This is a genomic window from Pseudomonas sp. Z2-11 (assembly GCF_054161305.1).
Window position 1 is genome coordinate 2,958,095 of sequence record NZ_CP096395.1, and the last position, 56,015, is coordinate 3,014,109.

Below are 56,015 nucleotides of genomic sequence, written 5' to 3' on the forward strand. Positions count from 1 at the left end.
CGGATCGTGCCGGTGGGCAGTTTTGTGATCGCCACCGAGGTGTTGCCGCAGGCCTTGATCGACAGTTTGCTGCCGGCACACCGCTCCTATGTCACCAGCCGGATGATCGGCAACTACTTTCGGATCACCCCGGACAACCGCTTGCTGTTTGGCGGGCGGGCGCGGTTCGCCATGTCCGACAGTGTGTCCGATGCCAAGAGCGGCAAAGTCCTGCACGCGGCGATGGTGCAGATGTTTCCGCAGCTGGCCCACGTCAAGGTCGAGTATTGCTGGGGCGGATTGGTCGACATGACCTCCGATCGGCTGCCCCGGGCCGGCCAGCACGCCGGCATTTATCACTCCATGGGCTACAGCGGCCATGGCGTGCAGATGTCGGTGCACATGGGCCAGGTCATGGCCGACGTCATGGCCGGGAAAGTCGAGGCCAACCCTTGGCGCGAACTCGACTGGCCGGCCATCCCCGGACATTTTGGCAAGCCCTGGTTCCTGCCGCTGGTAGGTGCGTATTACCGCCTTCAAGACTATTTGCACTGAGTGGCGAGGGACGCTTCAGGTTTCATCACATTGCGTATAGCGCGAGCAATCGAGCCTTATCATTTGCGAAAGGTAGAACCGACATGACTGACAAAAAAAACAGTATCGATACCCAGCTGATAACAGGTACGGAAAGTCTGCGCGTTTTCGAAGGGCTCAATCGCGGCATGTCACGCCGCAATGCATTGCAGATGCTCGGGTTGGCCGGGGTGGCCGTGGCGGGCGCCGGCAGCCTGTTCGGCGCCGCCGGCAAGCTGTTTGCCGATGAGGAGGCCGCCAGCCCAGGCAAAGGCAAGCCTGGCGGGCGCATCCGCGTCGCCGGCTCGACCAGTTCCACCGCCGACACCCTGGACCCGGCCAAAGGTTCGTCGTCAACCGACTACGTACGCCACTACATGTTCTACAACGGGCTGACGCGTTTTGACAGCCACATGGTGCCGCAACTGGAACTGGCCGAGCGTATCGAGACCACGGACGCCACGCTCTGGGTGATCAGCCTGCGCAAGGAAGTGACCTTCCATAACGGCAAGGCATTGACCGCCGCCGACGTGGTGTTCTCGCTGTTGCGTCACAAGGACCCGATCACCGGCTCCAAGGTCCTGCCGCTGGCGTCGCAGTTCGCCGAAGTCAAAGCCATCGGCACCCATGAAGTGCAGATTCAGTTGAGCGGCCCCAACGCTGAACTGCCCTCGGTCCTTGCCGTCTCGCATATGTTGATCGTTCCGGAAGGCACCAGCGATTTCAGCCAGGGCATCGGTACCGGTCCGTTCAAGGTCAAGGAGTTCAAGCCCGGGGTGCGCTCCGTCGGCGTGCGCAACAGCAATTACTGGAAACCCGGCCTGCCGTACCTGGACGAGATCGAATTCATCGGTATTGCCGACGAATCGTCACGGATCAACGCCCTGCTGTCAGGGGACGTGCACATCGTCAACGAGGTCAATCCACGCTCGACCACCCGCATCAAGGACAGCGCCCGGCATCGGGTCATCGACTCGCCGTCGGGCAACTACACTGACCTGATCATCCGTCAGGACCAGATGCCCGGCAAAAGCCCGGAGTTCACCCAGGCGATGAAGCTGTTGCTGGACCGGGAACAGATCAAGTCGGCGATTTTCCGTGGCTATGCGCGGGTCGGCAACGACCATCCGATCGCGCCCGGAGCACGCTTCTTCAACGCCGATTTGCCGCAACGGGCTTACGATCCTGAACAGGCCAGGTCGTTGTTGAAGAAGGCCGGCATGGAAAGCATCAGCATGCCGCTGATGTGCTCGCCCGCGGCGACCGGTTCGGTGGACATCGCGGTGCTGCTGCAGCAGTCCGCCAAGGAAGCCGGGCTCAAGCTCAACGTCAACCGCCTGCCGAGCGATGGCTACTGGTCCAACCATTGGGCCAAGCACCCGCTGAGCTTTGGCAACATCAATCCGCGACCGAATGCCGACATGCTGTTCTCGCAGTTCTTCCAGTCGAGCGCGCCCTGGAACGAATCAGGCTGGAAAAACGAGCAGTTCGACCAATTGTTGATACAGGCCCGCGGTGAAACCGACGAGGCCAAGCGCGGCAAGATGTACGCCGACATGCAAGTGCTGGTGCATGAGCACGGAGGCATCGGCGTACCGGTGTTCATCAGCAACATCGACGGTGCCGACCAGCGTGTAAAAGGCTACGGCGCCAATCCCCTGGGCGGTTTCATGGGCTACATGTTTGCCGAGCAGATCTGGCTGGATGCCTGATGAAGGTCGGTTTGGGCCACATTGCACGAGGGTCGGATGATGAATAGCAACACACTGTGGTTGATCGGCCGCCGTCTGGGGGCGGCGGTCGTGACCTTGTTGATTGTCTCGATGGTGGTGTTCGCCATCACGGCGGTGCTGCCGGGGGACGCGGCGCAGCAGGCGCTGGGACAGTTCGCCACGCCGGAACAGGTGGCGGCCCTGCGGGCGAAAATGGGCCTGGACCAGCCCGGTGTGTTGCGTTACCTGCATTGGCTGACGAGCCTGCTCAGCGGTGACCTGGGGATGTCGATGTCCAACGCCACGCCGGTAATCGAGCTGATGGCCGGCCGGGTTCCCAACACCTTGATGCTCGCCGCTGCCACGGCCCTGGTGTCGGTGCCCGTGGCGTTGACCCTGGGTATCGGCTCGGCCATGGGCCGAGGCGGGCGCCTCGACAGCTTCCTGAGTTTTTTCACCTTGACCATGGTGGCCGTGCCGGAGTTTCTGGTCGCCACCTTGGCGGTGCTGATATTCGCCGTGAACCTGGGTTGGTTATCGGCGCTGTCCTACGCCAGTGACATCACGTCCCCCTGGCAATTCATGCGCACCTACGCATTGCCGGTGATGACGCTGTGCTGCGTGATTGTCGCGCAAATGTCACGCATGACCCGCGCAGCCGTGATCGATCAGCTCGACAGCCCTTACGTGGAAATGGCCCGGCTCAAGGGCGTGAGCAATATCCGTATCGTGCTCCGGCATGCCTTGCCCAATGCCATCGGCCCCATTGCCAATGCCATCGCCCTGAGCTTGTCCTACCTGTTGGGCGGGGTGGTGATCGTCGAAACGATCTTCAACTATCCCGGCATTGCCAGCCTGATGGTCGATGCCGTCACCAACCGCGACATGGCCCTGGTTCAAGCCTGCACCATGTTGTTCTGTACGGCGTACCTGGCGTTGGTGTTGATCGCCGACCTGTGCGCGATTCTTTCCAATCCGAGGCTGAGAAACCAATGAACAACCTCATTGTGAAATCGCCGACGGCGGCCGCTGCGCTGGGGTTGGGCAAAGACGCCCACGCAAAGTCCTGGCTTGGCCTGGCCGGCGCCGCGATGTGTGTGATCTGGTTGCTGGTGGCGATTTTCGGCCCGTGGCTGGCGCCGCATCCGGTGGGCGAAGTGGTCTCCGACAACGTCTTCGACAGCCTCAGCGCGACGTACCCGTTCGGCACCGATTACCTGGGCCGCGACATGCTCAGCCGGGTTCTTGTCGGCGCGCGTTTCACCGTCGGCCTGGCGTTGGTGGCCGCGGTGCTGTCGAGCACCCTGGGAACCAGCCTGGCGCTGTTGTCGGTGGTGTCGCCAAAGTGGCTGGATGAGCTGATCAGTCGCCTGATGGACGCGTTCATTTCGATCCCGAGCAAGATGCTGGCGCTGATCATGGTCTCGGCCTTCGGCTCCTCGGTCACCTTGCTGATCTGCACGGCGGTGTTGAGCTACACCCCCGGTGCCTTCCGCATCGCCCGCAGCATGGCGGTGAATATCGAAGCGCTGGAGTACGTGCAAGTGGCCCGTACCCGAGGCGAGCGCCGGCTGTACATCGCCTGCGTGGAAATCCTGCCGAACATCCTCAATCCGGTGCTGGCGGACCTGGGCCTGCGTTTTGGTTTCATCGTGCTGCTGCTCAGTGGCATGAGTTTCCTCGGGCTGGGCGTGCAACCGCCGGATGCCGACCTTGGCTCGCTGGTGCGCGAGAACATCGGCGGCCTCAATCAGGGGGCGCCGGCGATCGTGATTCCTGCCCTGGCCATCGGCACCCTGACCATCGGCGTGAATCTGTTCATCGACCGGTTGTCGTCGCGACGTAGCCGACGTACGGGAGGTCATTGAAATGAGCGAATTGATTCGGGTACAGGACCTGCGCGTGGTCGCCTGCGGCGAGCGCGAGGAGGTGGACATCGTCAAGGGGGTCAGCTTCTCCCTGCAAAAAGGCGAAGTATTGGCGTTGATCGGTGAGTCCGGTTCCGGCAAGACCACCATCGCCCTGGCATTGCTCGGTTATGCCCGACGCGGTTGCCGGCTGGCGGGCGGCGTGGTGAAAATCGGCGACGATGACATGCTGGCGTTGAGCGAGAGCCAGTTGCAGAAGTTGCGCGGGAACCGCGTGTCCTATATCGCCCAGAGCGCCGCAGCGGCGTTCAACCCGGCGAAAAAACTCATCGACCAGGTAGTGGAAGGCGCGCTGATTCATGGCCTGGGTAGCCGGGCGGCGCTTGAGGCGAAGGCCATCGAGCTGTTCCGTGACCTGGCCCTGCCAGACCCGGAGCGCATCGGCCAACGCTATCCTCATCAGGTGTCCGGCGGGCAGCTGCAACGGGTGATGGCGGCCATGGCGCTGATCAGCGATCCATTGCTGGTGGTGCTCGACGAGCCGACCACGGCCCTTGATGTGACGACCCAGATCGATGTACTGCGGGCCTTCAAACGGGTAGTCCGCGAGCGTGGGGCCACGGCCGTCTATGTGTCCCACGACCTGGCGGTCGTGGCGCAGATGGCTGATCAGATCGTGGTACTCAATGGCGGCGAGATCTTCGAACATAGCGCCACGGCACCTTTGCTCAAGGGCCCGGCCCACGAATACACCCGCAGCCTGTTGGCGGCGGCGCGGCCGGACACGACGATCCGTCCGCCCGGCGACATCGCGCAAGACACCCCTTTGCTGACCATCCAGGGGCTGACCGCCGGCTACGGCAACAAGAATGCCCAGGGCATGCCAGCGATTCGCGTGCTGGAAGACATCGACCTGACGGTTCGCCGAGGCCAGGCCATTGGCGTCATCGGTGAGTCGGGCTCGGGCAAATCGACCCTTGCACGGGTGGTGGCCGGGTTGTTGCAGCCAGCCCTTGGCGGGTTGTCCTTTGATGGTCAACCCCTGGGCGGCAGCCTGTCGTCGCGTACCCAGGAGCAGTTCCGACGCATACAGATGGTCTTCCAGAATGCCGACACCGCACTCAATCCGATGCACAGCGTCAGCACGATCCTGAGCCGCCCGCTGAAGATGTATTTCGGCCTCAAGGGCGCGGCGTTGCGCGAGCGTATCGGCGAGCTGCTGGACCTGGTGCGTTTGCCCCGGACGATGGCGGACCGGCGTCCGAATGAACTGTCCGGCGGACAGAAGCAACGGATCAACCTGGCCCGGGCCTTGGCGGCCAAGCCAGACCTGATCCTCTGTGACGAGGTGACCTCGGCGCTGGATACCGTGGTCGGTGCGGCAATTCTCGAATTGCTGCGCGATTTGCGCCAGGAGCTGGGAGTGTCCTACCTGTTCATCAGCCACGACATCTCCACCGTGCGCGCCTTGTGTGACGACATCGTGGTGATGTACAGCGGGCACAAGGTCCAGGCCGGTACGCGTCAATCCTATGCCGAGGCTCCGTTCCATCCGTATACCGATCTGTTGATCCACTCCGTACCGGAACTGCGCCAGGGCTGGCTGGAAAGCTGCGGGGCAACGACCTGCCAGACGCTGCCGCCGATTGGCCCGAAAGCCGCTGTGCCAGGGCTGTGCACCTTCCTGAGTCGCTGCCCGGTGCGGGTCGACGGGCTGTGCAACCGCGTCGCGCCGGACCGACGGATGTTAGTCGGTGGCAGCGAAATCCTTTGCCACCACGACAGCGCCGAACTGATGAAAACCCAGCAACCGAACACTCCGACCGTGGCGGCGTACGCATGAAATCCCGTGTATTGGAGATTCTCAAACGGCTGATGGCCTTCGACACCGTCTCTTCGGAATCGAATATGGCCTTGATCGAATACGTGCGCGATCTGCTCATGACCAAGGGCATCGAGTCCTTGATCGTGCGGGACGACAGCGGCAACAAAGCCAACCTGTTTGCCAGTACCGGTCCAAGGGATGTGCCGGGGATCCTGCTGTCGGGTCATACCGACGTGGTGCCGGCGGCGGGGCAGGCCTGGACCTTCCCGGCATTTGCGGCGACGGTGCGGGACGGACGGATTTATGGCCGCGGCAGTTGCGATATGAAGGGCTTTATCGCCCTGGCAATCGACGCCATGCTCGATGCCGCCGAGCAGCCATTGAGCAGGCCGCTGCAGCTGGCGTTGTCCCATGACGAGGAGATCGGCTGCGTGGGGGTACGGCGTTTGCTGGATGTGTTGCACCTGGCACCGGTCCGGCCGTTTCTGTGCGTCATCGGCGAGCCGACCCATATGCAGTTCGTTCTCGGGCACAAGGGCAAGGGTTCCTACCGTACGTACTGTCGTGGCCTGGAGGCGCACTCATCATTGGCGCCACGCTCGGTCAATGCGATTCATGTGGCCTGCGATTTCATCGCCGCGCTGCGCCTGAGCCAACAGCAGTTGCAAGAGCAGGGTGCCCGGGATACCGATTACGATGTGCCCTACAGCACCGTGCATGTCGGGCAGATTGTCGGCGGCAAGGCGCTGAACATCGTGCCCAACCTGTGCACCCTCGATTTCGAAGTGCGTAACTTGCCGGCGGACGACCTGGACGGCTTCCTCGAGCAGATGCGCGAACGGGCCGAACTGATCGTGCGCGAAGCGCAGAAGCTCTCCAGCGTGGCTGCGATTGAAATCGAGACCCTGAACGTCTACCCGGGCCTCGACACCCATCCGAGCGTCGAAGCAGTACGGTTCCTGAAAAACTTTGCCGCCCCGGACACTGGCACCGCGAAAGTCTCGTTCGGCACCGAGGGCGGGTTGTTCAAGCAACGCCTGGATGTGCCGGTGGTGGTCTGCGGCCCGGGTTCGATCGAACAGGCGCACAAGCCTGACGAGTTCATCGAGATCAGCCAGATGGAGGCGGGCGAGTGCTTTCTGCAAGGGTTGCTGGGCTCGATGCGCATTTGATCGTGCAACGGTAAAGCCTGCCGTCGAAGGTAATGCTGTTCACTTAACAAAATGACGTACCCGTGGCGAGGGAGCTTGCTCCCGCTCGGCTGCGAAGCAGTCGTAAACCGGCGGATGCGGTGTGTCTGATACTAAGTGTTTGGCAGGTTTTGGGGCCGCTTCGCGGCCCAGCGGGAGCAAGCTCCCTCGCCACGGGTTCCCCGATTGCCTTAATGAACAGCATTATGCCGTCGAAGGCTGATTTTCAGCATTCGTGGCTGTAGGGCCGGCGTTTTCAGCATCCTCGTCCAGAGCGACTCAATAGACTGAAGGCTGTCTCAGAACAGGACCCGACGTCATGCTCAAGAATCGCCTGAAAGACCCCAGCCTGCTGGTAGAACTCGCTTACATCGACGGCCAGTGGGTCGGCGCCGACAACGCCGCCACCCTGGACGTGATCAACCCGGCCACCGGCGAGGTGCTTGCCCGGGTACCGGCGATACACGGCAGTGAAACCCGGCGCGCCATCGAAGCTGCCGACCGTGCCTGGCCGGCCTGGCGTGCACGTCCGGCGGCGGAACGGGCGGCGCTGCTCGATCGCTGGTACCAGGCGATGATCGACAACCTCGACGACCTGGCGTTGATCCTCACCCTTGAGCAGGGCAAGCCGCTGGCGGAAGCCAAGGGCGAGATCCGCTACGGTGCCAGCTTCGTCAAATGGTTTGCCGAAGAAGCTCGACGGATCTACGGCGAAACCATCCCGGCCCCCAGCGGTGATCGGCGCTTGATGACCCTCAAACAGCCGGTGGGCGTTTGCGCCGCGATCACCCCGTGGAATTTCCCCAATGCGATGATCACCCGCAAGTGCGCGCCGGCCCTGGCCGCGGGCTGCACGATCGTGGTCAAGCCGTCGGACCTGACCCCGCTGTCGGCCCTGGCCCTGGCGGTGCTGGCCGAGCGGGTCGGGATTCCGGCCGGGGTGTTCAACGTCGTGACCGGCGTGCCCGCCGGCATTGGTGAAGAGCTGACCGGCAACCCGACGGTGCGCAAGCTTTCCTTCACCGGCTCTACCGCTGTCGGACGCCTGCTGATGCGTCAGAGCTCGGAACACATCAAGCGCTTGAGCCTGGAGCTGGGCGGTAACGCTCCGTTCATCGTGTTTGACGACGCGGACCTGGAGCAAGCCGTGACCGGCATCATGCTCAGCAAATTCCGCAACGCCGGGCAGACCTGCGTCTGCGCCAACCGCATTCTGGTGCAGGATGGGATCTACGAGCGCTTCGCCCAGCGCCTGGTGGAGGAGGTGGGCAAGCTCAAGGTTGGCGACGGCCTCGAGGCCGAGGTGAACATCGGTCCGCTGATCAACGCGGCGGCGGTCAGCAAGGTCGCTCGACACATCGACGAGGCGTTGAGCCAGGGCGCTCGCCTGCTTTGTGGCGAAATCCCCACGGGCGACAGCCGGTTCGTCCAGCCGACGGTGCTCGGGGAGACGCATGCCGGGATGCTGCTGGCCAACGAAGAAACCTTCGGTCCGGTTGCTCCGCTGATGCGCTTCAGCACGGAAGAAGAGGCGCTCGCCTTGGCCAACGCTACGCCCTATGGCTTGGCGGCATATTTTTTCACCCAGGATCTGCGCCGCTCATGGCGGTTCGGCGAGGCCCTGGAGTTCGGCATGGTTGGCCTCAATACCGGGCTCATTTCCATGGACGTCGCGCCCTTCGGCGGCATCAAGCAATCGGGCCTGGGGCGTGAAGGCAGCAAGTATGGCCTGGATGAATTCCTTGAAGTCAAAGCCTTCCACGTCGGCGGGTTGTGATGTGGTCAGCGATTTGAATAGGAGGCACGGTTGATGAGCAAACCATTCAGAATCGCCGCGATTGCTGGCGACGGTATTGGTAAGGAAGTCTTGCCGGAAGGGCTGCGGGTATTGGAGCAGGCGGCGAAGAAATGGAAATTGGATCTGAGCATCGAGGTGCTCGACTGGGCCCATTGCGATTATTACCTGGAACACGGGCAGATGATGCCCGCCGACTGGTTTGAACAGCTCAAGGGCTTCGATGCGATCTATTTTGGCGCCGTGGGCTGGCCGGACAAGGTGCCGGATCACATTTCCCTGTGGGGTTCGCTGCTGAAGTTTCGCCGGGACTTCGATCAGTACGTGAACATCCGTCCGGTGCGGCTGTTTCCCGGCGTGCCGTGTCCGTTGGCCGGACGTGAAGCCGGGAACATCGACTTCGTGGTGATCCGCGAAAACACCGAGGGCGAGTACTCCTCGGTCGGCGGCAAGATGTTCGAAGGCACCGAGCACGAGTTCGTGCTGCAGGAGTCGGTATTCACCCGACGCGGTGTGGACCGGATTCTCAAGTTCGCCTTCGACCTGGCCCAGACCCGGCCGCGCAAACGCCTGACGGCGGCGACCAAGTCCAACGGCATTTCCATCAGCATGCCGTACTGGGACGAACGCACGGCGCTCATGGCGCAGCAGTACCCGGACGTCACCTGGGACAAGCAACACATCGATATCTTATGTGCACGCTTCGTGCTTCAGCCGGACCGTTTTGATGTGGTCGTGGCGTCGAATCTGTTCGGTGACATCCTGTCCGACCTCGGACCTGCCTGCGCCGGCACCATCGGCATCGCCCCTTCGGCCAACCTCGATCCACAGCGACGATTTCCCTCGTTGTTCGAACCGGTCCATGGCTCGGCGCCAGATATCTATGGACGGAACATCGCCAACCCGATTGCGATGATCTGGTCCGGTGCCTTGATGCTCGACTTCCTGGGTAATGGTGACGAGCGCTATCGCGCGGCCCATGACGGGATTCTCAGGGCCATCGAGCGGGTTATTGCAGAGGGCCCGATTACGCCTGATCTTGGGGGACAGGCGTCGACTCAGGAGGTTGGCCTGGCTATTGCGGGGGCGCTTTGAACTGGGAGTTGTGCTCCGGCCCTGCTCCGACACAACTGTGGGGAGCTTGCTCGCGATGGCGGTGTGTCAGCCAATGAAGATATTGGATGTGCTGGCCCTTTCGCGAGCAGGCTCGCTCCCACAGGGTTCTATGTGTGCCATGAAATCTGCGTCTGCCGGAGGATCCAATGTGGGAGCGAGCTTGCTCGCGAAGGCGGTGTATCAGCCAATTAAGATATTGGATGTGCTGGCCCTTTCGCGAGCAGGCTCGCTCCCACAGGGTTCCTCGGTGTGCCGTGAGACCTGCGTTTGCCGCTCTGATCCAATGTGGGAGCGAGCTTGCTCGCGATGGCGGTGTATCAGCCAAATTGAATGTGCTGGCCCTTTCGCGAGCAAGCCCGCTCCCACAGGGGGGCTCGGTATGCCATGAAATCTGCGTCTGCCGCTGATTCAATGTGGGAGCGAGCCTGCTCGCGAAGGCGGTGTGTCAGTCAATTTACTTACAGACGTAAAACTTGCGCACATAGACGCTGCTCTTCCAGGCGCAAGGAGCCCCCTTGGGCACAAACACCGTATCGCCAGTATTCACCGCCAGCGCCGTCCCATCGCCGAGCTGGAGAATGATGCTGCCCTCGATCAGGTGCATCAGTTCGTGCATCGTGTGCGGCCTTGCCCTGCGGATATAGGGCGTCGAATCCCAGACGCCGATGCGCAGGGTTGTCGTGTCCTCGACGAACAAATTGTTCGAGCGACATTGTGGTGTCGGGCTCAGCAGGAATTCTTCACTCGGTGGCGTCGAGGGCGCTAGGAGGGTGTGCCGGGGAAGAGCGGTCACTCCAATGTTGCCCGCTTTAACAGGCTGGGTATCGGCGCAGAATGCCCAAAGCGAGCCAGGTTGCGCCTCGATCCGAATCGATGTACCGCGGGCAATTACCGCGCTCTCACCCGGATCAAGTTGCAGCGAGTGTTCCTCGCTTTGCAGAATGACTTGTCCGGCGTGGACCACGATCGTTTCACTGTAGGGATATGCATCGACGCTGAACTGTCCGCTCGCCTGGACGATACCGGCAGCAATGTCATGGGTCCCGAGATAGGCAATCTGCCTGTCGAACGGATCGTTGGCTCCCAATGAGCCGCCGGTGAATGCGGTTGACGCGGGAGTGCCGTTGGCGTGGGCCAACAGCACGGCAGTGGGCTCTAGCATGAGTTCTCCGGGATAGTAGAGGATGTAGCGGTGATGCAGGGGTGTCAGCCGATGGCCTGGGTCACCAGCGCAAACTGCTTTACGCCGCCCCTGGCCTGGGGCGGGGAACCACGGACCATCTGGGCGACGGTGTCGACCTGCTTCAAGCCGGTTTCTTCCAGCCACGGACCCAGGCCGCTGTCGGACGGTACATCCATGCGCACGAAAGCATCCGGCACCTGCGCCAACAGCACTGCGATCAAGTGCTCGGCCTGCTGCGGGTTTTCTGCAACGACCGGGCCGATGTAACGACCACGACCGAATGGACGCAGGATGGCGAACGCGCGCAGTTGACCATCGCGCTCGATGCCCACGACGTCTTCGACACTGTCGAACAGATCATTGAGCACGGCATGCCTGTCCAGGCCGCTGCCGGCGCTGGCGAGTTCGATCACGTTGTTTCGATCCGCTTCGGTCAGGCGGCGCAGGCGCTCACCGGATGGCAGGTCCTTGGGGGCCGGGGGCGATACGTTCCCCTGATGTTGTTGGATATGACCAAAGTCAACGAATCCCTGGCTGGCATAAAGAGGCGCGCCGGCCAGCGTCGCGTTGAGCATGGCGGTCTGCGTTCCACACGCTTGGAGTGCCAGTTCCATCAGTTTGCGACCGATGCCCTGGCCCTGGTATTCGTCACTGACGATCACCAGGCCGATCGTGGCGTAATCACCCTGCGGACAGGTGAACGCGGTGCCGATCAGGCGGCCGTGGTCCTCGGCGACAAAACCCTGCGAGACGCGCTGCAGCATGGCCCAGTCCTCCAGGCGATGGGGCCACTTCAGCTGCACGGACAAGGCATGGGCCGCTGCCACATCGGCAGCGGTCATGGGGCGATAGGCATACGTCGGGCGTTGCGAACTGGACATGAACATCTCCGTATTCAAGGGAGCGTGACCGGGCGGATTTCTCCGCCGAAAGGACTGATATCTCACCTGCCGCGAGACCTGACAAGAGGCGCAGATCGATTCGGTAGATTGCATCAGTTGCGGCTTCTCGCACCGCAGTTATTGCTCAAATCGACAGCAGGCCCAGCAGCAAATATCAGCGGATTTTTCGCCGGTGCTTTTCGTAGCTCTGTGAGCAAGCACCGCTCAATAACATCGCTGGCGGTCAACCTGGCCGAGCATCGACTCACCGCGCTGATGCCGACGGATGTTGTCCAGCAACACGCCGAAGGCACTTTCGGGTTGAGTCATCGCCGCGATATGCGGCGTCAGCAGTATCTGCGGATGCTGCCAGAACGGGTGATCCGGCGCTGCCGGCTCCTGTTGCAGGACGTCGAGCACCGCCGCACTGATTTGACCGCTGGCCAGGGCCTCGAGCAGATCCTCTTCTATCAGATGCCCGCCACGACCCATGTTGACCAGGGCAGCACCCTTGGGCAGATGCCTGAACAATTGGCGATTGAGAATCCCTTGGGTCTGCTCGGTCAATGGCAGCACGCAAATGACGATGTCGCATTGGCCGAGGAAAGCCGGGAGCTGTTCATCACCGGCAAAGCAATCCACTCCGGCGATGCGATGCTCGCTGCGTGCCCAACCTGACAAGGCGAAACCAAAGGTCTGCAAGGTGGCCAGGATCTGCCGGGCCTGCATACCAAGCCCCATGACCCCGACCCGACGCTGGGCCGCCGGTTGCAGCAAGTGCGCCTGCCAGCATCGGGCAATCTGTTGCTGGCGATAACGGAGCATATCCCGGTGCAGGCTGAGCACGGCGAAGCTGGCGTACTCGCACATGCCCCGGGTGATGCCTGGATCGAGGAGACGGACCACCGGCAGGGAGGTGGGCAAGCGATCAAGATCAAGCTGATCGACCCCGGCCGACAAAGCGAACAGCACTTGCAGGTTCGGCAAGAGTGTTTCGAGGTCATCCGGCGCCTGCCAGGCGGCGAGGAAGCGAATGTCCTTCGGGTCGCCGATGTCCGGCCAGGCGCGCCATTCGATGTCCGGAGCGTGCTCGGCGAATAGACGTTTCCATTGTTCACCGCGTACCGGGTCGGCTTTATACAACAGGGCCATGGGTCACTTCTCGTACAAGATAGGGAACATCCAGCATGCCCGAGTGGCAAAGCAGGATGTATCGAAACAGCCTGCGTAATCACCGGACACTGCTTTGTACAGGGCTTCTGCCGGCAGATTCCATGGGGCTGGAGTCGGCTGAAGGATTCTGCTGTTTGCCGGGGTGAAAACAGTCGATCCGAATTTCCCAGAGGCCAAGTTCGGCTTAGACAATTGTGTCGAACGCTTAACCTGTGGAACACATCGCAGCCGTTTCCCGGTTGCCTGGTTCACTGTGGGAGATGCCATGAACAGTAAAGTCGAAGAAACCCCGAGCCTGCTCCTTCAACGCGATCAATTCGTGCCACGAGGGTTGGTCACCGCGCATCCGCTGGTCATCGACCGGGCCCAGGGGGCAGAGGTGTGGGACGTGGATGGGGCGCGCTATCTGGACTTCGTCGGCGGCATCGGCGTGTTGAACATCGGTCATAATCACCCGAAGGTGATCGCGGCGGTGCAGGCTCAATTGCAGAAGGTCAGCCACGCGTGTTTCCAAGTGGTGGCCTACAAACCGTATATCGATCTGGTCAAGCGCCTGTGTGCCTTGGTGGGTAGGGAGCAAGCCTGCAAGGCGGCGCTGTTCACTTCCGGCGCGGAAGCGGTGGAGAACGCGGTGAAGATCGCCCGCGCGCATACCAATCGTCCCGCCGTCATTGCCTTCCGGGGCGGTTTCCACGGGCGTACGTTACTGGGTACGACGCTGACGGGCATGAGCCAGCCCTACAAGCAGAACTTCGGGCCTCTGGCGCCGGAGGTCTTCCACACGCCATACCCGAATGCCTATCGCGGTTTCAGCAGTGAGATGGCGTTGCAGGCACTCAACGAATTGCTGGCGACCCAAGTCGCTCCGGATCGGGTCGCGGCGATTATCATCGAGCCGGTGCAGGGCGATGGAGGCTTCCTCACCGCTCCACCAGAATTTCTCCAGGCGCTGCGAGCCTTGACCGAACAGCACGGCATCGTGCTCATCCTCGACGAAATCCAGACCGGCTTCGGTCGTACCGGCAAATGGTTCGGTTTCCAGCACTCCGGCATCCAGCCGGACCTGGTCACCGTCGCCAAGAGCCTGGCTGGTGGTCTGCCCATCTCGGCTGTGGTGGGGCGCGCGCACATCATGGACGCGCCACTGCCCGGCGGCCTTGGCGGCACCTACGGCGGTAACGCCTTGGCGTGTGCCGCGGCATTGGCGGTGATCGAGGCTTATGAGCAGGAGCAGTTGCTCGAGCGTGGCCAGGTCCTGGGTGAGCGACTGCGTCAGGGCCTGCTGCGCTTGCAGGCACGTCACCCGCGTATCGGTGATGTGCGCGGCACCGGCTTCATGCTGGCAATCGAATTGATCAAGGATGATCAAGCCCGCAGCCCGGATGCCGAGCTCACCCAGCGCCTGATCGATCAGGCAAGGATTGGCGGGCTGCTGGTGATCAAATGCGGGGTGTACCGAAATGTCCTGCGCTTCCTCGCTCCCCTGGTCACCGAAGAAAGTCAGATCGACGAAGCACTGGCCATTCTTGAAGCCGCATTGCAGCGGGTAATGGATTAGTCTCAGGTCTCGGTCGGCAAGTTGACGATTTTGTCGACCGAGGCAGCCAGGCATAAGGATTGATAAACGCACCATGGGAGGCGACACATGCACCTGACTGATTATCGTGCGCTGCTGATCGATTGCGACGAAGTCTTGGTCGATCGGGATTCCGGTGTCTGGACGGCCCTGCAACCCTTGCTCGAAAACCGTCCGGGAATGCCGGGCAAGGAGCAAATATTGGCGGAATTCGACGAGGCGGTGCGCGGGCTCTATCCGCGTTTTTCCGAGCTCGGCTTCAGCGGTTTATTGTGTTTTGCCCATCGCCAGTTGGCGGAGCGCCTGGGGCTCAAGGTCAGCTGGGAAGAGGGCATGAGCTTTGCCCGTTCGGCCTGCAACTGGTCGCTGTTCGAGGACGCACCGGGTGCCATGTTGTATCTGCGCAAATTCTACCGGTTATTGGTTTACTGCGATCGTGATGCCGAGGATCGCGACCAGCTCTGTGAGCGCTTGGGAATTCCACCCGAGGACCTGCATTCGCGAGCCAACAATCCACTGGAGGATGAGGCATGGTTGCTGCAGAACCAACTCGAGCCTGGAACGATCATGCAAGTGTCCAGACCACCCGCACAACCGCCAAAATCGGCTGGCCTGTGCCTGATCCGCCGTGGCCATGAGCCTGAAAATCAAGAGTATTCCGCCGACTTCTACATCACCAGCATGGCCGACCTCGTCGCTCAGCATCAGCTATCTTTGCGCCGTTGAATTTGCTAAAACCACTGTCAGCCTGAAGACGACCAAGGGGTACCCGGTGGAAGGTTTAATAAAACTAGACCGAATTGATATCAGTATCCTTGTTGAACTTCAAAAGGACGGTCGGATGACCAATGTCAGCCTCGCCGATGCCGTGGGACTGTCCTCCAGCCCTTGTCTGCAGCGGGTCAAGCGCCTCGAATCAGCTGGTTATATCTCCGGGTACAGGGCGCATCTGAACCTCGCAAAGATCACCGACTCGGTCACGGTATTTACCGAAATCACCCTCAGCGACCATAAACGGGAAGACTTCGCCAAGTTTGAATCGAATATTCGTCTGGTCGACGAAGTACTTGAGTGCCACTTGATCAGCGGCGGTTACGATTATCTGGTGCGCTTCATGACGTGCAGCATCCAGCATTATCAGGAAGTGGTCGAAGGGTTGCTGGACAAGAACATCGGTATCTCCAAATACTTCAGTTACATCGTCATCAAATCGCCGGTGCTCAAGGATGGAGTGCCGTTGCGCCGACTACTGCGCCATTAAGCCCACTGCTGACTCCCGTGGGAGCGAGCCTGCTCGCGAAGAGGCCAGTGCATTCAACCTCTCCATCGGCTGCGATAACGCTATCGCGAGCAGGCTCGCTCCCACACTGGGTTTTCTACAAAGTCAGATTGTCTGCCCGCCGGAAACTTCGATGCGCTGCCCGGTAACCCAGCGGTTGTCCTCCGCCAGCAGGCTCGCAACCATTGGCCCGATGTCGTCCGGGACGCCCACCCGGCCAAGGGCAGTCATGCCAGCAAATTGCGCATTCAGATCCGGCATGTCGCGCACTGCGCCGCCCAGGAAGTCCGTGGCAATCGCACCAGGGGCCACCGTATTTACCGTGATCCCACGGCCGCCCAGCTCTCTGGCCATATAGACCGTGAGGGTTTCGATCGCGCCTTTAGCGGCGGCATACGCCGAGAAACCGGGGAAGGAAACGCGCGTCAGCCCGGATGAATAGTTGACGATGCGACCGCCATCGATGATCAGTGGCAAGAGCGCCTGCGTCAGGAAAAAAACACCTTTGACGTGCACATTGAACAGCTCATCGAACTGCTCTTCGGTGGTCTCGGCAAACGCCGCCATCGCGCCGTGACCCGCGTTGTTGAGGAGGAAGTCGAAATCGGCTCGACCCCAGCCTCGCTGGAGGGCGCCGGAAAGCGTAGCGACGAATGTGCCGAAGCTGGAAACGTCACTCACATCGAGTTTCAACGCAACGGCTTTGCGCCCGAGCCGTTCGATTTCCCCGACCACATCACGGGCCTGGGCCTCGCCGTTACGATAAGTGAGGATGACGTCGTTGCCCTTTTCAGCGATGGCAATAGCGGCATTGCGGCCCAGGCCACGGTTGGCGCCGGTAATGAGTGCGATCTTGTTCATTGGAAAGGCCTCTAGTGTGAGTTGGAATAACCAGCGATTTTTGCGGGCGGCTTTTTTGTCCATAGCCGACGAGCATGGCAAGGCGCAGCGATGAGCTTGCCCGGCGTTACCAGATTCTGTTATCTGTCGGGCAGACTGTAGGCAAAGCCCAAATACTTTAAAAAGACTTTGTCTGCTCATACCCATGCCTTAGAGGTATCGCTCGATGGAGCTGCGTCACCTTCGTTACTTCGTTGCCGTTGCCGAAGAGGGCAACCTGACCTCTGCCGCGACCCGACGACTTCATACCGCGCAACCATCCCTTAGCCGCCAGCTGCGCGATCTGGAGTTGGAGGTTGGCGCGCAGCTGTTTGTCCGCAAGGCCAGGGGCGTCGAACTGACGCCAGCGGGAGCCGCGTTCCTGGACCAGGCCAGGCTTGCGCTCAGTCATGCTGAAGAAGCCGTGGCGGCGGCTCGGCGAGCGGCAAGGCCGGCGAAGAAGGTGTTCTCGGTGGGCTTTCTGACAGGGCAGGAGGTGGACTGGCTGCCCAGCGTGACGCGTTTGCTTCGGCATGAGCTGCCCAACATCGAATTCAAGGTCATCAGCTTGCAGTCGCCTTCGCTGGCCGATGCCATTCAACGCGGCGACGTCGACCTTGGCTTTCTGCGCGTGGAGCCGCGGCCGGATGTCAGTTATGCGGTTGTCGCGAAAGAGCCGCTACTGGTCATCATGCCGAACGACCATCGCCTGGCCTCGGTGGGTGATGTCGATCCTGCCGAGTTGGCCTGCGAGACGTTCATCGGCTGTTCGGAGATTCCCCATGTACTACGCGATGTCATCGCGCAGTATTTCGCCAGTTGCAACGTGCAGGTCAACGCCTCCTACTGGCTGGACGACTACGGCACCGGGATCTCTCTGATCAGCTCCACGCGGGGCGTTGCCATCCTGCCAGCCTACGTGGAGCCGCTGCTGCCTTGGACGATCGTCAGCAGGCCGCTCAAGGGAAAACAGCCTGGCATCGACCTGGCGGTGGGGTACCGGACCGATAATCCATCACCCATCCTGAAAACGTTCCTAGAGAGCATCGATCAGATCAGGGCCGCGGGGCCGGCGGGCAATCGGCGCAGGGCGGACGCCGGTTACTGATCCACCGAACGGCTGTTCAGCCGCAATCCGCAAGCCAGTGCCTGGAAACTCTCGATGGCTTTTTCGCAGGCCGCCAGCGGATCCTCGGCATGCGCAATCCACAAGGACGCGCCGAGCAGGGCGCCCATGATCAGGCGCGCGGTCGCTTCAGGATCGACGCTGCGGATCGTGCCCTCATCGATCAGCTTTTCCAGGCTGCCCTGGGTGCTGCGGATGCAAGCGTTCTGGCTCGGCCACTGCGATGGATCGCCCAGCACCGCCGGCCCGTCGAGAAACACGATGCGCTGGATTTCCGGCTCCAGGGACATCTTGATGTAGGCGATCGATTCATCGATAAAACCGTCCCATGTCGTGTTCGCTTCGTCGATGATTACCGACAGACGCTCCATCATCTCGTCGTCAATCTGGGCAATAACAGCCTGCAGCAAGCCCTTCTTGTCGCCAAAGTGGTGGTACAGCGCACCACGAGTGAGACCCGCCTGAGCGGTCAAATCGTCCATCGAACTGTCCGCGTACCCCTTCGCGGCAAAAGCTTCTCGCGCTGCCTTGATCAGCTTGCCGCGGGTCTGCGCAATCATGTCCGCACGCTTCTGCGCCATTAATCCTGTTCCTTCTGAAAATTTGACATTCGCTGCGTATGTGAATTGACATACGCTGCGTATGTCGTATTGTGTTTGACATACGAGGCGTATGCAACTGCCTGGATATTGCGTTCCCCGGCTCCGGAGGTCGCTGATGAGCACAGGATACCGATCAATGCGCGAGCAGCGTGATTGCGATGTTTCATTTCATGACCCAGCCCTTGGGAAAACGCTTGGGTTTATCGTCAACCCTGTCGCCGGCATGGGCGGCCCCGTGGGTTTGAAGGGCACCGACGGAGCCGAGGTCTTGCTTGAAGCAAGACGCCGCGGGGCGCGCCCGGTTTCAAGCGAGAGGGCTTTGCTTGCGCTCCGGCGGCTGGCCGCTTCGACGGCGCCATTTCGGCTGCTGACCGGCTCTGGCGAGCTGGGTGAAGATGTTGCGCGGGCCGCCGGCCTCGACCCGATCGTCGTGTATTCGTCTGTGCCCGGATCGAGTAGCCCTGATGACACACGGAACGCGGCGTTGGTCATGGCATACGCAGCGGTTGACCTGTTGCTGTTCGCCGGCGGTGATGGCACGGCGCGGGATGTGCTGGGCATGGTCGGTGATCGTGTGCCCATCCTGGGAATCCCGACGGGTGTAAAGATGTATTCCGCAGTGTTTGGTACCAATCCGCAGAACGCCGGGAATCTTGCGGCACGCTTCGTTGCGGCAGAACCCTCGGTGCGTTTTCGCGAGGCCGAGGTGATGGACATCGATGAGGCTGCGATGCGCAGCGACCGGGTGTCGGCACGGCTCTACGGCTACGCACGCAGCCCGCACGAGCGCCACCTGACGCAAAACGCCAAGGCCGGTTCCGCCGCCAACGAAAATATCTCCCTCGACGCGGTGTCCCGGCAGGTTGTCAGGGAGATGCAACCCGGCTGCCTGTACCTGCTGGGTCCCGGCACGACGACACGGCGGGTCATGGCCGAGCTCGGCTTGCCTTCGACGCTGCTCGGGGTGGACGCGGTGATGGACGGCGCGCTGGTGGGTGCCGACCTCAATGAACACCAGTTGATCCGCCTGATGGAGGGCCATGAGACCCGCGTCATCGTCGGCGTTCTCGGCGGTCATGGCAGTTTGTTCGGTCGTGGCAATCAGCAGATCAGCGCCGAAGTCATCCGCCGGGCAGGGCGCGACCACATCATCGTCGTCGCCTCGATGGACAAGCTGCTTGCCCTTGATGCCGGCTGCCTGCGCGTCGACACGGGAGACGCCGAAGTCGACGCCATGCTCAGCGGATATCTGCGCGTGCACACGGGACCTGACCGGTCCGTCTTCTTCAGGGTTCGATCCTGATCATTTGCCACCTGAAAAACGAGGATACCCCCATGAGTCATCATGTCGCTCACCCCTATATGGCGAACTCCGTTCCCGCGCTAAAACGGGAGATGCTCGATTCGATTGGTGTCGACAGCATCGAGGCGTTGTTCCAACAGATACCCGAGGAACATCGACTGCAACGTCCGATTGATTTGCCGCCGGCTCTCAATGAGAGCGAGCTGCGTCGGCACTTGGTCAGCATATTATCGAAGAACCGGACCTGCGAGCAGAACCTGAATTTCCTCGGTGCCGGCTGTTGGCAACATCACGTTCCGGCGGCGTGCGACGAGGTAGTGCGCCGCAACGAGTGGCTGACCTCGGTTTTTGGCGAGCCGAGTTCCGACCACGGCCGTAACCAGGCCTGGTTCGAGTTCTGCAGCCAGCTCGGCGAACTGCTGAACATGGACCTGGTCGGCCTGCCGGTGCGCAGTTGGGGTTGCGCCGCGGGCCATGCCATTCGCATGGCAACCCGCATTACCGGGCGCAGCGAAGTGGCGGTGGTACGGGCGATTGACCCGGAGCGGTTGTCGATCATCCGCAACTATTGCGAACCCGTGGAGATGCCCGGGCACATCGCCGTGCGATTGATCGACTACGACCCGAAAACCGGTTTGCTCGATCTCGAACACCTGCGCGCGTCGATCGGGGCGCAAACGGCCGCTGTCTATTTCGAGACGCCGTCGTACTTCGGCGTGATCGAGCGGCAAGGTGCCGAGATCGCGGCGATGGCCCATGCTGTCGGCGCGGAGGTCATTGTCGGCGTCGATCCGATTTCCCTGGGTGTGCTCGCCGCACCGATTGATTTTGGTGCCGACATCGTCGTGGGCACCACCCAGCCGCTTGGCGTGCACATGAACTGTGGCGGTGGTGTCAGCGGTTTCATTGCCTCGCGTGACGAAGAACTGTACGCCCATCAATACCCGACGTTGTTTATCAGCATCGCCGAAACTATCCAGCCTGGCGAATACGGTTTTGGCCTGAGCCTGTTCGAACAATCGTCCTACGGCCTGCGTGACAAGGGTAACGACTGGACCGGCCACTCGGTGTACATGTGGGCCATCGCCAACGCCGTCTACATGGCGATGATGGGGCCGAAGGGTTTTGAGGATGTCGGCAAGCTCATCCTGCAACGCGCTCACTACGCAGCCAGGCTGCTGGCTGAAATTCCAGGCGTGCAAGTGACCTTTCCCTGCGGCTTTTTCAAGGAGTTCGTGGTGAATTTCGACGCCACCGGACTGAGCGTGAAGGACATCAACAAGCGGCTGCTTGCACTCGGGATCTTCGGGGGCAAAGACCTGACGCAAGACTTCCCGGCACTCGGCGCCAGTGCGCTGTACTGCGTCACCGAGATTCACACCCAGGCCGACATCCAGCGTCTGAGCGCTGCACTCAAGAAGGTAATCGCGCAATGAACACGCCACTCAAGCAATACCATGCTCCGGTCTGGAGCGAGCCGGTGATCCTCGAAATGGGCTACCCCGGCCGTCGCGGGGTGATTTTTTCCGACGCCGAGGCTGACGTCCAGGCGGCTGTCGGCCACGCCGATGATCTGGTTCCGGCGAACATGCGACGCACGCGCAAACCGGCGCTGCCGGAGATGTCCGAACCCGAGGTGCTGTATCACTACCTGCGCCTGTCGCAGCAGACCCTGGGTATGATGAATATCAGCCTGTTCGGCACCTGCACCATGAAGTACAACGCCCAGATCAACGAGGCGATGGCCTGGCGCCCGGAAATCACCCATGTGCATCCCCATCAGGACGAAGATACCCTGCAAGGCGCGTTGCAAGTGGTGCATGGCATGGACCTGATACTGCGCGAGTTGTCCGGGATGGATCAGTTCGTTTTCCAGGCCGGCGGCGGTGCCGACGCCGCGTACACCAGCTGCGCCGTGACCCGTGCCTATCACGCGTCCCGTGGCGAACTGGAGCAGCGCAATGAAATCATCACCACGATCCAGACTCACCCGAGCAGTGCCGCGACTGCCGCAGCCGCAGGGTTCAAGGTCATCACTTTGATGATCGAGGAGAACGGCTACCCATCGCTTGAATCCCTCAAGGCCGCCGTGTCCCATCGCACGGCGGCGCTGATGGTGAACAATCCCGACGACATGGGCGTATATAACCCGCACATCCGCGAGTGGGTGCAGGTGGTGCATGACGCGGGTGGCTTGTGTTTTTACGACCACGCCAATTTCAACGGCGCCATGACCAGGATTCGTGCGCGAGAGCTGGGTTTCGATGCGTGCATGTTCATGTTGCACAAGACCTTTGGCGCACCGAAAAGTGGAGTAGGTGGGCCTGCGGTGGGGGCCTATGGTTGTTCGGCAGAACTTGCGCCGTTCCTGCCGGCGCCGCTGGTGGCTTTCGACGGCGAGCGCTACAGCCTTGATTTCGATCGTCCGCAAAGTTGCGGCAAGATCCGCGAGTTCTGGGGCAACGTCCCGGTGATTCTCAAAGCTTACGCCTGGTCCCGTGCCATGGGCGCGAAGGGGATGGCAGAGGCAGCGGATATCTCGGTGCTGGCCAACAACTACATGGAAAAAGGCCTCTTGGCGATACGCGGCGTGACCCGCTCGCATCCTGAGGCCACGAGCCCGCGCATGGAGATGACACGCTACAGCCTGGAGCGACTCAAGGAGGACACCGGAGTCGATGTCCACGACGTGCAGAACCGCATGAGCGATTTCGGCATTGACCCGATGTGGAGCAGCCATCACCCCTGGCTGGTGCCGGAACCTTTCACGCCCGAGCCGGGCGAGATGTACGGCAAGGAGGCCCTGGACACCTGGATCGCAGTGCTCGCCCACATATCCGAAGAGGCCTATTCGAACCCGGAGATCGTCAAGACTTCGCCGCATAACCAGGCGATCCACCGGTTGCAGAGCGCACCGCTGGAGGACTCGGCACACTGGGCGATGACCTGGCGCGCATACTTGCGCAAGCACCCGCGGCAGACTGCTTGAGCTAGCGTTTGGCGAAGTACCGGCCCCATGATCAAGCGGGCCGTTTTTTTAAACCTGAACAGAGCTAACAATCAGCCATCGGAGCTTTCCAGCACAGCAAGACAGGCTGGCAGGCTCCCTACAGGATAACCTCATGTCGATTTTCGAAACGGGCCTGGCGCCCTCGGCCGTCAATCATATCGCCCTGTCGCCGTTGAGCTTCATTGAGCGTACGGCCTCGGTGTACGGCGAACATCCCGCCGTGATCCACGGCTCCATCCGGCGCAACTGGCAGCAGACTTATGCGCGTTGCCGACGTCTGGCCGGTGCGTTGAGCGCACGAGGTATTGGCAAAGGCGATACGGTGGCGGTCATGCTGCCCAATATCCCGGCCATGCTCGAAGCGCACTTTGGCGTGCCGATGATTGGCGCGGTCCTCAATACCCTGAATGTCCGTCTGGACGCGCGGGCCATTGCCTTCATGCTCGAACACGGCGAAGCCAAGGTGCTGATTGCCGATCGGGAATTCAACGCCGTTATTGATGAAGCCTTGGGCTTGCTGTCGCGGCCGCTGCTGGTGATCGATGTGAACGACCCGGAGTACGGCGAAGGCTGCGCGGTCAGCCCTCTGGACTATGAAGCCTTCCTCGCTGAAGGCGATCCACAGTTCGTCTGGCACTGGCCAGACGACGAATGGCAAGCCATCTCGCTCAACTACACATCCGGCACCACGGGTAACCCAAAAGGGGTCATCTACCACCACCGCGGTGCCTATCTCAATTCATTGGGTAACCAGATGACCTGGGCCATGGGGCATCATCCGGTGTATCTGTGGACATTGCCGATGTTTCATTGCAACGGCTGGTGCTATCCGTGGACCGTCACCGCGCTGGCCGGGACGCACGTGTTCCTGCGTCGGGTCGATCCGCAGAAGATTCTGGCGCTGATAAACCAGTATCAGGTCACTCACTTGTGCGCCGCACCGATTGTCCTCAATGGTCTGGCCAACCTGCCTGACGCGACCAGGCTCACCCTTGACCACCCGGTTGACGCCATGTTGGCCGGCGCGGCACCACCGGCCAAGGTCATCGGTGCGGTCGAGGCGATGGGTATCAAGGTCACTCATGTCTATGGCTTGACCGAGGTGTACGGTCCGGTGACTGTTTGTGCCTGGCATGCGCAATGGGACGAGCGGCCGCTGGACGAGCGGGCGCGGATCAAGGCGCGCCAGGGCGTTCGCTATCCGACCCTGGAAGGGCTGATGGTTGCCGATCCGGCAACCCTCGAACCGGTCGCCTCGGACGGTCAGACCATTGGCGAAATCTTCATGCGTGGAAACACGGTCATGAAGGGCTATCTGAAGAACTCCGAAGCGACGCGCGAAGCTTTCGAAGGTGGCTGGTTCCATACCGGCGACCTGGCGGTCCGTCACGCTGACGGCTATATCGAAATCAAGGAACGTCTCAAGGACATCATCATTTCGGGCGGGGAGAACATCTCCACCATCGAGCTCGAAGACGTGCTCTACCGTCACCCGGCGATACTCGAGGCGGCAGTGGTCGCCCGACCGGACGAGAAATGGGGTGAAACCCCTTGTGCCTTCGTCCATCTAAAGGACGAACATCAAGGCATTCGGGAAGCCGACATCATCCTGTTCTGCCGAGAGCATCTGGCCGGCTTCAAGGTGCCCAGGACCGTGGTATTCAGCGAGTTGCCGAAGACCTCGACAGGCAAGATCCAGAAGTATCTGTTGCGCGAATGGGTCAAGGCGCTCTGAAAAAAAGGGGTAGAGGAGAAGAATCATGGGCGACATCTACAACCTGTCCCGTTTCGTCGAGGCCCAGGGGCCGGTGTTCGATCGAGTCATGGACGAGTTGCGCGCAGGCCGCAAGACGAGCCACTGGATGTGGTTCATCTTTCCCCAGTTGCAGGGCCTCGGGCGTTCCGAAATGGCCTCGCGTTTCTCCATCTCCGGCATTGCCGAGGCCCGTGCGTATCTCCAGCACGACGTGCTTGGCCCGCGACTGGAGGGTTGTGTGGAAACAGTTCTGCTGCATCACGGGAAGAGTGCCGGGCAGATCTTTGGCTTGCCCGACGACCTCAAGTTTCGTTCCTGTCTGACGTTGTTCAGGAGCGTCCAACCGGGATCTTCCCTGTACCAACAGGCGCTAGACCGGTTTTATTCGGGCGAGCCGGATCGCAAGACACTGCTGCTGCTTGAGCAACCGAGGTGACGTGGCGAGCCGACCTGCAGCGGGTTGGCCAGCCATTTTCACTTGCCGATTTCCTGCTCCGCCAGAATCGATGCGGTGTGGGGGCTTCGCGTCTTTGCAAACCACCACCACGCCGCGGCTCCCAGGAGCGTCGCCAGCACGGCCAAAATCAGGATCACCGGTTGCGTGCCCAAGGGCGCCGCCAGCACCGCTACCAACAAGCCGGCCAACGGCTGCGAAAGGTTGTTGAGCAAAGTGATCACGCCCACCGTCTTGCCGAAATCCTTGGGCGGAATCACCTGTTGCCGGATCGTGCGCATGTAGACGTTGAACATCTTGTCGAAGCCGACGATCAACAGGAAGCCCACGACGTAGCCGACCAGGTTCGGGCTCAGGGCACTGATGAAGCCTCCCGCGGCGATCATCGAATAGCCGACGCCTCCCGAGACGCGCAGAGGCAGGGCGACCCGGGCAAGAAAGAACAGGATCACGATCGTTGCCACCGCGCCAGCCGCCTGCAGGCCCGCATAGTCGTCCTTGCCGGCGCTGTACTCGCCAAGCACCATCGCCGCCGAGGTGGCCAAGGTGACACCCACGACCAGGTTGACGCCTACCGCCAGGGTGATGATTTTCTTCAGCTCCGCCAGGTCACGGATATGCCCGAAGGCAATCCGCAGCGGCTGCAACCAGATGTCCTGATGCTGCTCGAAAACCTCAAGCGTGATACGGCTGAGGCGTTGCCAGACCAGCATGCTCAGATCGGCCAGCAGGAACAACCCGGCGATCCACAGCACCACCCAATGCCAGGCCCACACTTCCAGCATCAGGGCCGCCACCAATGGCCCGAGCACCAGCCCGGTCTGGTCGGCGATCTGCGAGTAAGACAAGGTCTTGGTGTAGCTGTAGTGCTGGAAGATGTGCGGCATCAGCACTTCGCGCGCCATGATGCCTTGCGTCGTCAGTACCCCGCACACCGCTGACAGCACGACGACCCAGGCGATACCACCAAAGACCCCATGCAGCGCCATCGCCAGGACACACAGCAGGGCCCGGTAGACCTGGCTGATGTGCAGGATCCTGATGGGCGAATACTTGTCGCACAGGGCGCCACACAACGGAAACGCCAGGAATCGCGGCAGCGACTCGACGAAAAACGCCAGCCCGGCCCAGGATGCGCTGTTGGTCGTCTGGAACACTACCAGCGGTACGATGAACAGCAGGATCTGATCCGCCAGCCGCGACAGAAACAACGAAATGAAAAAAGCGAGGTAATCCTTACGCATGGAAACCTCCTGCGGATAAGCGACGGGGCGTGGCGGCGCAGAAAATCATCAGTAGGCCGACCCCGAACTGTCGTTGAGATTGTGTCGTTCGTCACCGCGCAGTGGAGGATTGAAGACGCTGACCAGGATCAGGTCCTGGTCCTTGCCTCCACGCAGGAAATGCCGGTCATGCTGATCGAGCACGTAGACATCGCCAGGCCGGATCGCAAAGACATTGCCGTGCATGTCTTCGACTTCACCTTCTCCGGCAATGCAATAACAGGCCTCCAGGTGATTGCGGTATTGCAACAGCGACTCTGTACCTGCACGCACGACGGTATGGCATAGCGTAAAGCCCATGGCGTCACGTTCAGTGAGCAAGCGATGACTCGTGCCGGCACCCCACTCGACGAAGTAAGGGGTTTTCTCGACCTCGGATATGTTGCGAATGAACATCGGGGACCTCTTTGAAATAGTCGATGGAAAACAAATCAGTTCTTTGCAGTGCCGGCGGCGACGGGCCGCAGCAGCGCATCGCCGCTGGCCAGCATCGCCTCGTTCCAGGCAACGTCTCGATGCGCGGCCATGGCCTGGATATCACGCCAGTGGCGCTGGAGCGGGTTGCCGGCGACCAGGGACGACGCACCGAGCCTTTCCACCAGACGGCGCACGGCCTGCACGCACTGGCCCGCCAGATAGGCGCGGTCGCGCTTGAGCTGAAGCAGTTGTCGCGTATCTGGCGGCCGGTCATTCATACCGGCGTCATGCAGTCGGGTGATCAGGGAGTCATACAACAACCCGGCGCTGTACAGCTGTGCTGCCGAGTGCGCGGCCTGCTCGGCGATCCGCGGATCGCTCACCGCCAACGAACCGTTGAGCCCAGTGACAAACGCGCCAAGAGCACCCTCGGCGCACCCCAGCAGCGGACCGATGATCGACGTGGTGAGGTAAGGCACCAGGGGCATGCGATCGATGTAGTCGGCCGCCGGTGCATGCGTGGCCTGCGCAAACACTTCATGCAGCGCGAATACACGAGCATGCGGCACCAGCAATTGGCGGGTCAGTACGTCATGGGAGCCGGTCGCCGCCATACCACAGCTGTCCCAACTGTCGAGTCTTTCGACTTCATCGGCGGCGACCAGCACCAGGAAACGTGGGGTGTGAGCCGCGTCCGGGTGGTTGGGGCAGGGGGCGTTGAGCATCAGCCAGGTCGCGTTCTCGATCCCTGAACCGAAGCGCCAGCGCCCATCGATCCGTACCCCGGCGGATTCAAAGGTCAGCCGGCTATCGGCACTGACGGAGGCTGAGGCGAAGAGCTGTCGTGGGCCATCGGTGTAGAGCTGGTCCGTGCAGGCAGGCGGCAGTCGTCGGGCGATGGCGCCGTGGCCGCCCACCAGCGCGAGCATCCAGCCCGTGGAGGCGCACGCCCGCGCGGCGATCCGCGCGCTTTCCACCAGTGTGGGCCAGTGTCCGCTGCTCGTCACCGGCGCGCGCGGCGTCAACAGATCCAGCCAGCCGCCGGCAAACAATTCGTCGAAGGTGCTGTTGCTCAGCCGTCGATTCGCTTCAGCCGTGGCGGCCCGTTCGCGCCAGCCGGGCAAGTGTTCGACGGCCCGCTGACACAGCGAGGGCTGTGCGGCCGGATGGAACGCCTGCTCGGCAAGCTCAAGCATTGTCTTGCCCCCCGGCACTGCGCGGCGTCGCCACGGCGCCCAGGCGCGAGCCTTCGAAACAGAAATTCGCAGGTTGCGCCACCGGGCCCAACAGCCGAACCAATCGCTCGATTTGCTGTGGATCGTCGGAGGCGACGAACTCACAGAAATTACTGCTGTTCCACAACAGATGGACGCACTTGAACCGGGCGCACAGGGCGCTTGTCAATTCTTCGAAGGTAACCTGGCCGTTCTGCATTTGCTCAAGCATCTGCTGGCGTTTCCAGTGGATTTCTTCCTCGCTGAAATAGCGGGTCTTGAATTGCTCATCCTTGACCCGTTCCCTGCGCAGGTATTCCTCCGGGTCCGGGTGGTTAAGCTTTTCAAGGAAAAACACCAGGCCGCCAGGCTTGAGAAATTGCTGGATATGGGCGATCTGGCGGTCACGGTCGCGGCTGTAGAACTGGAACGCGGCCATCTCGTAAATGAAGTCGAAGCCCTGGCTGAAAAACTTGTACTCGGGTTGCCGCAGCAGGTCCGGTGACACCTTGAACACCGACTGCGGATAGAACCGCGACAGCGCCGGGTCGGCATGCCGGTCGAAGGCAATCTGGTTGGCCCGGTTCGGCGATGAGGTGAAACTGCGGATCAGCCCGTTCGAATGGCCAGCAAGGGTGCGGCCGTTACTGCCATCAAAGGCGTCCACTTCGAACAGACTGAAGGTCCGGCCTGTTTTCCTGGCATTGGCCTCAGCCAGGCGGGTCAGGGCTGCGCCGACCCTGGACAACTCTTCGAGAATGTACGGCACGCTGGCGAGGAAGTGGGAGAACAATGGTCCTGCCCCTTCGATCAGGCGATCGTGGTAATCGAGAACCTGTGGATCCTGGATCTCGGCGCGCAAATGGCTGCCAAGAGATTGCATGGGCACCTGGCTGGCGCCTGTCGCCAGGCTATGGAAGTGCGCGGCAAGCTTGAGCATGGCGCTTTTTTGCAGGTCCCGGTCGAGGTCGGTGTCATCCATGGATTGCGGGGAAATTTTCATGACATGGCGCTCCTGCTGTCAGATCAGTCCTTTGGTGGTGAACTTGCCCGAGTCGGTTTTCGGCAAGGCCTTGAGGAATGCCCACTGGGCCGGGACCATGTGCCAGTCCAGATGCGCCTTGCAGTGATCGAGCAATGCCTGTTCGCTGGTCTGGCGATGATCGGCATCAAGCACGATGCAAGCCTTGGGCACGTGCCCGGCCGACTCGTCGGCAACCGGAACCACGAGGACCTCGGCGACCGCTGGATGCGCGGCCAGGCACTGCTCGATTTCTCGCGGATTGACGTTCCAGATATTGCGCGCGAAGACGTCGTCCTTGCGGGCGACGTAGTAGAGGTAGCCTTCGGCGTCCTGCTTGAACAGGTCCCCGGTGCGATACAGCCGTGAATGGCCGAAGGCATCATGGACAAAGGCGCTGGCATTCGCTTCGGGCATGTTCCAGTACTCGAGCATCAGGTAGTCGCTGGTCACCAGCAACTCGCCTGTTTGTCCAGGCTGCTCGATACGCTGGCCCTGTTCGTCTACCAGGTACACGCTGACTCCCGGCAAAGGCTTACCCACCGAGGTCGGTCGTTGGTCGATTTCTTCGGGCGGCAGGTAGCTCACGCGCTTGCACTCGGTGAGCCCGTAGTTGGAAAAAATCCGCACCGCGGGCAGGGCTTCGCGGATCCGCTGGATATGACGACTGTAGAGGGCTTGCCCGCTGCTGGAGATGTAGCGCAAGCCAGGCACGCGCGCCTGCCAGTGCGGGCCCGTATTGGCCAGCAGGAAGAACACCGGGGGAAACACATGCATTGCCGTGGCCCCCTCGCGTTCGACCACCGCGAGCACCTCTTCGGCGCTGCTGGCCGGCCGGCTCTCGATGACACTGGTGGCCCCGGCATACAGCGGCATCATCACGTTGTACACCCCATAGTCGGATGCCAGCGTGGAATAGCTGAGGACACGATCATCGGGGCTGATTTGCAAATACGCAGTAACCCGGCTACAGGCCGCCAACATGATGCGGTGATTGACGAGCACGCCTTTCGGATTGAAGGATGACCCCGAGGTATAAAAGATCGAGGTGGGGCGTCCAGGGTCAGCGGGCAACGGAGAGGAGGGCGCGGGCGTCTTTCCTCCGAGCGCAGCGACGGCATCGGCAAGCTGCATGACCTTGGGCACCGCAACCTGGGCTGGAACGGTAAGCAGGACCAGTTCCAGGCCAGCCTCGTCAATCAGGCCAGGCAAGTCATCCGTGCAGTCGGTGATCAGTACCCGGGCGCCCGAGTGCTTGAGCTGGTGGATCAGCTTGGTACGACTCAAGGTGTGATGCGTCGCTGCGCTGATCACTCCAGCCTGCAGCAGGCCCAGATAACCTGCGATCAAATCGACGGAAATGGGCGCGTACAGGCCCACCCGGTCACCGGGAGCAATGCCGAGCAGGGGGAGCACCGAGGCAATGTCATCCGCGCGTTGCTGCAGTTGCTGATAGGAAGTCGCTTGCCCGTCGAGGATGATGGCTGGCTTGGACGGGTATTTTCTTGCGTTGCTGGCGATAACCTGATGGAAAAGCTGCATGGCTCAATATCCTTTTCAAGCTGAATGTCGCAAAGTCATTTACGTTTTCGCGCACACACCGAGACGTAGGTGCCTTGCCAGGTATAGGGAGCTATAGGCAAGTTTGCCGAATCGCTTAATGGCCAACTTTGCTTATCAAAGAAATGCCGCGACGCATAAATGTCGAAATCACCCAGCCAGGCATCAAATAACCCTTCGCTGTCCTGGACAGACAAGCCCGCTTCCTTGTCCCAGATGAAGGGTTCTCCGCTCGCTTGAAAGTACCGCGACAGGTCCGATAACAGATCAAGGAAAATATATCCACCAGGCTTTACCGCACCGATTATCTTGGCCATTACCGTCTGAAGTTCATCTTTATTGAAGAAATGCAGAACTTCGGAACAGACAAGTACGTCGTAACCTTCACGCAACGGCTCGTACGTCAGAATGTCAGCCTGCTGGAAATTCAGATCCTTTAGCCAGGGATTGAGCTTGCGACTCTGTACCGTGCTGTCGACCATGTCCACGCCGCTCAGGCTATAGCCCTTGCGCGCCAGGGCGGTAAGGTTGCGACCGTCTCCGCAGCCGAGCTCAAGGGCATCGCCGGGGCCGTCAGGCAGGGTGGATAAAAACTGTTTGAACTCTTCGCGTAGTTCACCAAATAAAGCACCGTTGTTACAGGCACTGTATTCGCTGTCATACCATTCCTTCAGAACCGAACTGTCTACTATTTTCATGGCTATCCTCTGCCGACGACGATGGGCATTGCACAACAGTCCCTACAGCGCCAAGGCGCCAAATAGAGCAATTAGTTGGGAAGCGAGGAACCGAAGGAGGGTGACGGGATAACCGATGGAACTGTACTGAGGAAAACCATCATGAACTCCATTTGATTATTGTTATGGCATCCGCGCCAAATGATGATTGAAGCTGAACCGTAGCGGAGGGAAATATTTCATCGGCTCCATTAGCCTGTCAAGGCGATTCCAGGAATTGGATCCAAGATTTTTGTCACCGTCGAGTGACATAGCTGAGTATCTGTAGGCAATTGCTTATTGCTGGAACATGAACATTTATTCAGGCGGACTCAACACGCCGCGAATCAACGCGGCGAACGCTTCAATCACTTCATCCTGAGCATGTCGCCCCCGCACCAGGGCGCCGGCAAGTGCTTCCCCCGCACCGACCAGACCGGTGCAGCAGCGCTCAAGTTCTGCGCTTGCCAACGTCGCGTGAGGCGCAAGTACGCTCACGAACATCCGTACGCAGTTGTCGAGCAGTTCCTGGAAAACCGCCGCCTTCTCTTCACTGCCCGCCAGGGCCGCGCCGACCGCATGGAACTCATCGGTGTTGTCTGCTGCGCACTGAATATAGGCGCTGGCAAGGACCTGAGCGGTTTCCTCCGGGCTTCGCGCAGTCCTGCTCATGGCCTCGCGAAAAGCGCGGACCCGCTCGGTATCAATCCATTTGTACAGCTCGATCAACAGCGCCGAGCGGGTAGCGAAATGATCGTACACCACCGGTTTGGACACGCCCGCGCGGACGGCCAGGCGGCCGAGGGTCAAGCTGTCGGCGTTTTCCTCGCGCACGATCAATAACGCAGTGTCCAACAGCTGCCGGCGCCGTTCGGCTTTCGAGAGTCGGCGGGAAGGGGAGTTGCCTGTAGCGGTTTTAATGGGTTTCTGCACGGTGGCGCATCCAGATCAATAAAACCTACCAATGGTAGGTGACAAGGCGTGTGAGCGTGATAGTTTACCTACTAACAGTAGGTTTTAGTCCAAAAACGAGGAGAACTCACGATGTCACTTGATCCTATCTTGTTCATGGGCGGTTCCGGCGCCATTGGTCACCAGACTGCCCGAGCGCTGCGCGCCGCTCATCCCGACGTACCGCTGTTGATCGGCGGCCGTGACCTTGCCAAGGCCCGGCAGGCCGCCGAGCGAATCGGCGGGGCGCAGGGCGTGGTGATCGATTCCATTGCGGACGATCTGGGACTTGGCGCTCGCCCGGTCAGTGGGGTTGTGGTCTTTTATATGGACCACGCGATGGCAGGATTGGGCTATGCACAAAAGCGCGGGGTGCCGCACCTCAGCATTTCTTCCGGCATTTTCGAGATCGCGCCGGAAATCGCCACGTACATGCACACGCCCGATGCTTCGCCCATAGTCCTGGGCTACGAATGGATGGCGGGCGCGACGACGGTGGCTACATTGAGCTGTGCCCAGGCGTTCAGCCGAGTCCAGGAGATCAGCATCAACGCGCTGGTCGATGAACAGGACACCGGCGGACCGACCGTCGCCAGCGATTTCGAACACCTGAACAAAATGTTGCCCGCCGCGCTGACGCGACGCGACGGGGTGTTCGTCTGGCGCGAAGGCGAGGACTCCAAGGTCAGCTTCCACGCTGTGGATGGTACGCAGATCGACGCCTCAGGCTTTTCGTCCATTGATGTGGTCGGCCTGGCCACCGCCACGGGTGCGCCTGATGTCCAGTTCAACATTGGCCTCGGGGTGAGCTCAACCCGACGCCAGGGCAAGCCGATGTCCACCGAGATCATCATCGAGCTCGCTGGCGAAGACCTCAAGGGCAAACCGCTGCGCACCCGTCATGCCGTCGTCCACCCGGCAGGCACTGCGCCGCTGACCGGCCTCAGTGTCGCCATGCTGCTGGAGCGTTTGCTCGGTCTGGACGGTCAACCAGCGACGCCGCCAGGGCTTTATTTCCCTTATCAACTGCTGGACGCCAGCGCGTATCTGCGGCGTCTGGAGCAGGAGGGGGGTGAGCTTCGTCAGCTGCAATGATGTGGCTTGATCAGCATGCCTCCCGGGGTCACGGGGTAATTTTCAAGAATCTTTGTTGCCGCAACACCGGTGCATTGGTTGGAAAGAGCACTTCATCCGGCCGAAAGCGGGCGAGGCCGCAGGCGGCGGCCACGCGTTGGCGTTGCTGGCCCCGGACGAGTGCTTGCTCAAAGCTGCGTTCGCTGTGGGCCAGCCCTAGCATATAACGAGTCCCAACCTGGAATTGTCCGCCATTGGCCTGCCACCAGGCTTCGATTGCCGACGGGGCGGGCCAGGGCAGGTTTTCATCGGGGTCCATGGCGACATTCGAGTCCTCAGGGTCATCGTTCGGCCCTGCCGCGAAGTCCGGTGAGCTGCGCAACTCCAGGTCGAGCAGCGCCAGGTCGGCGCCGGTGATCAGGCTGAAAGCTTCGCCAGCGACCCGGGCGTAAGGCAGGTCGTTCATCTGCTGGATCAACCACGGGATGCTGACCGGATCGCCCAGCAGTCCCAGGGCCTGGATGCCCAAACGCCTGTCCCTGGGATCCTGAACGCACTGGCGTATCCAGGCGATGCTGGGTTCGCGGTCCTGCCAGGCCAACAATACGCAGAGCGCGCGATACTGAAACTCGCCCGGTTGCTCGGCAAATTGACGCAGAGGCTCGAGGGCCTGCTGGTCGCCCATCTGGGCGGTGGCCCAATTGGCCCAGAAGCGTGTGGTCGCATCCTCATGCAGACGGTGGGCGCGAATTTCCGACAGCAGGTCCCGACGTCGCAGCTCGCCAGCCGTGCGCGCGGCACGCGCCAGCACGCTTGGGTCAGCCTCGCAAAGCCCGGCAAGCAGGGCCGGGCCAGGATCGCGGCGATGCATGCCGCAGGCGGCCAGGCCGAGGCGACGGAACAGCGGCTCCGGAGCGGCGAGCATGCGCTCGATCCAGGGCGAGAGCCGCTCCCAGTCCAGCCACCCCAGGGCCATCAGATAACCACGCTCGGTTTCTACCGCACTGCGCAGATGCTCGCTGAGCCGCGACAGCACCTTGGCCTCGGCCGCCTCGAAGGCCAGCACCACACTGGCGAACATCTCGCCGACAGCGTCGGGGCCGAGCTGGGCCAGCAGAATCTCCAGGCCGGTTGGCCCGGCGATACGCAAGCCATCGAGGTGAGCGTCGATGCGCTCCTCCAGTTTGCCCAGGTCGTCGAGGTCATAGTGGGGGGCGCGTAATGCGTAGTCGCGCAGGATGGCGAGGAAGGCGGCTTCCTCTACGTGCAGGTCAAGGACGACGGGCAATGTCTTCATCATGCGTCGCCGCCGAGGCTTGGGCGGGTCGGGTCAGTCAATTTGCAGGCACCGTTTCCAGTTTGTACCGTCGAACTCCATCACGTCCTTGGGCCCGATGGACCACATGATCCCGTCGGCTGCACTCAGGTGATAACAGGTGCGCGGTGCGTCATCGCCGAAATCGACGGGAATGAGCTGGCCATCTTCCAGGCGATAGACGAAATGGGTGGAGGACACGTACAACTGACCGCCGAAATACTCCATGCCCCAGAGGTCTTCCCGGGTGCTTTCGTGATCGATCACTTCCCATTGGTCATTGCGCCCACGCAGCAAGGTCCCGAGTTGGCCGCAGGCATAGGCAAAACCGTCTGACGCACAGCGAACCTTGTAGAGCGCCAGGTTGGTCGGGCTGTTCCGTTGGGTGAAAACGGAGCCGTCGTATTCCCAGATTTCGCCTTCCCAACCGACGGTATAAATTTCCTGCTCGCTGAACCCGTCGATGGATTCGAAGCTGGTGTCGGTGATGGGCGTGTCGCCCGCCTGGGCGCTCTGGTCGATGCAACGCCACTGGTCGTCGCCGTCGCGAACGTAGGCTTGGCGACAGGTGCCCACGGCGTAGGCGCGGCCTTTGGCGATGCCACGGATTTCGCGCAGAGGGCCGCGTTTTTTGGGGTCGACGCCGCAGTTTGCGATGGCCTCTTCGTTTATAGTTCCGCCGCCGCTGGCTTCTACCGAACCATCGGTTCCCAGCGCCAGATATCGTTCGGCTGGTGCATGACAGACCGTTCCAGAACAGGCAAGCCAGGGCACTGTACCAGCGCCCCACTTCCCTCGATACAAAGTGAACAGTATCGAGCCTGTGTAGCCCTCACTGATGGAAGCGTCGTTCGTGGTCACCAGGTAACCGAGGTCCAAGTGTCGGACGACCCCAGTGCCAATGCTCAGTCCGCTGAAGCGTGGATCACGAGTGTCCATGTTGATCTCCTGATTAACTTAGATGCTGACACGATCATCGAACATCTCGCGTATAGCCTTGTCGCGTTCATGCTGGTCGCTTGTCATCGACGCCCTGGCATTGATCGGTTTCTCATCGCCAGGGTCCTTTGCCTTGTCGTGGTATTTGTTCAACTGCGCTTCCAGGCATTCCTGGGAGCAGTCGGAGTCCGGAAAGGTTTTTTTGGCCGCCTTGGCCCCCGTCTCCGTGGCTTTTGCCCTTGGCCATTCACCTTTTGCATCAGCTTCCTGTAAAGCCACTACCCCACGTCGGGTATGCATCTGACCATGGGTTGCAGTGGTCTGGTTGGGGCCCTCTACGCACATGACCGGAGCCTTGTCGGTCTGGTACTTGCTCCAGCCAGCTTTTGTCGGGTGCTGGTTTCTGGGTTGGCCCGCAAAGGCCGGCCCTTCGGTAAAGGATGCCGAATCGATCAGGTGATCTCCGGTTTGTCCCGGGCAACATCTATTGGGCCTGTACGGGGCGAGAAAACAGCGCAGTGCCTTTTGGCAAGGATCAGCGTTTATGGTCCTGGCCAACGATGAGTACTCGCTCAAGACGCCGGTATGGGCAGCGAGATAAGCCGGATCAGCTTGAAACCCGTCGCCCGCCGTTTTCTTCGCGCTGTTGCGGTCCTTTAGAGCGTTTTTCAGTTTGTCGGTATCCGGGCAGACCACTTTCTTATCGGTATCACAAGCATCATTCACCCGCTTTTTTTCTCCCTCGCATTGGGCCAGGCCCTCGGCCAGTGCCATACGATCGGAATAAGGCCAAGGCACCGTATTCCCAGGCTGAGAAGCATGATTATGGGTAGTCAGGTCCATATGCCGAACAACATTCTTGCCTTCATACTTCACATCCATCGACCAGGACGTGAAATACACCTTGCCCTTGTTCCGGCTGGTGACGATGCCTTTTTTGGGCGCATTTCCAGCCTCGTCTCCATAACTGGTCTTGAAGAAGCTCTTGTCCTTGAGCATCACTTCCTTGCCGCTGATCTTCACCGTTCGACTGCCCTTGGTCGTGTCCTTGGCCATGCCGGTGTTGGGATAGGGGATGGGCACGCCGAGCGGGGTCGGCGGGGCCTGCGGGGGGGTGAAGCAGACATCCGGGAAACAGGCGATCGACTTGCCGTCGGCCGCCTTGCAGGAAACTTCCATGTTGTTGGCAAAGACTTCGTTGGCCATCAGGCAGCCCTCACAATCCGGTAGCTGAGCAGTGCGGCCGCGCGCTCGCCGGCGTCGTTGCCCAGGTGGCAGAAAATATTCGGCCCTTCGCCGTAGCCCTTGCGACTGGCAGCCAGGGCCACGGCGAGCATTGCCGGGCCAATGGCCGCACCGACTTCGCCGATGCAATCCGCCGGATGCCAGAGATGGAAGAACTCCTTGCGTACCCGCAGGCTGCGACTCAGGGCCAGGGAAGCCTCCTTGAAGTAGTACTGTTCGCCGGAAATATCCGTCAGGCGATAATCCATCTGCTCCAGGCCGCAGCCGGCTTCGTTCAGCGCTGCGCGTACAGCCTGGGTCAGGCCTTCGGCGCGCAGCGGCAGGTCTTCGGATTCCACGGTGGCCTGTTCCAGGCCGAAACCCAGGCCGATGCAGGTTAACTGCGGCGTTTCGCTGGCGACCGGGGCGGCCAGCACCACGGCAGCGGCGCCTTCGCCGGGAATGAAACCGTTGGAGTTCTGGCTGGTGAGCAGGCGCTCGCGTGCTTCGAAGGCGGTCAACGTCGCCCCTGCCAGAAAGGAATCGACGCCGGCAACCAGTACGTGGCGACGACCGCCCTGGTAGATCAGCGTGCGCGCATCGAGCAGGGCCACGGCAGCACTGACCCGTCCCCGGGCAATGACGCTGGAGTCAGGATGAAAGCGCAGCCCCAGCTCTGTCTCGATGGCCTGCAACAGTCCCTTATCCAGGTCGCTCAGGCGTCCGGGACGCTCGGCTTCCGCCACGCACAGCAACAGCGGAGTCTTTTCCGGATCGACCCCTGGGGTGCTCTGCAATGCCTCGGCGATGGCGCGAACGGCCATCTTGATCAGCTTGGTGTGGCCGCGCCAGGGCTGTTCCAAAGGTACGCTGGCGCCAATGATCCATTCGCCGCCGCGGTCGATGAAGCGGGTTTCCTGGAAGTTGTCGATGGCGCAGCGGATCGCCGCGCAGCTGGCCGGTGCGCTGAGGCCAACAGCGCTGACCATCCCCGAACCGATGATGCACAGAGCACTCATCAATCGGTTTCCTCGGGGGCACGCTTGGCTTTGACCAGGGCACCCAGCGACGGGTAGTACTCCTTGCCCAATTCACGGGCGCGCCACCAAGCCGTGGACATCGTCCCGACCAGCGCTTGGGCAATCTCGAAGATGTTGCGCCGTAGCGGCCGGGAAATCCGCCAGGTCAGTTGCACCTGGCGGGCGTCAGTGTCAATCAGCAAGGTGTCGATCACCGCCGAGACCGTTTCATGGCCGCCTTTTTTCATAAAAAAAGTCACCGGCACAGCCATTTCGGGAATGCGAAAGCCTGCCCGCTCTTGGGACGTTAGGTTCAGCAACAACACCTCTTCGCCGCCGCGCAGGTAATCGGTTTGCTGGTCTTCAGGCGCTGCCTGGTAATAGCGGTTGTCGAAATCCCCAGGCAGGAACGGAAAACAATCGGCCAGCCAGGCGTCGTCGTAAGTACCGGCGAAGCGCGCGCGTTGCGGCCAACTGCGCCCAATTGGCCCTAGGGCCATGGGGCGGAAATCGCCAGAAGGGCTGTCGATCGGCTTGCCCGGTTCCTCGGTGTTCGGCATCGGCCGACCGACGATGCCGGCGTCGTCGCAACTGTCTGGATACCAGCCGCAACCGCTCGGGTTGTCCTGGTAGCAATGACGCATGTCGGGGATGTTCTCCATGGCATGAGAACCGCCGAAAGCCTGGGCATAGGAAATAGCCTGCGTGGTGAAAGGTTGCGGTGAGCCGGCATGAATACCTGAGATTCCCAGTTGCCACTGCCGGGGACCGAACACTGAAAAAGCCTTGCTCACCCGACCGACACGAATACCGGCGGTCAACTGCGTCACCGGCCGACCACCCGGTGCATAAGCTTTTCCCGATACCAGCACGTCGCAGAATGGCTTGAAAGGCGCGAAGTCCATTTCCTCTCGTGGCGCGCTGAGGCCCGGCTCGCCGAAGAAAGTGTCAGCCATCAGCAGCGGTTGCTGGATGTCTGCGAGGGTCGCGGCACGCCCGTCCAGCGGTAGATCGAAAGTGCCCTTGGCCACGACGACCAGGGATTCGCGGCCGTCGCTCGCCATACCCAGGGTATAGGCAGCCTGCAGTTTGCTGGCGTTGAGCAGTTCCATTAGGCGACTTACCTGTCAGTTGATTTGCACCGAGCCGCCCTTGATGCGGTTGACCCCGCTGGAGCGGCTGGAAAGGTAGGTGCCCCGGATGATCACCTTGCCCGCGCGGGTCAGGGTGATGCTGGCCTTGCCGCAACGCAGGACGATCTCCTGTTTCGCGCTGAACTCCAGCCGCTCGCCATCGACGTGGGCGACCGTTGGCGTTGCGCTTGCCGGCAGGCGCTGGATGCGGCCGATCACCAGCGGCCGGGCCGGGTCACCGGCCTCGAACATCAGCGCGACCTGGGCGCCGATGTCGTCACGACAGAGCGCGGTGGTGGTGCGCGCGGCGAGGCCGGTTTCGCCGGGACAGCCGGGGAAGGCCACGACCGGAGCGTCCGGCGTGGGTACGTCCAGCAGCACGCCGATCACGACGCCATCCACGCGCGTCGGCGTGGCGGTGGAAGATACGGGGAGATGATATTCAACGGTCATGACGCCTGCTCCGTGGCTCAGTTCTGCAGAATTTTCTGGCCTTTGACGACCACATTCTTGTTGGCCTTGATGTTGATGGCGCCAGAGCCATCGATGGTGATGTTCTTGCCCTTGATGACGATGCTGCCGTCCTTCTTCATGGTGATGCTGGCGGCGCCGGTAGTCAGGCTGATCGAATCGCCGGCGTTGAGCACGAAATGCTTGCCCACATCCAGGCTGTCGTTCTGTTTGATCCCCGTGCTGCGGTTCTGGGCAACGTCGCGGGATTCGTTCTGGCCGATCCGGGTGCTCTGGTTGCCATTGATCTCGATCCCTTCGTTGCCCTGCACCGTTTCATTACGGTTGCCCGCGATGTCGATGGTCTCGTTGCCGCCGACGTCCTCGGTGCGGTTGCTGGCGATGCTGATTTTTTCGTTCGCGCCGACCTTTTCCGTGCGGTCCGCGCCGATGGTGATGGTCTCGTTGCTGCCGACCCGTTCAGTGCGATTGGCGCCGATGGTGATCTTTTCATTGCTGCCGACATCCTCGGTGCGGTCGACGCCGATGGAAATGGTTTCGTTATTGCCCACCGTTTCGGTACGGTCGTGTTTGACCTGCACGGTTTCATCGTTGTCGACGGTCTTGCTGCGATCATGGCCGACCCAATGGGTTTCGTCGTTCTCGACCTCGATGTCCTGGTTCTTCTCGGCGTGAATGAACAGCTGCTCCGCGCCTTTTTTGTCTTCCATGCGGATTTCGTTGAAGTTGGCCTGCGTGCCGTCCTTGCTCGATCGGCTTTTCACGCCGCTCTGGGTGGCGTTGGCCGGCAGTTGGTAAGGCACGGTCTGTTCAGCGTTGTAGACGCGGCCAGTGATGATCGGCCGGTCCGGGTCGCCTTCGAGGAAGCTGACGATGACTTCCTGGCCGATTCGAGGAATCTGCACCGAGCCCCAGTTCTTGCCGGCCCAGGCCTGTGAGACGCGAATCCAGCAGGAGCTGTTTTCGTTGGACTGATCATGGCGATCCCAATGGAAATGCACCTTGACCCGACCATACTGGTCGGTCCATATCTCCTCGCCACTGGGACCCACCACCACCGCGGTCTGTGGACCGCGGACAATCGGCATGACCGTGACGGGGAGGGGGCGAAACGCCTGGCTGGCATCCATGCAGTCCAACTCGCTGACGAACTGTTCAGCCTGCTCCTGTTGCCCGCTTTCGTAGGCTTCCTGGCGGATCTGGTAGCGTGCGACGACGATCAGGTATTCGCGGTTCTGGTCCGCGCGGTCATAACCGGTCAGCGTGAACAAATGGCCGGAACCCAGCCCGCGAGCGCGGCCACGTAACTGCACGCGCTCGAACTGGCTATGGATGGCTTCGATGCGGGTTCGCGCATAGTGATCGCCATCGTTGCTCTGGACGTACTCACCGGGGTAGTCGAAGAGCGGGTATTCGCCGTTGCTGTGGTTGCGCGGCACACTGGAGCGCACCTCAAGGCTGGCGCGCGGCCGCAGGAAGTCATAGTCGTTCAGCGCCAGCGAGCCGGGTTGCACTTCACGGGCCATCTGCCAATCGTAGAAATGGTCGCGCTCGCGCATCTGCCGATCGGGCGGATAGAAGGGCACCGACGCATAGTCCGCCGCCGTGGAGTGAGCGCCGTAGGCGTCGGCCAGCACCAGTACATGGCGAGACTTCTCATGGCGGAAGTAGTAATAGATGCCTTCCTGCTCCATCAGCCGACTGACGAAATCGAAGCTGGTCTCACGGTACTGCACGCAATATTCCCACTCGCGGTAGCTGCCGCTCAGGCTGTCTTCGAAGTCGGAGAAGCCGAGGTCGCGAAATACCTGCTTGATGATGTCCGGCACGGTCTTGTTCTGGAAGATCCGGCAATCCGAGGTGCGCGTGAGCAGCCAGAACCAGGGCCGGAGGCTGACGCGATACCCGGCGAACTGCCCGTGCCCGGTCAGCTGTCGGCAGGTGCTGACAATGCCGTGGAAATAACGTTTGCCTCCGTCATAGAGCTCGAGGGTCAGGCCCATCGGCTTGCCCAGCAACTGGTCGAACTTGATCGCCCGGTCTTCGGAAGTGAGGTCCAGCTCGTAATGGAACAACCGCCCCAGCTCTTCGCTGCCGTCCATACTTTGCAGCAGCAGGACATCGCCGCCGAGGGGACTGTCGACCTGCACCAACCGGTTGTTTTGCGTAATTGCCATTACGGCGTCCCCTGGCTCACGTGCGAGCGGCAGTCAGCCGTTCAGGAGGCTGGGCAGCGTCCTCAGCCAGGCAGGCAGAATGAAGGGGTGTGGCGCTTTGCTCACATAGTTCTACATACACCACAGGGGGGATCTCCATATCGGCCTTGAATCTATCCAGCCAAAGCGAACGCGCAATGGATCCTTTTACGCGAATTCATCCAAACCTCCACCGCATCGATAAGTGGAAGGCTATCCATTTAGTCTTATTGGTTATAGCAGCCATTCTGAATAACGCACATTGGACAGCTGTTCTATGCGTATGGCGAGTCGTGGCGTCGCGGCCACACCGAGCGCAAGCAAACTGTCGCTTCAGAAAAAGCGTTTATTTGGGCAGCGGCGAACCAGGTACGGGAGCAGGCGGTCGCTGGGGCTTGACCGACGTGCCAAAAGTGTTGCCCATGCGCACACCGGTGGCTGCCGGCGTCGCGAGGCCGACACTGTTCGGTGCGCGTTTGTCGACCGGCACATCCAGCCTGTCCTGTGCGTGTTGCGCAGCGGCCGCGGCTTCGGGGTCGTTGCCCATCTGGCGGCTCAGGCAGTTGTAATCCGGGGTCTTGTAACCGCCGACAGTCACCTCGATACAGGCCGGGGCTTCTTCGCCCTGGACCCCGGGCAAAGTCATCAGCAAGCCGATTCCGGCTGTCATGCTCATCCACTGTTTCATCGTTGACCTCCTGGCCCGCCACGGTGGTGGCTCATCGTTTCGGCACCAGTCTAGTGCCGCGCGCGGGATTTGTGTCGGGTGTCATACGACATTCATAAACACCCATCAGGATGACGTTTTTCAACGGATACGTCAGTCGTGCAGCAGGGCATAACCGGGGGCGGACGCAGGCGTGGATTGGCCAGGGCGCCCTTGGGGTGGCTGATGGTGGCCTGGTGTCTGCTGGCCGGGCCGGCCCAGGCGGTCGGCGTGGTGGACCTGGACATTGCGCCTCAGGAACTGGCCCCGGCGCTGGAGCAATTCAGTCGGGCCACAGGCATGGCGGTGCTGGTGGATCACGCCTTGTCGAACCGGCGCCAGACGATGGGCGTCCAGGGGCTGTTCACGCCTGCCCAAGGGCTGAGTGTGCTGCTCAGTGGCACCGGGCTTGCGGCACATTATGCCCGAGCGGATGCATTCACCTTGCAACCGGTACAGGTTCGCGAGGTGCCATTACCGCCCGGCGCCACGGCCGGCTTGAGCGACAGCAACTATGCGGCGACGATCCAGGCGGTCATCCAGCGCAACCTGTGCCGTTCGCCATTGACCCGGCCGGGCCGTTTTCGCGCGCTGCTGCAAGTGTGGATCGGACGTGACGGCGTGGTGCAGAACAGTCGGCTGGTCAGTTCCACGGGTGATGTATTGCGTGACAAGGCCTTGGTCAACAGTTTGCAGAACCTCAGGATCGACCGCCCGGCGCCCAGTTCGCTGCGCCAGCCGGTGACCCTGCTTTTGTTACCCGATTCATCAGGAAAAAGCATGGAATGCACAGCAGGGGAAGAGGTGTTCGGGCAATGAAAGACGCTGGCCGCAGCCCGATGGTCAAGCTGTTCCTCACCTCCTATGAGGATTTCAAGGTGCGCCTGCGCAGGCGCCTGGGGTCCGAGGAACTGGCCAACGATGTCCTGCATGAAACCTACCTGCGGGTCGACCGCATGGGCGACACGCCGGAGATCGTCCAGCCTAACGCCTACCTCTATCGCATGGCCCTGAACATTGCCGCCGACCGCCGGCAGTCCGATGCTCGTCTGCTCACCGGCAGCGAGATCGAAGAGCTGCTGCAAATCTGCGACGAAGCGCTGGACCCGGCTCGGGTGGTGGGTGGCCAGAAAGAGTTGCAGACCCTGCTTAAGGCCTTGTACGAGTTGCCGGCGCGGCGCCGCAGGATTTTCATTGCCGCGCGCCTGGAAGAGGCCCCGCACCTGGAGATATCACAGCGTTTCGGTATCTCCACGCGCATGGTGGAGAAGGAAATCAAGGCTGCGTTGGGGCATTGCGCCCTGCGCCTGGAAAGAAAAGTCATTCAGCGGTTCGGTCCCGGCGCGGGAAAACCGTCTTGAGAGTAGAGACCCGACCCATTCATGAGTGTGTGTGCGCTTGAACATCTTCAGCATCGCGTCCCCTGACGATACGCCCGAGGCCCGACTGGCCGGCGAGGCCCGTGACTGGTTGATCCTGCTGACCTCGGGACGCGCCACCGTCGCCGATGCCCGCGCCTTGCGCCAATGGTGCGGGCAGAGCGCCGAACATGCGCAGGCGTTCGAGCAGGCCAAGACGCTGTGGCATGGGCTGCGACCGGCCGCCGAAGCGGCGCATGGGCCTCGGCATTTTGGCCGTCGGGCGTTGCTCGGTGGCGCGCTGGCCGCCTCCGTGGGCTTCTTGCTGATCCGCGCCACGGTGCCGGGTGGCGTTTCCGGGCTCGCTGCGGACTACGTCACCGAAGTGGGCGAACAGCGCCGGGTCGAGCTGGGCGATGGCGTGAGCCTGGAACTTAATACCCAGACTCGCCTTAGCCGCCTCACGCTGGCCGAGGGCGGGCAGGGCCTGGAATTGCTCGCCGGCGAAGTCGAAGTGTCCGGCGGCACCGCGACGATCAACGTCCAGGCCGGCGCCGGCTGGATCAGCGCCGCGCGGGCCCGGTTCAATCTTCGCTACATCGACCAGAGCGTCTGCGCAACTTGCCTGGAAGGCGTCGTGCAAGTCCAAGTGCAGGGCCGAGAGTTTCGCCTCGAGCCGGGCATGCAATTGACCTACGACACTCGCCAGGTCGGCAGCCCACAGGCCGCCGATATATCCGCCGCCGTTGCCTGGCGCGAACAGGTGCTGGTGTTCAACGATGCGACCCTGGCCAGCGTCATCGACGAGATCAACCGTTATCGGCCTGGCATGTTGCTGTTACTCAACCGCGAGCTGGGCTTGCGCAAGGTCCAGGCCCGTTTCCGCCTCGATCAACTGGCTGGGGTGGCGCTGCTGATTCGCGATGCCTATGGCGCCAAGTGCACCGAGTTGCCGGGTGGGGTGGTGGTGTTGAGTTAATTCAGTGGTGCCTGGGCTGGCCTCTTCGCGAGCAGGCTCGCTCCCACATTTGGCACCGCGCTCGACTGCGGACTTGTAGGCACACTAACCTGTGGGAGCGAGCCTGCTCGCGAAGGCGGTGGCATGGTAGATGAAGACGTTGATTGTGCCGGCCTCTTCGCGAGCAGGCTCGCTCCCACAGTTAGATCGGGGTAAAGCTGAAGAGGCAGGCTGCCTACCAGCCCGCCTCGCTCTTGATCTTGATCTTGATCCTGATCTTGATCTTGATCTGAGACGCCCCGTTAACCACGCTGGCCGAACGCAGGCATTGCGCAGTGGGCAACCCGGCATGGATGCCGGGTTAGCCGCGCTGGGCCATGGATGGCCCTTCGCGGCGGCCCACGGAGCAATGCCGGAGTGAGGGCACACCGAGCCCAGGCGAGGTGCCGAGTGGTGGGGCAGAGCGTTTTTGGTTACTTTTGGCTGGTCCGGCTCCCGGCTCTTTCCAAAAGTGACCCGCCGTAAGGGCGGAACCCTAAGCAGCCGTTACCGCAGGAACGGATATGTACCCAGTCAACAAACCCCTCGCCGACCGTCAGGCCGCCATCGCGAGCAAGCTCGCTCCCAGATTATTGAAGGGCGAGCTACTCCAACGGCCCCAGCACCTGCCGATACTTCTCCGGTCCTTGCGGTGTCTGCCGGGTCAGGCTGATCTCGATGCCCGGCGGATCCTCCTGCCGGTTGCCGCTGAGTTTGCGCCAGCCCTTTTCCCTGTCCCAGAATCGCAGCCCCGCATCGCTGACCTCACTCAACACAGCCACGCCCGCACCCGGCGCCGGTAGAGGGTAGCGGCTGCGAGCCTGGCCCTGGGCGCGATAAAGCGTGTCGCCCTTGAGCCACCAGCGTACCCGTTGCAAGCCACCGCCCTGATCGGCGGCCTCACGGATAACGTCAAGGCGAAAACCCTGGCCTTCGGTGCTGCGCAGGGTGAGGGCGGGCGGGGCGGTCGAGGGCTCGTTGTCGATCCCTGGCTTGAGCGGTTCGCTCAACTCGACGCCAGCCCGCAGGGCCACATCGCGCTCCAGTTGGTTCAGCGCCCGGAGCAAGGCTTCGGTCTGCTCGGTGCTGGCCTGCAGGTGGCTGTCGGCGCGGGTCACGCTGTCCAGCCCGCGCCACGCGATCAGGCTGATCACCGCCATCAGCAGGATCGCCACCATCACTTCAAGCAAGGTGAAGCCCGTCTCCCGGCCGCTCATTGAACCAATACCCGACCGGCGGCGCTGCGTTGCACAGTGAAACTGTTCTGGCCGTCGGACAAGCGGATCTGTAGCGGCACGCCGATCCATTCGGCATTGAGCACCACGCGTTGCCGGGGTTCCACACGTACCTCCATGGACGGGCTCTGCCACCGTCGCGGGCGCAACTGCGGGTCTTCCTTGAATCGGTCCAGTCCCGCGCCCTGGTCCGGGCGGCGGCTGAAGCCGAAGCCCTTGGCGTCCCAGCGCCAGGTGATCGGTCGCCCGTCGGCGCGGGCTTCCGTCTGGGCCAGTTGCAGCAGCTGGGCCAGCCGTTCGGCATCCTGGCGCAGCAGCTTCGCCGGGTCCGGCTTGATGCTCAGGCTCACGGCCGCGCTGGCGATACCGACGATCACCAGCACCACCATCAATTCGATCAGGGTAAAACCGCGTTGCTTGCCGTGCATCCGGGCGCGCTCCTTTGCGTTGGTGATCATCGTGCACGCTGAAGATGATAAGGATGTGAAATAAAACGGAGAGAATTGACGCGTACGCTGGACGCTGGAATCAAACAAGGAGATCAGGACATGACGTTCACGGAACGAGTCTCCCCGGCGCATATCGTCCAGGCGCTGGGACTGGTGGCAGCGTTGGCCGGAGTGGCGACCTGGTCTTCTCTGCTGCTGACATCCGCCGAGTCGCGCACCCCGGACGTGGCCCCGCAACGCCTGGCCGAGCGTTCCGACAGTCCTGCGTTGCAGTGGTTTTCCAACCAACCGGCGGCGGTGGATATCAAGGTCAGCGGGGTGATGGCCGGCGCCCGCGGCGCGGTGGCGATCCTGAGTCTCAACGACGGACCACCGCGCAGTTTCCTGGCCGGCGAGCGGGTAGCCCAAGGGGTAAGGCTGGTAGCGATCGAGGCGCAGGCCGTGGTGATCGAACGCGGCGGCGAACAGACCCGGCTGGCACTGGCGCGGCTGCCGGATTCGGTGAGTTTGCCGTCGCTGCTCCGCTGAACTCTGTGGCGAGGGGATTTATCCCCGCTGGGCTGCGCAGCAGCCCCAAAATTGAATATCCACTCGGTTGTCGGCCTGAAAAGGGGCTGCTACGCAGCCCGACGGGGATAAATCCCCTCGCCACAAAAAGATCGTGTGCATCCGGTTATTTTCCCCGACCGAGCAGGGTCTCCAGCCGAGCCAAGGGCGGCGCCTCGCGGCTGCGGTCGGATACGCTCAGCTCGACCCGCAGCATCCGCCCGTTTTCCGCCGGGCGCAGGTTCTGCTCGCAGCGCAGCAGCAAGCGCCCCTGATCGCATTGAAAAACTTTCATCCCTGGCGTCGCGTGTCCCTCCAGACGCAATTGCGCCAATTGGCTGCGAGCCGTCAGCAAGGCGATGGACTTGTCTCGCAGCAAGCCGTTGCTCTGGGTCATCACCGCCGCCACGCGCACCGCGGCCGACATGGCCACGGCAATGATCGCCAGGGCCACCAGCACTTCGATGAGGGTGAAACCGGCTTGTGGGGCTGGGCGTGGCATCGGTCGGCTCGAGGGGGCGAAAGCAATACCCAAGCCTGAGCAATGTTCTTTACAGATTGACGACGCAAGCTCCTGAGCAATTTCAATATCGCTGACATATTTTCTTGCAACACTGCGCCTCGAATCGAATCCAGGAAGGACCGTCGAGATGCACAGCGCCCCTTGTTACGCCCGTTCCCGAGGCCCACGCGGGCAGCGGGGCTTCACCCTGATCGAGATCATGGTCGTGGTGGTCATCCTCGGCATTCTCGCGGCGATGGTAGTGCCCAAGGTTCTTGATCGACCTGACCAGGCCCGTGCCACGGCGGCGAAGCAGGACATCGGCGGGTTGATGCAGGCCTTGAAGCTGTATCGCCTCGATCACGGCAGCTACCCCAGCATGAACCAGGGCCTCAAGGTATTGGTGGAACGGCCGGCCGATGCCAAGAACAGCACCTGGCGTTCCTACCTGGACCGCTTGCCCAACGATCCGTGGGGCCGCCCCTACAACTACCTCAATCCTGGGGCGAACGGCGAGGTCGATATCTTTTCCCTCGGTGCCGACGGCCAGCCTGACGGCGACGGTGTGAACGCCGACATCGGCTCCTGGCAGTTATAAGGGCCGTGATGCGCACGAATTCGCCGACAGCGGCGAAGCAGCGCGGCATGGCGGTGATCAGTGCCTTGCTGATCGCTGCCGTGGTGGCCGTCATTGCCGGCGGCATGCTTACCCGCCAGACCCTGTTCACCCGCAGCCTGGAAGCCGAGCAGCTGCGCATCCAGGGCGCGGCGCGGTTGCAGGGCGGCCTGCAGGTGAGTCGCCAGTTGCTCTGGGAGGTTCGCCAGCGCGATCCCTTGACGCGCTTCGGCCAGCCTTGGGCGAAACCTATCCTGATGACGGGCTCCGGCCAGGTCGACACGCCATTCGAAGGGCAACTGGAGGATGAACAGGGCAAGTTCAACCTGCGCAATCTGGTGGTCGATGACCAAGTGGACCAGGAACAGCTGCGCGCCTTCGAGCGGCTGTGCGAGCAGTTGGGTGTCGCCGCCACGGTACGGGCGCGTATCGTCGAGCGGGTGATTGCTGGCTACCCGCGTCTGTTGAATCCGCCCCGGGCGGGCCAGGCGTCAACGAGCAGCACGTTCGACAGCGGCCGCAGTACCTCGCCGGACGCCTCCGACACGCTGGCGCCGACCCGGCCGATGCTGCGCACCTTGCAGGACCTGCTCAGCGTCAAGGGCGTCACCCCGGCACTGCTGGAAACGCTGGCCCCTTACGTCACGATCCTGCCGGCCAATACCTGGCTCAACGGCAACACCGCCAGCGCCGCGGTGCTCGCCGCCTACGTGCCGGGATTGTCGCTGCAACGCGCCCAGGCGCTGATCAATGAACGCGACGGTGGCCACTGGTTCATCAATCGCGGGGATTTCGTCAACCGCCTGCGCATGCCCGAACTGGACGTCAGCACCGTCAAGGTCGGCATCGCCAGCGACTGGTTCCGCCTGCGGGGCCAGGTGCGCAGCGGCCAACGGCGGGTCGAGCTGGATGCCTTGCTCCAATGCAGCCAGGACCGCTTGCCTCAGGTGATCTGGTCGCGGGTGGGTGTATGAGCCGTTTGCGCATTGCCCTGGCGCCGCTGGATCGCCTTGGCCTGGACAGCCCGGTGGCATTTGCCTGGCTGGACCGCCAAGGGCAGGTGCGTGATGCTGGTCTCAGCACACTGCGGGCGCTTGGCGAGGGCACGAAGAAGCAGGCGGTCGAATGTTTCCTGCATCCGCGTGACAGCTTGCTGACGCGCCTGGAGCTGCCGCCATTGTCTGCGGCGAAGACTACCGCCGCCGTGACCTGCGCGGCTCAGGCGCTGATGCTCGGTGCCACTGAACAGATGCAAGTGGCCCACGGCCCGCGGGATGCGGACGGGCAGGTAGCGGTCGCCTGGCTGGACCGTGCGTCGCTGAACATGTTGGGTCAGATCCTCCTGCAGGCCGGCCTCAAGTTGCGCGGCCTGTATCCGGCCGCCTACGCCTTGCCGGTGTTGTCGGAGCCAGTGGCGTGTATCGAAGACGGGCACTTGCTGGTGCGCCATGACTTGCAGCACGCGGTGGTCCAGCCGTTGCTGGAAGATGCGCTGGACGAGTGGCTTGTGGAAATGGGCAGCGGCCTGCATTGGGTGGGAGAGTCACCGCCGCAAGTGACGACTGACAGTTTGCCCGTCACCCAGCGCTGGAGCGGTGTCGCGCCGGGCTGGGGCCTGCATGCCGGGTTGACGCAGGGGCGTGCCGGGCGCGGCGGCTGGGGGCGGGCGGCGGGCATCTGCGCGCTGGCGGTGGCGGTGTGGGTGGTCGGGCTCAATCTTTATGCCAGCCGTGAAGCGGCCCAGGGGCAGCGGCTCAAGGCGCAGATGAGTCAACGGGTGAAGCAGGCGTTTCCTCAGTTGCCGGTGATTCTCAACCCCTTGCAGCAGGCCCGTCAGCAAATCGCCGCGCGCCAGAGCGGTTCGCTGGCGGAGCCTGGGCAGCGCTTCGCCAGCCTGGTAAGGCAGGCGGGCAGCGCCATGCCGTTCATGAGCGGCAATGTGCAGGAACTGGTGTTCGAAAACGCTGAGTTGCGCCTCAAGCTCGTCGCCGAAGCGCAGAAAGTCGCGGCCGGCGACGACTGGAAAATGCCCCTGGCGCAGGCCGGCATCGAGGTCGCGGCCATTGACCAGGGGTGGACGTTGCGCGTGGCTCCCGCCGGGCAGGAAGCGCAAGACAGCCCCGACGAAAACCAGGAAGCGAACGATGAATAAGCTGACCGCGGCACAGCTGAAGGCGCGTTGGCAAAATCTTCGCACGGCCTGGCAGGGCCTGGCCGCCCGCGAGCAACGTGCCGTGGCCCTGGCGGCGCTGGTGCTCGGTGGCGGCCTGGTCTGGCTGGCCTTGATCGAGCCGGCGTTGAAAACCATCGCTTATTGGCAGGCCGAAACCCCGAAGCTGCGCTCGCAGACCGAGGCCCTCGAAGTGCTGCTGCGCGACGTTGGCGGACCTGCCCGGGGTCAATCCCTTGAAGTCGCCCTGCGCCAGACCCTGGATGCCAGCGGCCTGGGCGAGCGCTACCAGTTACAACCGCCGGGCACGGCGGCGCCTGACGCGTGGCAACTCACTTTCACCGACGCGCCGGCGGACGGGGTGATCGATTGGCTGCTCGGCAGTCCAGCACAATTTTCCCTGGAAGTGATCGAGGCCCGCTTGCAGCGCACGGCCCCGGCCAGTTCCGACCCAACCCCCGGCACTCTGTCCGGAACCGTTCGCATGAACCACGCGTCAAGCGCTAAGGAAGCTTCATGAAGGGGTCCAGATACCCGCGACATTGGCGCAAGGCCGCGCCGCTGCTGTTGCTTGCTTTGGGCGCGTGCACCAGCACGCCGCCGGCCTCGCAGCCACCGTTGCTGGTGGACAGCGAACTGGGCATCCCGCTGGGCAGCACCCAGCGCAGCGGTGACGCGTTGCTGGACCGGCAACGGGCCCAGGCATCCAGTGAGCGGAAACCACCGGTGCGCCATCAGGTCGACCTGACCGCCCGCGCCCGTGCACCGCGCATCGATGCCCCTGCGAGCAATCCGTTGGGTGATCAACCGGTGACGCTGAATTTTGTCGAGGCCGATATCCAGGCGGTGGTGCGCGCCTTGTCGCGTTCCACCGGTCAACAGTTCCTGGTCGACCCACGAGTCAAAGGCAACCTGACCCTGGTCTCCGAAGGCCAGGTGCCGGCCCGCCAGGCCTATGAAATGCTGCTCGCGGCCTTGCGCATGCAGGGCTTCAGCGTGGTCGATGTCGGCGGCGTCGCCCAAGTGGTCCCGGAAGCCGATGCCAAGTTGCTGGGCGGGCCGATCTACAATGCCGACAAACCCGCCGGCAACGGCATGCTGACCCGCACCTTTCGCCTGCAATACGAGAACGCGGTGAACCTGATCCCGGTGTTGCGCCCGATCGTCTCACCGAACAACCCGATCAACGCGTACCCCGGCAACAACACGATTGTGGTGACCGATTACGCCGAGAACCTGTCGCGCGTCGCGCAGCTCATCGAGGGCATCGACACCCCGAGCGCCATCGATACCGATGTGGTGCCGATCCAGAACGGCATCGCCGTGGACATTGCCCAGATGGTTTCCGATCTGCTGGAGACCCAGGGCGGCGACCAGACGCAGAAGATCAATGTGATCGGGGACCCGCGCTCCAACTCCATCATCATCCGCGCCGGCAGTCCGGAGCGGACCGAGCTGGCGCGCAACCTGATCTACAAGCTCGACAACGCGCAGAACAACCCGAGCAACCTGCACGTGGTGTACCTGCGCAACGCCCAGGCCGCCAAACTCGCCCAGGCCCTGCGAGGTTTGCTCACCGGGGAGAGCGAAGGCGAGGGCAACGACAATTCGCGCTCGGTGCTCAGCAGCATGGGCGCCAGTACCAACGGCCAGAGCGGGCAGGGCAACGAAAGCGCAGCCAGCCCGGTGAGTAGCACCACCTCGGGCAGCGGCAGCGGCTATGGCCAAGGCAGCAGCGGGCAAACCTCCAGCACGACGCAGAGCGAGCAGAACACTGCCTTCAGCGCCGGTGGCGTGACCATCCAGGCCGATGCCACCACCAACACCTTGCTGATTTCCGCGCCGGACCCGCTGTATCGCAACCTGCGCGAGGTCATCGACCTGCTCGACCAGCGCCGCGCCCAGGTGGTGATCGAGAGCCTGATCGTCGAAGTAGGCGAGGACGATGCCAGCGAGTTCGGCGTGCAATGGCAGACCGGCAACCTCGGCGGCAGCGGCGTGATCGGCGGGGTCAACCTCGGCGGCACCGGGCTCAACCTCAACGGCAAGACCAGCATCGACGTGTTGCCCCAGGGCCTGAACCTGGGCCTGGTCAACGGCACCGTGGACATCCCCGGCATCGGCAAGATCCTCGACCTCAAGGTGCTGGCCCGGGCCTTGAAAAGCAAGGGCGGCACCAACGTCTTGTCGACGCCGAACCTGCTGACCCTGGACAACGAAGCGGCGAGCATCTTCGTCGGCCAGACCATCCCGTTTGTCAGTGGCAGCTACGTCACCGGTGGCGGCGGCACCAGTAACAACCCGTTCCAGACCGTCACCCGTGAGGAGGTCGGCCTGAAGCTCAACGTCCGGCCACAGATTTCCGAGGGCGGTACGGTCAAGCTCGACATCTACCAGGAGGTCAGCAGTGTCGACAACCGCGCCTCCAGCACCACCGGGATCGTCACCAACAAACGTGCGATCGACACCAGCATCCTGCTGGACGACGGGCAGATCATGGTCCTCGGCGGGCTGCTGCAGGACGGTTACAGCCAGAGCAATGATGCGGTGCCGTGGCTGTCGACGATCCCCGGCATTGGCGCGCTGTTTCGCAACGAGCGGCGCCAGGTCACCAAGACCAACCTGATGGTCTTCCTGCGGCCCTACATCATCCGCGACACGGCGGCGGGTCGCGGGATCACCCTGAACCGCTACGACTTCATGCGCCGCGCCCAAGGCCTGCTGCAACCGGAGCGCAGCTGGGCGCTGCCGGACGTGCAGGCGCCGCAACTGCCGGCCTCGGCCCGGGCGATTCCAGGCGCCACGCCCGCCGGGTTGCAAACGCCGAGGGCGGTGATCAAGGCGGTGCCTGCAACGGAGCCGGTCGGACGATGAATACCGTGGCGAGGGAGCTTGCTCCCGCTGGGTCGGTCCGACGTCTCGGGCGAAGCAGCCCCACTCAGGTTCAACACCTTCTGCCTGAACCACCGCGGCGCTGGGTTTTGGGGCTGCTGCGCAGCCCAGCGGGAGCAAGCTCCCTCGCCACGGGGATGTCAGCGATAGGAGGAGGCTCATGAACACCCTCCCATACGCCTGGGCCAAGGCCCAGCGCCTGGTATTGCGCCAGTCCGGGGAGGAGGCGGTGCTGATGGTCTGCCCGTCGACGCCGGGCTGGTCGATCAGTGAAGTCCGTCGCCAGTTCGGCGAGGTCCGGCTGGAGCGGGTGCGTGACGAGGAACTCGACGGCCTGCTCAATACCGCCTACGCCGACACCGGCAGTGCTGCCGCCGTGGTCGGCGCGGCGGAAAACGAGGTGGACCTCGACCGGCTGATGCAGGACATTCCCGAGATCACCGACCTGCTGGACACCCAGGACGGCGCGCCGGTGATCCGCATGATCAACGCGCTGCTGACCCAGGCCGCCCGGGACGAGGCCAGCGACATCCACATCGAACCCTACGAGAGCCATTCGGTGGTGCGCTATCGGGTCGACGGCACGCTGCGTGACGTGGTCTCGCCGCGCAAAGCCTTGCACGGTGCGCTGGTGTCGCGGATCAAGATCATGGCCCAGCTCGACATCGCCGAAAAACGCCTGCCCCAGGACGGCCGCATCGCCCTGCGTGTCGCCGGGCGACCGATCGACATCCGCGTATCCACCGTGCCCACCGGCCATGGCGAGCGGGTGGTGATGCGCCTGCTGGACAAACAGGCCGGACGCTTGCAACTGGAGACTTTGGGGATGGACCCAGACGTGCTCGGCAAGCTCGACCACCTGATCCGCCAGCCCCACGGCATTGTGTTGGTCACCGGCCCCACGGGCAGCGGCAAGACCACCAGCCTGTATGCCGCCCTGGCGCGGCTGGACGCCAGCGTGCACAACATCCTTACCGTCGAAGACCCGGTGGAGTACGACCTGCCGGGCATCAGCCAGATCCAGGTCAACGCGAAAATCGACATGACCTTCGCCCTGGCCCTGCGGGCGATCCTGCGCCAGGACCCGGACATCATCATGATCGGCGAAATCCGCGACCTGGAGACCGCGCAAATTGCCGTGCAGGCCTCGCTCACCGGTCACCTGGTGTTGGCAACGTTGCACACCAACGACGCGGTGTCGGCGATCAACCGCCTGATCGACATGGGCGTCGAACCCTTCCTGCTGGCCTCGTCGATGCTCGGCGTGCTGGCCCAGCGGCTGGTGCGCAGGCTCTGTCCGCACTGCAAACAAGCCGATCCGGCCACGCCTGGCACTTGGCGCCCGGTGGGGTGCCCGAGTTGCAACCAGACTGGCTACAGCGGCCGCACCGGCATTCATGAACTGTTCTGCATCGACGACGACATCCGCACGCTGATCCATCAAGGGGCAGGGGAGCAGGCACTGCGCGCCGCGGCCCGCCAGGCCGGCATGTTCAGCATGCGCGAAGACGGCGAACGCTGGGTGCGCAGTGGCGCCACCGCGCCTGAAGAAATCCTCCGCGTAACACGGGACGCCTGATGAACCGCTACCGTTTCGAAGCCGCCGACGCCCAGGGCAAGATCGAATCCGGGCACTTGGAAGCCGACAGCCAGGGCGCCGTTTTCAACCTGCTGCGCAGTCGCGGGCTGACGGCGTTGCAGGTGCAGCTCGAACGCAACACGGCGCAGGCCAACGGCGGCGGTCTGTTCAGCGCCAAGCTCTCGGACAACGACTTGGCCTGGGCCACCCGGCAACTGGCGAGCCTGCTCGGCGCCAGCCTGCCGCTGGAGGCCGCGCTGAGTGCGACGGTGGAGCAGGCGGAGCGCAAGCACATCGCCCAGACCCTCAGCGCGGTGCGCGCCGATGTGCGCAGTGGCATGCGCCTGGCCGAAGCCTTGGCGGCGCGGCCACGGGACTTTCCGGAAATCTACCGGGCGCTGATTGCCGCCGGCGAAGAGTCCGGCGACCTGGCCCAGGTGATGGAGCGGTTGGCGGACTACATTGAGGAGCGCAACAACCTGCGCGGCAAAATCCTCACGGCATTCATCTATCCCGGCGTGGTGGGGCTGGTGTCGGTCGCCATCGTGATTTTCCTGCTCAGCTACGTGGTGCCGCAGGTGGTCAGCGCGTTCTCCCAGGCCCGCCAGGACTTGCCCGGGCTGACCTTGGCGATGCTCACCGCCAGCGATTTCATCCGGGCCTGGGGCTGGCTGTGTTTTTGCGTGCTGGCCGGGGGCTTCTGGAGTTGGCGCCTGTACCTGCGCCAGCCGGCGGCGCGGTTGAACTGGCATGCGCGGGTACTGCGCCTGCCGCTGATCGGGCGATTTGTGCTGGGCCTCAACACCGCGCGTTTCGCCTCGACCCTGGCGATCCTCGGCGGCGCCGGGGTGCCTTTGCTGCGAGCACTGGAGGCCGCGCGCCAGACCCTCTCCAACGACCGCCTGAGCCTGAGCGTCAGCGATGCCACGGCCAAGGTCCGCGAAGGCGTCAACCTGGCGGCGGCGCTGCGGGTGGAAAAAGTCTTTCCGCCGGTGCTGATCCACCTGATCGCCAGCGGCGAAAAAACCGGCTGCCTGCCACCCATGCTCGAACGCGCCGCGCAAACCCTGTCCCGCGACATCGAACGCCGGGCCATGGGCATGACCGCGCTGCTGGAGCCACTGATGATCGTGGTCATGGGCGGGGTGGTGCT

52 protein-coding genes (2 of these 52 running past the window's edge) are annotated in these 56,015 nt (G+C 62.2%); 29 read left to right on the top strand and 23 right to left on the bottom strand.

Features of this window, described 5'->3' with window-relative positions:
• From M1E16_RS13135 to M1E16_RS13170, 8 genes are all read left to right on the top strand, one after another.
• Positions 1-534, top strand: partial view of an NAD(P)/FAD-dependent oxidoreductase gene (locus M1E16_RS13135; protein WP_458130183.1) — the 3' end only. The gene continues 741 nt to the left of window position 1, outside the view; only the last 534 of its 1,275 coding nucleotides appear in the window; the start codon falls outside the window, past its left edge; the stop codon is at positions 532-534.
• Positions 535-617: 83 nt separating this feature from the next.
• Positions 618-2,264 (top strand): ABC transporter substrate-binding protein, encoded by a 1,647-nt coding sequence (locus M1E16_RS13140; RefSeq protein WP_434697765.1) that lies wholly within the window; start codon positions 618-620, stop codon positions 2,262-2,264.
• Between the two features lie 39 nt (positions 2,265-2,303).
• Complete coding sequence (locus tag M1E16_RS13145) at positions 2,304-3,260, top strand: ABC transporter permease (protein WP_434623746.1); 957 nt, start codon at positions 2,304-2,306, stop codon at positions 3,258-3,260.
• On the top strand, positions 3,257-4,132 hold the full coding sequence (locus M1E16_RS13150) for an ABC transporter permease (RefSeq protein WP_434568485.1): 876 nt from the start codon (positions 3,257-3,259) through the stop codon (positions 4,130-4,132). The genes M1E16_RS13145 and M1E16_RS13150 overlap by 4 nt, the downstream gene beginning before the upstream one ends.
• Before the next feature lies 1 nt (position 4,133).
• Positions 4,134-5,975: an ABC transporter ATP-binding protein gene (locus M1E16_RS13155; protein WP_458130184.1), complete on the top strand. Its 1,842-nt coding sequence runs from the start codon at positions 4,134-4,136 to the stop codon at positions 5,973-5,975.
• Positions 5,972-7,129: an acetylornithine deacetylase gene (gene argE / locus M1E16_RS13160; protein ID WP_458130185.1), complete on the top strand. Its 1,158-nt coding sequence runs from the start codon at positions 5,972-5,974 to the stop codon at positions 7,127-7,129. The genes M1E16_RS13155 and argE overlap by 4 nt, the downstream gene beginning before the upstream one ends.
• Positions 7,130-7,466: 337 nt before the next feature.
• Positions 7,467-8,924 carry an NAD-dependent succinate-semialdehyde dehydrogenase gene (locus tag M1E16_RS13165; protein WP_458130186.1) on the top strand — a complete coding sequence of 486 codons (1,458 nt, stop codon included), beginning with the start codon at positions 7,467-7,469 and terminating at the stop codon, positions 8,922-8,924.
• A 33-nt stretch (positions 8,925-8,957) separates the two neighbouring features.
• A complete protein-coding gene (locus tag M1E16_RS13170; protein WP_458130187.1) occupies positions 8,958-10,037 on the top strand; it encodes a tartrate dehydrogenase in 1,080 nt (359 codons plus the stop codon).
• A gap of 475 nt (positions 10,038-10,512) precedes the next feature.
• Here the strand turns inward: M1E16_RS13170 and M1E16_RS13175 are convergent, their stop codons facing one another.
• From M1E16_RS13175 to M1E16_RS13185, 3 genes are all read right to left on the bottom strand, one after another.
• Positions 10,513-11,220 (bottom strand): cupin domain-containing protein, encoded by a 708-nt coding sequence (locus M1E16_RS13175; RefSeq protein WP_458130188.1) that lies wholly within the window; start codon positions 11,218-11,220, stop codon positions 10,513-10,515.
• 44 nt (positions 11,221-11,264) lie between these two features.
• Positions 11,265-12,122 (bottom strand): GNAT family N-acetyltransferase, encoded by an 858-nt coding sequence (locus tag M1E16_RS13180; RefSeq protein WP_458130189.1) that lies wholly within the window; start codon positions 12,120-12,122, stop codon positions 11,265-11,267.
• A 225-nt stretch (positions 12,123-12,347) separates the two neighbouring features.
• A complete protein-coding gene (locus M1E16_RS13185) occupies positions 12,348-13,274 on the bottom strand; it encodes a 2-hydroxyacid dehydrogenase (protein ID WP_458130190.1) in 927 nt (308 codons plus the stop codon).
• Positions 13,275-13,560: 286 nt separating this feature from the next.
• Here M1E16_RS13185 and gabT point away from each other — a divergent pair, with 286 nt between their 5' ends.
• The 3 genes from gabT to M1E16_RS13200 all read left to right on the top strand — a co-directional run bounded on the left by gabT (position 13,561) and on the right by M1E16_RS13200 (position 16,132).
• Positions 13,561-14,853: a 4-aminobutyrate--2-oxoglutarate transaminase gene (gene gabT / locus M1E16_RS13190; RefSeq protein WP_458130191.1), complete on the top strand. Its 1,293-nt coding sequence runs from the start codon at positions 13,561-13,563 to the stop codon at positions 14,851-14,853.
• An 87-nt stretch (positions 14,854-14,940) separates the two neighbouring features.
• Positions 14,941-15,597: an HAD family hydrolase gene (locus tag M1E16_RS13195; RefSeq protein ID WP_458130192.1), complete on the top strand. Its 657-nt coding sequence runs from the start codon at positions 14,941-14,943 to the stop codon at positions 15,595-15,597.
• A 46-nt stretch (positions 15,598-15,643) separates the two neighbouring features.
• Complete coding sequence (locus M1E16_RS13200) at positions 15,644-16,132, top strand: Lrp/AsnC family transcriptional regulator (RefSeq protein ID WP_434623723.1); 489 nt, start codon at positions 15,644-15,646, stop codon at positions 16,130-16,132.
• Positions 16,133-16,255: 123 nt separating this feature from the next.
• Here M1E16_RS13200 and M1E16_RS13205 read toward each other — a convergent pair whose 3' ends face one another.
• Entirely contained in the window at positions 16,256-17,011 is a 756-nt protein-coding gene (locus M1E16_RS13205) for an SDR family NAD(P)-dependent oxidoreductase (protein ID WP_458130324.1), read from the bottom strand.
• A 205-nt stretch (positions 17,012-17,216) separates the two neighbouring features.
• On the opposite strand from M1E16_RS13205, the gene M1E16_RS13210 reads away from it, so the two are divergent.
• Positions 17,217-18,137: a LysR substrate-binding domain-containing protein gene (locus M1E16_RS13210; protein ID WP_458130193.1), complete on the top strand. Its 921-nt coding sequence runs from the start codon at positions 17,217-17,219 to the stop codon at positions 18,135-18,137.
• On the opposite strand, the gene M1E16_RS13215 is transcribed toward M1E16_RS13210, so the two are convergent.
• Positions 18,131-18,736 (bottom strand): TetR/AcrR family transcriptional regulator, encoded by a 606-nt coding sequence (locus tag M1E16_RS13215; RefSeq protein WP_434651622.1) that lies wholly within the window; start codon positions 18,734-18,736, stop codon positions 18,131-18,133. The genes M1E16_RS13210 and M1E16_RS13215 overlap by 7 nt on opposite strands.
• Positions 18,737-18,893: 157 nt before the next feature.
• Here M1E16_RS13215 and M1E16_RS13220 point away from each other — a divergent pair, with 157 nt between their 5' ends.
• The 5 genes from M1E16_RS13220 to M1E16_RS13240 all read left to right on the top strand — a co-directional run bounded on the left by M1E16_RS13220 (position 18,894) and on the right by M1E16_RS13240 (position 25,262).
• Entirely contained in the window at positions 18,894-20,060 is a 1,167-nt protein-coding gene (locus M1E16_RS13220) for an ATP-NAD kinase family protein (protein ID WP_458130194.1), read from the top strand.
• A gap of 32 nt (positions 20,061-20,092) precedes the next feature.
• Complete coding sequence (gcvPA, locus tag M1E16_RS13225) at positions 20,093-21,496, top strand: aminomethyl-transferring glycine dehydrogenase subunit GcvPA (RefSeq protein WP_458130195.1); 1,404 nt, start codon at positions 20,093-20,095, stop codon at positions 21,494-21,496.
• Positions 21,493-23,049, top strand: a complete 1,557-nt coding sequence (gene gcvPB, locus M1E16_RS13230) for an aminomethyl-transferring glycine dehydrogenase subunit GcvPB (RefSeq protein WP_434697750.1) — start codon at positions 21,493-21,495, stop codon at positions 23,047-23,049. Before gcvPA ends, gcvPB begins: the two co-directional genes overlap by 4 nt.
• A gap of 133 nt (positions 23,050-23,182) precedes the next feature.
• The gene (locus tag M1E16_RS13235) at positions 23,183-24,805 is read left to right on the top strand and encodes an acyl-CoA synthetase (protein WP_458130196.1); all 1,623 of its coding nucleotides are present in this window, start codon (positions 23,183-23,185) and stop codon (positions 24,803-24,805) included.
• A gap of 25 nt (positions 24,806-24,830) precedes the next feature.
• Positions 24,831-25,262 (top strand): DUF1810 domain-containing protein, encoded by a 432-nt coding sequence (locus tag M1E16_RS13240; protein WP_458130197.1) that lies wholly within the window; start codon positions 24,831-24,833, stop codon positions 25,260-25,262.
• 38 nt (positions 25,263-25,300) lie between these two features.
• Here the strand turns inward: M1E16_RS13240 and M1E16_RS13245 are convergent, their stop codons facing one another.
• From M1E16_RS13245 to M1E16_RS13275, 7 genes are all read right to left on the bottom strand, one after another.
• Positions 25,301-26,524: an MFS transporter gene (locus M1E16_RS13245; protein WP_458130198.1), complete on the bottom strand. Its 1,224-nt coding sequence runs from the start codon at positions 26,522-26,524 to the stop codon at positions 25,301-25,303.
• A 48-nt stretch (positions 26,525-26,572) separates the two neighbouring features.
• Positions 26,573-26,959: an ectoine synthase gene (locus M1E16_RS13250; RefSeq protein WP_305501143.1), complete on the bottom strand. Its 387-nt coding sequence runs from the start codon at positions 26,957-26,959 to the stop codon at positions 26,573-26,575.
• A gap of 35 nt (positions 26,960-26,994) precedes the next feature.
• Entirely contained in the window at positions 26,995-28,176 is a 1,182-nt protein-coding gene (locus M1E16_RS13255; RefSeq protein ID WP_458130199.1) for a hypothetical protein, read from the bottom strand.
• Positions 28,169-29,197, bottom strand: coding sequence for a class I SAM-dependent methyltransferase (locus M1E16_RS13260; RefSeq protein WP_458130200.1), 1,029 nt, complete (start codon positions 29,195-29,197; stop codon positions 28,169-28,171). The genes M1E16_RS13255 and M1E16_RS13260 overlap by 8 nt, the downstream gene beginning before the upstream one ends.
• An 18-nt stretch (positions 29,198-29,215) precedes the next feature.
• Entirely contained in the window at positions 29,216-30,757 is a 1,542-nt protein-coding gene (locus M1E16_RS13265) for a class I adenylate-forming enzyme family protein (RefSeq protein WP_458130201.1), read from the bottom strand.
• Positions 30,758-30,792: 35 nt separating this feature from the next.
• Complete coding sequence (locus tag M1E16_RS13270) at positions 30,793-31,473, bottom strand: class I SAM-dependent methyltransferase (RefSeq protein WP_458130202.1); 681 nt, start codon at positions 31,471-31,473, stop codon at positions 30,793-30,795.
• Between the two features lie 336 nt (positions 31,474-31,809).
• Positions 31,810-32,424, bottom strand: coding sequence for a TetR/AcrR family transcriptional regulator (locus M1E16_RS13275; protein WP_434674402.1), 615 nt, complete (start codon positions 32,422-32,424; stop codon positions 31,810-31,812).
• A gap of 111 nt (positions 32,425-32,535) precedes the next feature.
• Here M1E16_RS13275 and M1E16_RS13280 point away from each other — a divergent pair, with 111 nt between their 5' ends.
• Positions 32,536-33,537, top strand: a complete 1,002-nt coding sequence (locus M1E16_RS13280) for an NAD(P)-dependent oxidoreductase (RefSeq protein ID WP_458130203.1) — start codon at positions 32,536-32,538, stop codon at positions 33,535-33,537.
• 28 nt (positions 33,538-33,565) lie between these two features.
• Here M1E16_RS13280 and M1E16_RS13285 read toward each other — a convergent pair whose 3' ends face one another.
• The 8 genes from M1E16_RS13285 to M1E16_RS13320 all read right to left on the bottom strand — a co-directional run bounded on the left by M1E16_RS13285 (position 33,566) and on the right by M1E16_RS13320 (position 42,500).
• Complete coding sequence (locus tag M1E16_RS13285) at positions 33,566-34,813, bottom strand: TIGR02270 family protein (RefSeq protein ID WP_458130325.1); 1,248 nt, start codon at positions 34,811-34,813, stop codon at positions 33,566-33,568.
• Positions 34,814-34,846: 33 nt separating this feature from the next.
• Positions 34,847-35,770: a hypothetical protein gene (locus M1E16_RS13290; RefSeq protein WP_458130204.1), complete on the bottom strand. Its 924-nt coding sequence runs from the start codon at positions 35,768-35,770 to the stop codon at positions 34,847-34,849.
• 18 nt (positions 35,771-35,788) lie between these two features.
• A complete protein-coding gene (locus M1E16_RS13295) occupies positions 35,789-36,976 on the bottom strand; it encodes a PAAR-like domain-containing protein (protein ID WP_458130205.1) in 1,188 nt (395 codons plus the stop codon).
• Positions 36,976-38,016, bottom strand: a complete 1,041-nt coding sequence (locus M1E16_RS13300; RefSeq protein ID WP_458130206.1) for a hypothetical protein — start codon at positions 38,014-38,016, stop codon at positions 36,976-36,978. The genes M1E16_RS13295 and M1E16_RS13300 overlap by 1 nt, the downstream gene beginning before the upstream one ends.
• Entirely contained in the window at positions 38,013-39,125 is a 1,113-nt protein-coding gene (locus M1E16_RS13305) for a DUF2169 family type VI secretion system accessory protein (RefSeq protein WP_458130207.1), read from the bottom strand. Before M1E16_RS13305 ends, M1E16_RS13300 begins: the two co-directional genes overlap by 4 nt.
• A gap of 15 nt (positions 39,126-39,140) precedes the next feature.
• Positions 39,141-39,599, bottom strand: a complete 459-nt coding sequence (locus M1E16_RS13310) for a DUF6484 domain-containing protein (RefSeq protein WP_434658023.1) — start codon at positions 39,597-39,599, stop codon at positions 39,141-39,143.
• Between the two features lie 17 nt (positions 39,600-39,616).
• The gene (locus tag M1E16_RS13315; RefSeq protein ID WP_434623690.1) at positions 39,617-41,794 is read right to left on the bottom strand and encodes a type VI secretion system Vgr family protein; all 2,178 of its coding nucleotides are present in this window, start codon (positions 41,792-41,794) and stop codon (positions 39,617-39,619) included.
• A 364-nt stretch (positions 41,795-42,158) separates the two neighbouring features.
• A complete protein-coding gene (locus tag M1E16_RS13320; protein ID WP_458130208.1) occupies positions 42,159-42,500 on the bottom strand; it encodes a hypothetical protein in 342 nt (113 codons plus the stop codon).
• A gap of 204 nt (positions 42,501-42,704) precedes the next feature.
• On the opposite strand from M1E16_RS13320, the gene M1E16_RS13325 reads away from it, so the two are divergent.
• The 3 genes from M1E16_RS13325 to M1E16_RS13335 are packed head-to-tail and all read left to right on the top strand — an operon-like array spanning position 42,705 to position 44,855.
• Positions 42,705-43,337, top strand: a complete 633-nt coding sequence (locus M1E16_RS13325) for a TonB C-terminal domain-containing protein (protein ID WP_458130209.1) — start codon at positions 42,705-42,707, stop codon at positions 43,335-43,337.
• Positions 43,334-43,879: a sigma-70 family RNA polymerase sigma factor gene (locus tag M1E16_RS13330; protein ID WP_434600743.1), complete on the top strand. Its 546-nt coding sequence runs from the start codon at positions 43,334-43,336 to the stop codon at positions 43,877-43,879. The genes M1E16_RS13325 and M1E16_RS13330 overlap by 4 nt, the downstream gene beginning before the upstream one ends.
• Before the next feature lie 37 nt (positions 43,880-43,916).
• A complete protein-coding gene (locus M1E16_RS13335; RefSeq protein ID WP_458130326.1) occupies positions 43,917-44,855 on the top strand; it encodes a FecR family protein in 939 nt (312 codons plus the stop codon).
• Positions 44,856-45,478: 623 nt separating this feature from the next.
• Here the strand turns inward: M1E16_RS13335 and M1E16_RS13340 are convergent.
• Both M1E16_RS13340 and gspH read right to left on the bottom strand, forming a co-directional pair.
• The gene (locus M1E16_RS13340; protein WP_458130210.1) at positions 45,479-46,090 is read right to left on the bottom strand and encodes a type II secretion system protein GspJ; all 612 of its coding nucleotides are present in this window, start codon (positions 46,088-46,090) and stop codon (positions 45,479-45,481) included.
• A complete protein-coding gene (gene gspH / locus M1E16_RS13345) occupies positions 46,087-46,536 on the bottom strand; it encodes a type II secretion system minor pseudopilin GspH (protein WP_434697981.1) in 450 nt (149 codons plus the stop codon). The genes M1E16_RS13340 and gspH overlap by 4 nt, the downstream gene beginning before the upstream one ends.
• Positions 46,537-46,656: 120 nt before the next feature.
• Between gspH and M1E16_RS13350 the strand changes: the two genes are divergently transcribed.
• Positions 46,657-47,085: a type II secretion system protein N gene (locus M1E16_RS13350; protein ID WP_305501117.1), complete on the top strand. Its 429-nt coding sequence runs from the start codon at positions 46,657-46,659 to the stop codon at positions 47,083-47,085.
• Between the two features lie 145 nt (positions 47,086-47,230).
• On the opposite strand, the gene gspI is transcribed toward M1E16_RS13350, so the two are convergent.
• Positions 47,231-47,605: a type II secretion system minor pseudopilin GspI gene (gspI, locus tag M1E16_RS13355; RefSeq protein WP_458130211.1), complete on the bottom strand. Its 375-nt coding sequence runs from the start codon at positions 47,603-47,605 to the stop codon at positions 47,231-47,233.
• A 148-nt stretch (positions 47,606-47,753) separates the two neighbouring features.
• Here gspI and gspG point away from each other — a divergent pair, with 148 nt between their 5' ends.
• From gspG to gspF, 7 genes are all read left to right on the top strand, one after another.
• Positions 47,754-48,203: a type II secretion system major pseudopilin GspG gene (gspG, locus tag M1E16_RS13360; RefSeq protein ID WP_434697732.1), complete on the top strand. Its 450-nt coding sequence runs from the start codon at positions 47,754-47,756 to the stop codon at positions 48,201-48,203.
• Positions 48,204-48,211: 8 nt separating this feature from the next.
• Positions 48,212-49,195: a type II secretion system minor pseudopilin GspK gene (gene gspK / locus M1E16_RS13365; RefSeq protein ID WP_458130212.1), complete on the top strand. Its 984-nt coding sequence runs from the start codon at positions 48,212-48,214 to the stop codon at positions 49,193-49,195.
• The gene (gspL, locus tag M1E16_RS13370) at positions 49,192-50,373 is read left to right on the top strand and encodes a type II secretion system protein GspL (protein ID WP_458130213.1); all 1,182 of its coding nucleotides are present in this window, start codon (positions 49,192-49,194) and stop codon (positions 50,371-50,373) included. The genes gspK and gspL overlap by 4 nt, the downstream gene beginning before the upstream one ends.
• On the top strand, positions 50,366-50,911 hold the full coding sequence (gene gspM, locus M1E16_RS13375) for a type II secretion system protein GspM (RefSeq protein ID WP_434697729.1): 546 nt from the start codon (positions 50,366-50,368) through the stop codon (positions 50,909-50,911). The genes gspL and gspM overlap by 8 nt, the downstream gene beginning before the upstream one ends.
• Complete coding sequence (gspD, locus tag M1E16_RS13380) at positions 50,908-53,265, top strand: type II secretion system secretin GspD (protein WP_434697728.1); 2,358 nt, start codon at positions 50,908-50,910, stop codon at positions 53,263-53,265. Before gspM ends, gspD begins: the two co-directional genes overlap by 4 nt.
• A 178-nt stretch (positions 53,266-53,443) precedes the next feature.
• Positions 53,444-54,862: a type II secretion system ATPase GspE gene (gene gspE, locus M1E16_RS13385; RefSeq protein WP_434700586.1), complete on the top strand. Its 1,419-nt coding sequence runs from the start codon at positions 53,444-53,446 to the stop codon at positions 54,860-54,862.
• Positions 54,862-56,015, top strand: the 5' portion of a protein-coding gene (gspF, locus tag M1E16_RS13390; protein ID WP_458130214.1) for a type II secretion system inner membrane protein GspF. The gene runs 58 nt beyond the window's last position; 1,154 of the gene's 1,212 nt are visible here — the first part of the coding sequence; the start codon lies at positions 54,862-54,864; its stop codon lies off the right edge, out of view. Before gspE ends, gspF begins: the two co-directional genes overlap by 1 nt.

What these genes read in the sequence shown, in the direction of transcription:
- M1E16_RS13140 (WP_434697765.1), top strand. Translation starts at nt 618, where the DNA reads ATGACTGACAAAAAAAACAGTATCGATACCCAGCTGATAACAGGTACG.
- M1E16_RS13145 (WP_434623746.1), top strand. Translation starts at nt 2,304, where the DNA reads ATGAATAGCAACACACTGTGGTTGATCGGCCGCCGTCTGGGGGCGGCG.
- M1E16_RS13150 (WP_434568485.1), top strand. Translation starts at nt 3,257, where the DNA reads ATGAACAACCTCATTGTGAAATCGCCGACGGCGGCCGCTGCGCTGGGG.
- M1E16_RS13155 (WP_458130184.1), top strand. Translation starts at nt 4,134, where the DNA reads ATGAGCGAATTGATTCGGGTACAGGACCTGCGCGTGGTCGCCTGCGGC.
- argE (WP_458130185.1), top strand. Translation starts at nt 5,972, where the DNA reads ATGAAATCCCGTGTATTGGAGATTCTCAAACGGCTGATGGCCTTCGAC.
- M1E16_RS13165 (WP_458130186.1), top strand. Translation starts at nt 7,467, where the DNA reads ATGCTCAAGAATCGCCTGAAAGACCCCAGCCTGCTGGTAGAACTCGCT.
- M1E16_RS13170 (WP_458130187.1), top strand. Translation starts at nt 8,958, where the DNA reads ATGAGCAAACCATTCAGAATCGCCGCGATTGCTGGCGACGGTATTGGT.
- M1E16_RS13175 (WP_458130188.1), bottom strand. Translation starts at nt 11,220, where the DNA reads ATGCTAGAGCCCACTGCCGTGCTGTTGGCCCACGCCAACGGCACTCCC.
- M1E16_RS13180 (WP_458130189.1), bottom strand. Translation starts at nt 12,122, where the DNA reads ATGTCCAGTTCGCAACGCCCGACGTATGCCTATCGCCCCATGACCGCT.
- M1E16_RS13185 (WP_458130190.1), bottom strand. Translation starts at nt 13,274, where the DNA reads ATGGCCCTGTTGTATAAAGCCGACCCGGTACGCGGTGAACAATGGAAA.
- gabT (WP_458130191.1), top strand. Translation starts at nt 13,561, where the DNA reads ATGAACAGTAAAGTCGAAGAAACCCCGAGCCTGCTCCTTCAACGCGAT.
- M1E16_RS13195 (WP_458130192.1), top strand. Translation starts at nt 14,941, where the DNA reads ATGCACCTGACTGATTATCGTGCGCTGCTGATCGATTGCGACGAAGTC.
- M1E16_RS13205 (WP_458130324.1), bottom strand. Translation starts at nt 17,011, where the DNA reads ATGAACAAGATCGCACTCATTACCGGCGCCAACCGTGGCCTGGGCCGC.
- M1E16_RS13210 (WP_458130193.1), top strand. Translation starts at nt 17,217, where the DNA reads ATGGAGCTGCGTCACCTTCGTTACTTCGTTGCCGTTGCCGAAGAGGGC.
- M1E16_RS13215 (WP_434651622.1), bottom strand. Translation starts at nt 18,736, where the DNA reads ATGGCGCAGAAGCGTGCGGACATGATTGCGCAGACCCGCGGCAAGCTG.
- M1E16_RS13220 (WP_458130194.1), top strand. Translation starts at nt 18,894, where the DNA reads ATGCGCGAGCAGCGTGATTGCGATGTTTCATTTCATGACCCAGCCCTT.
- gcvPA (WP_458130195.1), top strand. Translation starts at nt 20,093, where the DNA reads ATGAGTCATCATGTCGCTCACCCCTATATGGCGAACTCCGTTCCCGCG.
- gcvPB (WP_434697750.1), top strand. Translation starts at nt 21,493, where the DNA reads ATGAACACGCCACTCAAGCAATACCATGCTCCGGTCTGGAGCGAGCCG.
- M1E16_RS13235 (WP_458130196.1), top strand. Translation starts at nt 23,183, where the DNA reads ATGTCGATTTTCGAAACGGGCCTGGCGCCCTCGGCCGTCAATCATATC.
- M1E16_RS13240 (WP_458130197.1), top strand. Translation starts at nt 24,831, where the DNA reads ATGGGCGACATCTACAACCTGTCCCGTTTCGTCGAGGCCCAGGGGCCG.
- M1E16_RS13245 (WP_458130198.1), bottom strand. Translation starts at nt 26,524, where the DNA reads ATGCGTAAGGATTACCTCGCTTTTTTCATTTCGTTGTTTCTGTCGCGG.
- M1E16_RS13250 (WP_305501143.1), bottom strand. Translation starts at nt 26,959, where the DNA reads ATGTTCATTCGCAACATATCCGAGGTCGAGAAAACCCCTTACTTCGTC.
- M1E16_RS13255 (WP_458130199.1), bottom strand. Translation starts at nt 28,176, where the DNA reads ATGCTTGAGCTTGCCGAGCAGGCGTTCCATCCGGCCGCACAGCCCTCG.
- M1E16_RS13260 (WP_458130200.1), bottom strand. Translation starts at nt 29,197, where the DNA reads ATGAAAATTTCCCCGCAATCCATGGATGACACCGACCTCGACCGGGAC.
- M1E16_RS13265 (WP_458130201.1), bottom strand. Translation starts at nt 30,757, where the DNA reads ATGCAGCTTTTCCATCAGGTTATCGCCAGCAACGCAAGAAAATACCCG.
- M1E16_RS13270 (WP_458130202.1), bottom strand. Translation starts at nt 31,473, where the DNA reads ATGAAAATAGTAGACAGTTCGGTTCTGAAGGAATGGTATGACAGCGAA.
- M1E16_RS13280 (WP_458130203.1), top strand. Translation starts at nt 32,536, where the DNA reads ATGTCACTTGATCCTATCTTGTTCATGGGCGGTTCCGGCGCCATTGGT.
- M1E16_RS13285 (WP_458130325.1), bottom strand. Translation starts at nt 34,813, where the DNA reads ATGAAGACATTGCCCGTCGTCCTTGACCTGCACGTAGAGGAAGCCGCC.
- M1E16_RS13290 (WP_458130204.1), bottom strand. Translation starts at nt 35,770, where the DNA reads ATGGACACTCGTGATCCACGCTTCAGCGGACTGAGCATTGGCACTGGG.
- M1E16_RS13295 (WP_458130205.1), bottom strand. Translation starts at nt 36,976, where the DNA reads ATGGCCAACGAAGTCTTTGCCAACAACATGGAAGTTTCCTGCAAGGCG.
- M1E16_RS13305 (WP_458130207.1), bottom strand. Translation starts at nt 39,125, where the DNA reads ATGGAACTGCTCAACGCCAGCAAACTGCAGGCTGCCTATACCCTGGGT.
- M1E16_RS13310 (WP_434658023.1), bottom strand. Translation starts at nt 39,599, where the DNA reads ATGACCGTTGAATATCATCTCCCCGTATCTTCCACCGCCACGCCGACG.
- M1E16_RS13315 (WP_434623690.1), bottom strand. Translation starts at nt 41,794, where the DNA reads ATGGCAATTACGCAAAACAACCGGTTGGTGCAGGTCGACAGTCCCCTC.
- M1E16_RS13320 (WP_458130208.1), bottom strand. Translation starts at nt 42,500, where the DNA reads ATGAAACAGTGGATGAGCATGACAGCCGGAATCGGCTTGCTGATGACT.
- M1E16_RS13325 (WP_458130209.1), top strand. Translation starts at nt 42,705, where the DNA reads ATGGTGGCCTGGTGTCTGCTGGCCGGGCCGGCCCAGGCGGTCGGCGTG.
- M1E16_RS13330 (WP_434600743.1), top strand. Translation starts at nt 43,334, where the DNA reads ATGAAAGACGCTGGCCGCAGCCCGATGGTCAAGCTGTTCCTCACCTCC.
- M1E16_RS13340 (WP_458130210.1), bottom strand. Translation starts at nt 46,090, where the DNA reads ATGAGCGGCCGGGAGACGGGCTTCACCTTGCTTGAAGTGATGGTGGCG.
- gspH (WP_434697981.1), bottom strand. Translation starts at nt 46,536, where the DNA reads ATGCACGGCAAGCAACGCGGTTTTACCCTGATCGAATTGATGGTGGTG.
- M1E16_RS13350 (WP_305501117.1), top strand. Translation starts at nt 46,657, where the DNA reads ATGACGTTCACGGAACGAGTCTCCCCGGCGCATATCGTCCAGGCGCTG.
- gspI (WP_458130211.1), bottom strand. Translation starts at nt 47,605, where the DNA reads ATGCCACGCCCAGCCCCACAAGCCGGTTTCACCCTCATCGAAGTGCTG.
- gspG (WP_434697732.1), top strand. Translation starts at nt 47,754, where the DNA reads ATGCACAGCGCCCCTTGTTACGCCCGTTCCCGAGGCCCACGCGGGCAG.
- gspK (WP_458130212.1), top strand. Translation starts at nt 48,212, where the DNA reads ATGCGCACGAATTCGCCGACAGCGGCGAAGCAGCGCGGCATGGCGGTG.
- gspL (WP_458130213.1), top strand. Translation starts at nt 49,192, where the DNA reads ATGAGCCGTTTGCGCATTGCCCTGGCGCCGCTGGATCGCCTTGGCCTG.
- gspM (WP_434697729.1), top strand. Translation starts at nt 50,366, where the DNA reads ATGAATAAGCTGACCGCGGCACAGCTGAAGGCGCGTTGGCAAAATCTT.
- gspD (WP_434697728.1), top strand. Translation starts at nt 50,908, where the DNA reads ATGAAGGGGTCCAGATACCCGCGACATTGGCGCAAGGCCGCGCCGCTG.
- gspE (WP_434700586.1), top strand. Translation starts at nt 53,444, where the DNA reads ATGAACACCCTCCCATACGCCTGGGCCAAGGCCCAGCGCCTGGTATTG.